Genomic DNA, 56,176 nt, shown 5'->3' on the forward strand with positions numbered 1-56,176 from the left:
CCCCGGATCTCATCGCTCTGGAAGAAGCTCTTACCGAGAAAACGCGGGTGGTGCTGATCAACTCGCCGCACAACCCCACGGGCGTGATTTACAGCCGCAAGGATCTCATTGCGCTGGCCAATCTGCTGGAGAACAAAAGTCAGGAATACGGGCGGCCCATCTGGCTCGTGGCCGACGAACCCTACCGCTTTCTGGCCTATGACGGGGCCGAAGTGCCCTCAGTGCTGCCGCTCTACCCCTATGCCGCAGTCATCAGCTCCTTTTCCAAAAACATGTCCCTGCCCGGCGAGCGCGTGGGCTATGTGGCCCTCTCCCCCCGTTTGCAGGAAAAAGCCGAGCTCATGGCCGGTCTGACCCTCGCCAACCGCATCCTGGGCTTTGTGAACCCGCCGGTGGTGGGCCAGCATCTCATGGCCGCGGCCCTGGGCAGTCAGGTGGATTTGTCGATTTACGCGGCCCGGCGCGCTGCCATGGGCGAGGTGCTCAAAAACGCGGGCTATGAATTTCAGATGCCTGCCGGAGCGTTTTATTTCTTCCCCAAAGCCCCGGGCGGCGACGACGTGGCTTTTGTCAACGCGCTTCTGGAAGAGCGCGTGCTGGCCGTGCCCGGCTCGGGCTTTGGCTGCCCGGGCTACTTCCGGCTGGCCTTCTGTGTGGAGGAACGGGTAATACGCAACGCGGCCGACGGTTTTGCCAGGGCCCGTGCGGCCTGCAACTAGAGCATTTTCTCTTTGAAAACGCTCTGCTGACGCGAAAGCGGCAGCCGCCGCAACGCGGCGTACATTCAGGCGAAAACCGCGTTTTTCGCCTGAATGCCACCTTTGACTTTCATAAAAAGTCAAAGGTAATCTGCTCTAGGGTCAGCCCTCATTAGAGCATTTTGCTTTTGAAATTATTCAATTTCAAAAGCAAAATGCTCTAGAAGCCGCACTTGTCTTTGATGGCCGCGATCTTTTCTTCCAGCCCGGCCATTTCCTCCAGCAACTCCTCGCCGCGGCGCTTGCATTCCTCAAAACGCTTGAGCAGTTCGCCGGAACGGCTGTGATCCGCATAGACGGCCGGGTCTGCCAACTGGCCTTCCACGTCCGACTGTTCTTGCAGCACGCGGGCCAGTTCTTCCTCCAGGGCCGCGGACCTGCTTTGCAGGGGCTTGAGCTCCTTGTGCAAGGCATTGCGTTTTTCCGCCTGCTGACGCTTGAGGCGCTTCTGATCCTCGCGGGAAAGCGGCCGGACCACGGGCGCGGTCGTTTTGGCGGCGCCCGCGCCCCCAGGCTTGCCTTTGTGCGCCTGCGGCGCGGCGGCCATGCCGGGGCGCGCGCCGTCCGCGACCGGCTGCGCCCGGCGCGCCGCATCATAGGCCTTGAAATCCGCATAGGCGGTCAGCCCGGCGCTGTTCAGCTCCCAGGCTTCCGCTCCCACCTGCGAGAGCAGCCAGCGGTCATGCGCCACCATCAGGAGCGTGCCGGTAAATTTTTGCAGAGCCGCCACCAGGGCCTCGCGACTTTCCAAATCCAGATGGTTGGTGGGCTCGTCCAAAAGCAGAAAATTGCAGCGCTTCAAAAACAGGCTGGCCAGCACCAGGCGGCTTTTTTCGCCGCCGGACAGGGCGCTGACCTGGCGGTCGAAATACTCCTGACCCAGCAGAAAGAGCCCGAGCACGCTCATCAGCTCCTCTTCCGTGGTGCGCGGATCGGAAAGGCGGCGGATCTCGCCCAGCACCGTGGTATCCGGGCGCAGGGTTTCCATCTGGTGCTGGGTGTAATAGCCCAGGCGCATCTGGGAAGCCGCGACCAGATTGCCGCCGCAGCGTTCCAGCTGCCCGGCCAGCAGCTTGAGCAGGGTGGACTTGCCGCAGCCGTTATGGCCCACCAGGGCCACGCGCTGGCCGCGATACAGCGTGAAGGTCAGGGGCGGCCACATGGTTTTGCCGTCCGGGAAATGAAAGGCAAGATCAGCCACGGCCAGCACGATTTTTTCCGAGTGCGGGGCCTCGGGCCAGGAAAAACTGAGTTCCTTGCGTTTGGGCTCGGGCCGGTAGTCCTCCAGTTCCTTTTCCAGCTTTTTGGCCATCTTCTGCCGCGATCCGGCCTGCCGGGCCTTGGTGGCCTTGGCCCGGAAGCGCTCCACAAAGGCCATTTTGCGGTTCAGCTCGTCCTGCAGGGCGCGGGCCTCGCGCTCGCGCTGGGCATTGTATTCCTCCTGCAAGGTCAGAAACTGCGTGTAGGTCGCCTTGCGGAACACAGGCCGGGACAGGCCCAGATACAGCACATGGCTGCCCACAGTATCCATGAACAGGCGGTCATGGGCCACAAAAACCAGCGCGCCCTTGAAATCCAGCAAAAAAGTCTCAAGCCATTCCACGGCTTCCATGTCCAGATGGTTGGTAGGCTCATCCAGCAAGAGCACATCGGCCCCGGCCGTGAGCACGCGCGCCAGTTTGGCCCGCTCCCGCCAGCCGCCCGAGAGGCTGCGCAGGGGGCGCGCCCACTTGTCCTCGGCAAAGCCCAGGCCCGTCAGCACGGCCTTGGCCCGGTGCTCGGGATTGTAGCCGTACATGGCCTCCAGTTCGGCCTGACGGTGCATGAGCTGGGTCAGCAGGGCTTCGTCCCTGCGGGCCGCGGCTTGTTCCCACTCGGCCCAGAAGTCATTCCAGTCATGCACCACGTCCAGCACATAGTGCAGCAGCGGCGTGTCCAGAGCTTCTTCGGAAAGTTCCTGCTCCACATAGCCCAGGCGGCAGCCTTTGGGCAGGATCACGCGGCCGCCGTCAGGGGCCTCCACCCCGGCCAGCAGGCGCAGCAGAGTGGATTTGCCCGTGCCGTTGGGCCCGCAGACGCACAAGCGCACGCCGGAATCCACCTCCAGCGAAAAATTGCTGAAAATGTCGCGCCCGCCAAAGGATTTGGACAATCCCTGAATGGTAATCTTCACAGCCAGCCCTCGCGGCGATAGCCCTGCACGGCCTCGGCCATGCCCTGTTCCAGACTCACGGCAGGCGCGTAGCCCAGTTCCCGCCGGATGCGGGAAGCGTCGCACAGCCAGCCCGGCTGGCGGGCCTCACGGTATTTGTCCAGGTTCCAGGCCGGGGCGCGAGCCGGCGCTTTCCCCCTGAAGCGGGACAGAAAAGCATGGCGGGCAAGCCCCAGGGCCGTGGAGGCGGCCGCGGTCACGGCCATGATCGGCAGGGGCATGCGGATCACGCGCACTCCCCGGCCCTTTCCGGGAGCCGCGCCGCGCCCCAGGGCCGCGCCCATGGCCCGGCAAAATTGTTCCATGCTGTACTCGGCCCCGTCGTTCACATAGTAGACGCCGCGCGCCGCATCAGCACAGCAGCGCAGCACGGCCTGGGCCATGTCCCGCGCATGCACCACGGAAACGGGAAAGTCGCGAAACGCGCCCGGGCTCACTGCCCAGCCCTTTTGCACGCCCTTGAAAACCGGCAGCAGCCCCTTGTCGCCGGAGCCATAGATGATCGGCGGCCGCACGATCACGAGCCGCTCTCCCAAAGCGCGGGCCAGAATCTGCTCGCTCAAGAGCTTGGACCAGCCGTAGGCTGAAACCGGCGCGGGCGGCATGGCCTCCGTGACGCCCGGCGACATGGCCGAGGGCCCGGCGGCAGCCAGGCTGGAGACCAGCACAAAGCGGCCGGGACTGGCCTGGCCCCTGGCCTTCAGGCTGCTCAGAGCCCCGGCCAGGGTGAACGCGGCCAGAGCGTTGGCCCGCAGAAAATCCTGCCAGGAGAGGCCGAAGAGCAAGGCGGCCATGTGGATGACCAGATCCTGCCCGGCCAGAGCCTGCTCAAGCCCCTGGCCGTTGCCCAGATCCCCACGGACAGTTTGCACGCCCGCGGGCAGATGCGCCGCGCGCGAGGAGGCCCGCGTCAGGCAGGTCACCTGCGCGCCCGCATCCACAAGACGCGGCAGCAGGTGGCGGCCCACAAAACCCGTGCCGCCGGTGACCAGCGCTTTTTTGCCGTCAAGCCGCGGCAGCCGCGACAAAAGGGCCGGGCCAACGTCGCTCATGCGCTGATCTCCCTGCGATAGATGCGGTAGCGTTTGGTGATCCGGCCGGAAAAATCCTCGATCAGATCATTGACCGCCACATTGTCCTCCAGCACCCAGGAACCTTCCACCCACTGAAAATCAGGATTTCTGCGCGCCTTTTCAAGCATGAAGTCCAAAAGCAGCAGGGGCAGACCCATGAGCCGGAATTCCTCCTTGATCCCGAAGAGGATGATACGGTAGCCGCCGCGTATCTCGGCGCGCGCCTGCCACCAGTGCCAGAGCGCGGTCAGGCCAAGTTTGCCGTTGAGGCGCTTGAGCAGCGGGTTCATGTCAGGCAGGGCGACCATCCCGGCAGCCGGTTGGCCGTTGTGAAAAAAGAGCACGAAAAATTCCGGGTCCAGCACGCCCTTGAGCTCTTTGACATGGTGCTCTGCCTCGGCTTCGGAAAGCGGCGAGAAGCCCCAGTTTTTGGCCCAGGATGAGCGGTAGATGCCGAGCATGATTCGGATATCCTGTGCCAGAGTTGCCTTGCTGGAAGTCCGGCAGGTAAAGCGGCCCTGCTCTTTCAGCCGGGCCACTTCGGCACTGAGCCAGTCCGGCAGGCAGAAACGCTCGCGCTCAATGAGGTAGGCAAAAAGGTCCTGCTCCTTGCGCAGATGCCAGCCTTCCAGCAGTTCCGCGTAATACGGCGGATTCCAGGGCATCATGATCACAGGCGGCAGCTCGAAACCGTGCACCAGCAGGCCGCAAATGTAATTGGCCGAGGGATTCAGCGGCCCGCGCATGAAGGTCATGCCCTCCTGCGCCAGCGTGCGGCGCGCCGCGTCGAGCAGGGCATGGGCCGCTTCCCGGTCGTTCTGGCATTCAAAAAAGCCGAATGCCCCGCAGGATTCGCCGGCATAGGCGTTGTATTTCTCGTCCACAATGGCCGCAATGCGGCCCACGGGCCTGCCGTCGCGCAGCGCCAGAAAAAGCTCGCGCCGGGCCGTGTCCCAGAAAGGGTGCGCGCCCGGCGTGAGCAATTCGCGCTCCTGGCTCTTGATGGGCGGCACCCAGAGGGGCTCGCCCGCGTGGATCAGCCAGGGCAGATCCACAAAACTGCTCAGCTCCTGCTCGGAGCGCGCCGGAATAATCGTAACGGGCATGTTCTGAAAATGTATTTGTTGGTTGCAGAGCAAGGAAGGCAAACCGAAAACGCGGGCGGCGCATGGGCTTTTGCCCCGCCGCGTCGCCGCGCAAGAACGTCACACCGCCAGAGTCCCGCGCAGATCCTCAAGACGTTGGATGCCGAGCCGCTCGCAGGCTGCGGGCAGTTCGGCCGCCAGGGCAAAGGCGCAATCCGGCCGCATGAAATTGCCTGTGCCCACCTGCACGGCGTGCGCGCCTGCCAGAATAAACTCCAGCGCGTCTTCCGCGCTGACGATGCCGCCCACGCCCACGACCGGAATCTTGACGGCCCGCGCCACCTGCCAGACGCAGCGCAGGGCCACGGGCTTGATGGCCGGACCGGAAAGCCCCCCCAGCACATTGGCCAGGGCCGGACGACGGTTTTTCAAGTCCACGGCCAGGCCCAAAAGCGTATTGATGCACGAAATGCTGTCCGCGCCCGCATCCTCGACGCTGCGCGCCATGAGCGCGATGTCCGTGACGTTGGGGGAAAGCTTGACCATCACATGACTGCGCGGCGCGGCCTTGCGCACCGCCGCGGTCACGGCCGCGGCCAGCCTGGGATCCTGGCCGAAAAGCACCCCGCCCTGCTTCACATTGGGGCAGGAAACATTGATCTCCAGAGCGGCCACGCCTTCCTCGGCTTCAAGCCGGGCGGCCAGTTCCCCGAATTCCTCCGGGGACGCGGCATAGAGATTGGCGATGATCGGCACATCCCGCCAGGGTAGATTGGGCAGCTTTTCCCGGCAGAAGGCCTCTACCCCGTCATTCTGCAAACCCACGGCATTGAGCATGCCCGCCGTGGTTTCCGCAATGCGCGGGCAGGGGTTGCCCTCGCGCGGCTTGAGCGAGAGGCCTTTGACCACAATGCCGCCCAGGCTCGCCAAATCCCCGTAGGACGCGAATTCCAGGCCGTAGCCGAAGGTGCCCGAGGCTGTGAGCACCGGATTTTTTAATCTGAGATCGCGGGATTGCCCTTTGAGGGTGACGGAAAGATCCATGCTGTCCTGACCATCCGGCTGGTGTAAAAAGATGAATTCTGTTCCCTGGCGGAAAAGAAGCCCCTGCGGGACAGGGCCGGCGCCCGGAGCCCTGGACTGCAAAGGCTTGCGGGCCGTCCGGGCGGCACAAGACGCTTTTTACAATTCAATATGTTCGGCCCAGAACACAGGGCCCTGATTGCAGGTCTGGACCAGCCCCCCGCGCCTGGAGGGCACGGGCCAGGCCTGCGTTGTTCTGACCACGCAGCCCAGGCAGGCTCCCACGCCGCAGGCCATGCGGTTTTCAAGCGAAAGTTGGGTGCGCACGTTCAGTTCCCTGGCGAATTTGTGCACGGTGCGCAGAAAGGGCAGGGGCCCGCAGGCCAGCACCAGACCTTTCTGCTCCGCATATTCGCGCATCCGCTCCTGCAACGAAAAAATGAAGTTGTCCAGATCGCCGGGCGTATGTTCCCTCAGGCTGTCCAGGGGCACATGCTCGTTGATGCTGTCCACCGGGTAACAACTGATGGGCTCGCGGTGGCCGAAAAGCATGGTCACATTCCAGGGCTTGGGATGCTCGTTGACGTAGCCCACAAAAGGCACGATGCCCATTCCCCCTGCCAGCAGCAGGGTGGGCGTGTCCGGCTCCACGGCAAAACCGTTGCCCAGAGGACCCCAGGCCTGTACCGTGTCGCCTGCCTTGAGCCCGGCCATGCGCCGGGTGCCCTTGCCCTGGACCTGAAAAAAGCAGATCAGATGCCGGGCGGTCATGTGACAGATGCCCAGAGGCCGGGCCCAGGGAATTTCCAGGCCGAAGGACGTGGGGCGGAGCATGACAAACTGGCCCGGACGCCAGCTCTCCCATTGGGGATGGGTCAGGCGCAGGGCAAAGAAACGGCTTTCCTGGCCGGTCTGGCCGAAAGGCACCAGATCCAGCACTGTGAGCCGACAGGAACGTGGCTGAGACATATCCGTAGTATAGAGAGAGTTGCCTGGCCGGTCAACCGGGGAAAGGCCGACGCATCTCATTAGAGTATTTTTAGAGCATTTTCTCTTTGAAAATGCTCTGCTGACGCGAAAGCGGCAGCCGCCGCAACGCGGCGTACATTCAGGCGAAAACCGCGTTTTTCGCCTGAATGCCACCTTTGACTTTCATAAAAAGTCAAAGGTAATCTGCTCTAAAGAGAAAATGCTCTAGGGCGCGAAAATTCCGGCGCGCCGGACGACAGTATCCCGGGCCGCACGCATACACGCTTGCGGCCCGGGATACATAAGACGACTGCGGCTGATGTGCTCAGCCCGCAGCGCAACGGCCGTTCAACGGCCGTGGGGCGTTACTGCCACATTTTTTTGAGTTGGGCGTCAGTGACGCCAAGACGGTGCATGCACATCACAAAATAGGAGTCCCAGAGCGGGTTGGTGGAAGTATAGATGCCGGGGCCGTTCATGGCCGTGGCTTCTTCCTGGCATTGCACTTTGGCGCGCTGGGCCTCCTGCTCCTCGAAGGTCAGGGGTTCATGATGGCGGTATTGCGACGCGCACGCGGCAAGGGCTGAGACGCACAGCGCGGCGGCCAGGAATAATCCTGTGAATCGTTTCATTGTTTGCTCCGAATAAAGTTGAAAAGCCGCACGGGCAGAATACCGGTGCGGCTTTCAGGGTTAAAGGATACGGTTTGGCCCGGTTTGCCGCATGGGTTTTGCGTTCAATTCCCCTGCGGCGCTGATCTGTTACCGGGCTGCGGCCGGTTCAGATTCCCGTTGGGGGCTGAAGCGGCCGGAAGGGCAGTGCATCATAAGCCTGCCCTAATATGCATGATCGTCCTCAAGTTCCCGGGCCGTCACCGGCTGAGAGAATATCCGGTAGGTCCAGAACTGGTAGATCAGAACAAGAGGCACCATGACCACTGCCACGCCGAGCATGATCTTGAGAGTCAGCGGGCTGGAAGAGCCGTTGAAGGCCGTCACCGTGGCCGCCGGGTCCAGGGAGGAGATGATCATGCCCGGGTACATGCCCATGACGCCGAAGTACGTCACGCCGATGATGAACAGGGCGCTACAGCCCCAGGCCAGCCAGAGCCTGCCTGCCCGCAGCATGGCGCGCGCGCCCAGCAGGCCCGCCAGGGCCAGCAGCGGCAGCGCGAAGAGCGCCGGCATGGCCAGGTAATTGGCATACAGTTTGGTGTAAAAGGCGGTCATGATCAAAAAGACCACCAGCAGCGCCAGCATGAGCGGCCAGAGCATGGTGGCCGCGGCCAGAGCTCTGGTCTGCAGTTGGCCTCTGCTCTTGATGGCGAGCCAGATGGCCCCGTGCAGGGTGAACATGCAGAGAAAGAACACGCCGCCCGCCAGACCGTAAGGATTGAGCAGCTTGAGCAGATTGCCGTGATAGACGCCCTGCGCGTCCACCGGGATGCCCATGAACAGGTTGGCGAAAGCCACCCCCAGCAGCAGGCAGGGCAGCAGGTTGGCCAGAAAATGCACGCCGTCCCAGAAGGAGCGCCAGGAGGCATGTTCCACCTTGCCGCGGAACTCAAAGGACACGGCGCGGAAAATCAGGGCGAAGAGCAGGATCAGCAGGGGCGCGTAAAGCGCGCTGAACATGAGCGCGTAGGCCGTGGGAAAGGCCGCGAAGGTCACGCCGCCGGCCGCGATCAGCCAGACCTCGTTGCCGTCCCAGAAGGGACCGGCGGCATTGTACATGATCCGGCGGTCGGTCTCGGTTTTGCCGAGGAAGGGCAGCAGCGCGCCCATGCCCAGGTCAAAACCGTCCAGGACGAAATATGCGGCCCAGAGCAGGGCCCAGAGCACAAACCAGGTGGTTTCCAACATGACTATGCCTCCCGGGCGTCGGGGCCCTTGAGCGCGTATTTGCGCAGCAGATAGATATCGAGGATGCCCAGCGCCGAATAAACCAGGATGAAGGCGCCCAGCGAGATGGCCACATTGGAGGCCGGCACCGGGGACACGGCGTCGGTGGTGCGCATGAGCCCGTAGACGATCCAGGGCTGGCGGCCTATTTCGGCCACGGCCCAGCCCAGCATCAGGCCGATGTAGGGCAGGGGTATATTCCAGACCAGGGCTTTCAGGAGCCCCCGGCAGGGCATCTGGCGTTTGCGCTGCAGGGTGGCCGCCAGAGAAAGCAGAAGGAAGAGCATGCCCAGGGCCACCATCAGCCGGAAGGACCAGAACACGGGCGTGACCGGGGGCCGGTCTTCCTTGGGGAAGCTCTTGAGGCCTTTGACCTCGGCGTCGGTGCGATTGTAGGCGATCCAGCTCAAAAGCCCCGGAATGCCCAAGGCCTGGATGCTGTTGCGCTCGTTGTCCGGATCAGGCCAGACCATCAGATAGAAAGGCGCGTTCGTGCCGCTTTCCCAGTGGGATTCCATGGCCGCCAGCTTGGCGGGCTGATGCTCGGCCACGGCTTTGCCCTGCTCGTCGCCGCTGAGCACCAGAACAAGCGTCAGAATCAGGGTCCAGGGCGCAATCATTTTGAAGGAACGGCGGAAAAAATCCGTGTGGGCCTGGTTCCTGTTGCGCAGAAGATGCCAGGCCGAAACCCCGAGCACGAAAAAGCCGCCCAGGGCCCAGGCCGCCAGCACGGTGTGCGCGAACATGCCCCAGGCGTAGCCGTTGAAAACCACCTCCCAGAAATTGGCAAGCTCGGCCCGGCCCGCGGCCTCGTTGATCACATAGCCCACCGGGCGCTGCATGAAGCCGTTGGCCAGGATGATCCACAAGGCGGAAATGTTGCCCGCAAGGGCCACCAGCCAGATACAGAGCAGATGGGTTTTTTTGCCGACCTTGTCCCAGCCGAAATGCCAGATGGCCAGAAAGGTGGATTCCAGAAAAAAAGCCACCGTGGCTTCAATGGCCAGAAGCGAGCCGAAAATATCGCCTACATACTCGGAATAGCGGGACCAGTTGGTGCCGAACTGAAATTCCAGCGTAATGCCGGTCACCACGCCCAAGGTAAAGTTGATGAGGAAAAGTTTGCCCCAGAATTTGGCATGGCGTTTCCATATTTCATCGCCGGTGCGCACGTAGCGGGTTTCCATCCAGGCGATAATTACGGAAAGGCCGAGGGTCAGGGGCACGAAAATAAAATGAAAAAACACGGCCACAGCGAATTGCAGCCGTGAAAGCATCACAACGTCCATTAGGGCCTCCTTACGACTTCGTCTATGGCAGATAGCCTGAAGTTCGTCAAAAAGCAAGCAATAGTTGATATCGAAGGATTCATTTTTCGAGTGAAATTTCTTTCTCAATCATGTAAAAGTAAAATGAACTTTGTAAGACAGTCATCTCAAAGGTGAATCCCTCCTGAGATCGGCTGATCCTTGACGCCGCGCAATACGGCCTTAATGTAACGGGTAATGTTGTAATCCAGGAGGTTCGCTATGGCCGAAGCCGGCAAAAAGACCCGTCAATTTCGCGCTGAAGTACGCAAGGTTCTGCACATCCTGACCAATTCCCTGTACACCAATCGCGAAATCTTTCTGCGCGAGCTCATTTCCAATGCCTCGGACGCGTTGGACAAGCTGCGCTTTCGCATCAGCCGCGGCGAAAAGCCGCGCGATACGGAGCTGCCGCTGGAAATCCGGATCAGCATCGACAAGGATGCCAAAACCCTGACCATCGCCGACACCGGCACAGGCATGACGGCCGAGGAACTGGCCGAAAACCTGGGCACTATCGCCAAGTCCGGTTCCGAGGAATTTCTGGCGGATCTGGCGGCCGAGGCCGAGACGCGCAAGTCCAAAGGCAACGGCACAAGCGGCGGCGAGGCCGAGACGCCGGATGCGGCCAACATCATCGGCCGTTTCGGCGTGGGCTTTTATTCGGTCTTTATGGTGGCCGACAAGGTGGAAGTGACTTCCCGCCCGGCCTTCGGCAAGGACGCCGCGGCCCATGTCTGGACCAGCGACGGCCTGGGCTCCTACAGCATTGCGCCTTCCGACGCAGCCGAGCCCGCACGCGGCACAACGGTCAAAGCGCATCTCAAGGACGACGCCGTGGAATTTCTGGAAAAATTCCGGGTGGAGTCGGCCATCCGCAAACATTCGGCCTTTGTGCCCTTTCCCGTTTTCGTGGACGGGGAGCGGGTCAACACCCAGCCCGCGCTCTGGCGCGAGCCCAAATCCGCAGTCAGCAAGGAGCAATATGACAATTTTTACAAATCCCTGACCTATGACGCCAAGGCCCCCCTGGATGTCCTGCATATCTCGGTGGATGTGCCGGTGCAGTTCAATGCCCTGCTGTTCATCCCGGACAGCGCGCAGGATTTCTTCGGCGCGGATCGCGATTTCTGGGGTCTGGATCTCTATGCCCGGCGGGTGCTCATCCAGAACCGCAACAAAGAGCTGATCCCCGAATACCTGGCCTTTCTCAAGGGCGTGGTGGACACCGAGGATCTGCCCCTCAATATTTCGCGCGAGACGCTCCAGGAAAACGTGCTGCTGCGCAAGATCCATCAGGTCATTGTCAAACAGACCCTGAGCCATCTGGAAAAAACGGCCAGGGACGATGCGGAGCGCTACAATCGTTTCTGGCGGCTGCACGGCAAAGTCTTCAAGCTCGGCTACCACGATTACCCCAATCGCGAGCGGATCAGCGCGCTGCTGCGTTTCAACTCCTCAAGCCTGCCGGAGGCCGAACTGCTGACCAGTCTGGACGAGTATATGTCCCGCGCGCCCCGGAGCCAGAAAACCTTCTGGTATGTGGCCGCGCCCAATCGCGAGGCCGCCAGGCTCAACCCCCACATGGAGCTTTTCCGCAAGAAGGGCATTGAAGTGCTCTATCTTTTCGAGCCGGTGGACGAATTTGTCATGGAAGGCATCGGCAAGTATAAGGAATGGGATTTCAAATCCGTGGAAAGCGCGGCCGATGACGCCCTGAGCGCCTTTGAGGACAAGGAGGGCGAGAGCAGGGAAGCCGCGGCGCCGCTTACCGAAGAGGACAATGCCACCTTTGACGATTTGCTCAGGCGCATGAAAGAGATCCTGGGCGACAGGGTCACTGATGTGCGCGTCTCGCACCGTCTGGCAGACAGCCCGGTCGTGCTGGTTTCCCCTGACGGCGGCCTTTCCTCGTCCATGGAAAAGCTGCTCAAAGTCATGCAGAAGGACGACTCCCTGCCGGTGAAGGTTCTGGAGGTCAACCGCGATCACCCGCTGCTGCGCAGCATGTTGCGGATCTACAAGGCCGATGCGCAGGACAGGACGCTGGCTGAAATGACCCAGGGCCTTTTTGACGCCGCCCTGCTGCTGGATGGCTACCTTAAGGACCCGCAGGCCCTGGCCGCGCGCGCCAACAAGCTGCTGGAAGAAGCCGCGGCCTGGTATACGGAGGTCAGGAAGATATAAAAACCGTGTGAAAAAGTCTTTGCGGGAATCTGCCGCGCAGGGCGTTCGCCAACCGCAGGGGGCATGTTCCAGCGGTTCGCGAACGCCCTTGCGCTTTTTCAAGGGCAGGCTGCCTGAGGTCAGCGCCGCGTCAGTGTCCGGCGTTCTCGTGCGTCCATCCCTGCGGTCGGAAGCGGAAGGAAAGGGGGCGGTACACGGAAATCAGGCACATGGAAAGAATGATTGCCAGTTGCAGCGCGCCTTCCCTCATGCTTTCGGGCAGGATGCAGGCCCGCACGAAACGCAGCGGCCCGTCCAGGTCCCGGGATGCCAGCAGCCCGATCCAGGCGTCGCCCCACGGTCCCCAGAACACGGTGCCCCAGAAGCCCGCGCAGAGGCTGATCATCCATTTGTAGCCGATCCAGGCGAATTTGAAAAAGCCGATGGACGTGCAGGTGGAATAGAACAGGCCGGTGAGCAGGCAGCCTGCCAGCCCGGGCATCACCACCCAGGTATCCACAAAGTGCAGGCATTGGCCCACCAGCGCGGCAAAAGCCGGATCTGCGGACGAAAGTTTCAGAAAACTGAGCGCCTGCATGGAAAGGGCGCCGCCTGCCCAGGCTGTGGCGGCCAGCAGGTGCAGGGCCTTCATGCCTTTGATGATCACATTGTCGTGCGCGCTGAGCCCTTTGCCCTTTGCGCCGTATTTTTTCACCATCTCGTTCAGCATACGCGCCTCTTGCAAACAAACGTCCGCGCGACGTGGCCTGTCCGAATCCGCTCTCAGCCGTGCCGGAACCTGCGCCCGGCTTCACGGCCGCGCCTGCCGCCCCCCTGCCTTTGCGATCCTGCGACCGTGTCCGGGAAGCAGCGATCGTGCCGCCTGCCCGCTACAGTCCGTCCGGCCCGATGAAGATCAAAGGAAGAAGCGGCCTTGTCCCACATGACGCACAAGGCGCAGCACGTCCTCGCCCAGAAACAGCCAGACCGCAGCCACGATGGCGGCCAGAAAGCAATACTCGCCCAGGCTGCCCGTTGAACAGAGCTTCAGTGAAAAGCGTCCTTTGCGGGAAAAGGGCTGCAAGGGCACGCCCTGGGGCGTAAGCATATCCAGGATCACATGCGAGATGCCCCCGAAGCCCACGCCCAGAAGCGCGGCGCGCTCCGCGGGCGGCAGGGGCAAAACCATCCCGGCCAGAAGCAGGGCCAGCCACCAGCCGAACCAGTGCGTCGCGCCCCGGTGGATGCGGTTGAAGACCCGCTGTCGCGCGCGTTTTGAGCCAGCCAGACCGGCCAGGCGCTGATCCAGCACATCAGGCAGCACAGCGCCCACGCAGGCGGCAACAATGCCCGCCGGCGGCAATTGCAGGGCCAGAGCCGCGGCCACGGCCGCGCTTTGATGCGTAAGCCACTTCATAAATCTGCCGGTCGATGCCTGTGCGATATGGACCCTGCTGCTCAGGCCGGAGCGTTCCTTTTCCTGTAACGCTCCGGGCCTGCCGACTGCATTGCGGGGCTGCGACGAGGACAATACAACACAGAAAACTTCACTTTCTGTGTAGCGTTTAAAAGCACTCTGCCCGAAAGTTGCGCAGTACTAGCCGCAGCGTGAAAAGCCGCAGGCCTGGCAGATCAGGCAGCCTTCCTGAAAAAGCAGGGGCTCGTTGCATTCCGGGCAGCGCTGCACCTCCAGATCATTCACGTCGCCCAAACGCTCATCCTTGAGGTAACGTTTTTCCAGCACCCAGGCAATGGCGTCCGGGATGGAAAGCAGCAGGCCCTTCCCCCGGAAGACAGGATGCTCGCCGCCGATCCCCTTGATCTGAGCCACCACGTCGCGCACATGCACGCCCGAGCGCAGGGCCAGGGAGACCAGGCGGCCGATGGCCTCGGCCTTGGCCGTGATCGAGCGGCCGGATTTGCCGATGGTGGCAAAGACCTCAAAGGGCTCGCCGTCCACCTCGTTGACCGTGAGGTACATGGCTCCCAGGCCGGTCTGCACTTTCTGGGTAAAGCCCTGCACAATGTCCGGCCGCTTGCGCACGGAGGAGGCAGGCCTAGCAGCCTCGGGCGCGACGTCGCCGTCCATTTTTTTCTGGCCCTCGCCCGTGGCCAGCACCTGGATGCTCTTGCAGCCGTCGCGGTAGACCGTGACGCCCTTGCAGCCTTCCTTGTAGGCCAGCCAGTAGATGTCGTAGATGTCCTGCTCCGTGGCGCTGTTGGGCAGATTCACGGTCTTGGACACCGCATTGTCCGTATGGCGCTGAAAGGCGGCCTGCATGCGCAGATGCCAGACCGGCTCAATGTCCATGGCGGTCACAAAGACCTTGCGCAGCCTGGCGGGGAGATATTCCATGCTCTTGATGGACCCCCTGGCCACCACGCTGTCCATGAGCTCGTGGCTGAACAGTCCGGCTTCGGTAAGCGCGGCCTCAAAATAGGGGTTCACCTCCACCAGACGCTCGCCATCCAGAATATTGCGGGTGAAACAGAGCGCGAAAAGCGGCTCCACGCCGGACGAGCAGCCAGCAATGATCGACAGCGTGCCCGTGGGCGCAATGGTGGTCACCGTGGCGTTGCGGTAGGGCCCCATCTTTTTTTGCGCGTAGACGGAGGCGGCATAGGCCGGAAAGGGGCCCCGCTCTTTGGCCAGCTCGGCCGAAGCCTTGTGGCCCTCCTCCTGCACAAAGCCCATGAGCCGCTCGGCCAGCGCAATGCCCTGCTCCGAATCATAGGCCACGCCCAGCTCAAAGAGCAGATCCGCAAAGCCCATGACGCCCAGGCCGATCTTGCGGTTCTTGCGCACGGTCTCGCTGATGCGCTCCAGGGGGAAGCGCGAGGCGTCGATCACATTGTCCAGAAAGCGCACGGCAAGATGCGTCACCCGCCTGAGCTCATCCCAGTCAATGCCTTTCTGTGCCGGGTCCACGTCGTCGTTGTGCCCCGGCAGATAAAAGCAGGACAGATTGATAGAGCCCAGATTGCAGGCCTCAAAAGGCAGCAGCGGCTGCTCGCCGCACGGGTTGGTGGATTCAATCTCGCCCTGATCCGGGGTGGGATTGTCGCGATTGATCCTGTCCAGAAAAACAATGCCGGGATCGCCCGACTGCCAGGCTTTTTTGACCAGCATGTCGAAAACGTCGCGCGCGCGCAGGCGCTCCAGAGGCTCGCCGCTGCCCGGCATGCGCAGATCGTACTGCTCGTCGTTTTCCACGGCCTGCATGAATGTTTCGGTCAGGCCCACGGAAAGATTGAAGTTATTGAATTCGCCCTCTTTTTCCTTGGCGCGGATAAACTCAAGGATGTCAGGATGATCCACGCGCAAAATGCCCATATTGGCGCCGCGCCGGGTGCCGCCCTGCTTGATCTGTTCGGTGGCGGTGTTGAAAATGCGCAAAAAGGACACCGGCCCGGAAGCCACGCCGCCGGTGGAACCCACTCTGCTCTCCCTCGGCCTCAGCCGCGAGAAGGAAAAGCCGGTGCCGCCGCCGGACTTGTGAATCATGGCCGCGTACTTCACGGCGTCGAAAATTTCCTCAATGGAGTCGCCCACAGGCAGCACAAAGCAGGCCGAGAGCTGGCCCAGATCCGTGCCCGCATTCATCAGGGTGGGCGAATTGGGCAAAAACTTCCAGTTGGTCATCAGATCGTAAAAATCGCGGGCCAATTCCGCGGGCTCACGGGATGACTTGTCGTATTTGGCCTCTTCCCCGGCAATGGCCGAGGCCACGCGCCAGAAAAGATCGCGCGGGCTTTCCTCTATTTTGCCGTCCGGACTTTTGCGCAGATAGCGTTTTTGCAGCACCACTTCGGTGTTGGGCTTGAGTTGCGGCTGCGGCAGATTTTTGGGCATTGCGATCATCGAAACGTAAACCTTGGGCTTGAAGTTATGTAACAATCCTTCCCCGGACATGGCGCTGCGCGCTCCCGGGTTTAGAGCGTTTTGCTAATGAAATTAGCTAAACGCTCTGGCAGGGCGAAGCCATGCCCGCCGCGTAGGCGCAGGCGAAATTTACTTTCGCCGTTAAGCGCCGGAGCGAGCGTTTCAAAAGCACTATGCTCTAGGGGCAAGACCATGCCCGCTGCCGTCGGACGCGCAAAGAGCGGATCGCCGCCGGCAAAAGTGCGGCAAGGGACATCCCTTGCCGACGCTCTGCCGTTCCCGGGAACGGCATGCGGCTTTATATCCCGAGCGAGGCCGAAAAAAAAGCCCCGCAAGCCCGCATTCTTCGGATAAGGAAGCGGAATCACGGAGAAAAATCCCGTAAAAAATTCGCAAAAATCTGCCGGCTTGCGCGCGGCGCGAATGTTTCATCCGCACCGCGCCCGCCGCAGCCGCGGATATTTTCGCCCTGACCTGCCCCTGGAGCAGGCGCGGCTCAATCCCGCCCGGGCGGCGGCCGCCGGATCACCCGAGCGCGGCTTTTGGCGTCCCGGGGCGCGTTTGACTCCAGCCTGATGGGGAGCAGATCCCCGGAGGCCAGCGTTGCCGCATCCTCCAGCAAAAGCAGGCCCGCTGCCGCGCAGGCATAGCGGGCCTGCCCCGCGAGCCCGGGCACCGCGAAAGGCGCGGAGAGCACGCGGGCCGGTTGCGCGCCCCGTCCTGAGACGCGGAGGGCGGCAGGCAATGCCTGCGCGGACGCTTCAGAGGCAGGCTCCGCGCCCACATCGGGAGCCAGCAGCAAGGGCGCCAGGGAGAGGCCGCTTTTGGCCAGGCCCGCCTGCGCGGACAATCGGCGCAGCCAGTCCGGCGCGCCCATGCCGTCAAATGTAAAGTGGCACCAGGTTCGACCGCCGCTGCCCGCCAGCAGAGGACAGGCGGCCTGGTGCGGGCAGGGAGCAAGGGCTTTCAGACCGCGCTCCAGAGCCAGGGCGCGCAGGCGCATTATTGTCGTGCCGCCCAGGCGCGTGCCCGGTTCCACAAAGAGCAGAGCCGGGGGGGCGGGCAAATCGCCGTTGCCGCGGAGCAACAAAGGGGCCCAGGCGTCCAGCAATCGCTCCAGAGGTTCATCCCGCGGGCTGCCCGGAGATTCCTCTCCCTCCTCCGATCCGCCAAAACGGCGGCCGCTCGGCAGCTCGTTGAGCACATTGGCGGCGCTGATCAGCCAGGGGCGGATGACTGCTCCCGCCTCCCCTTGCAGCCGTGGGCCGCGTTGCGCATCCCGGCCCGCGCCGCGCCCGCCGGAAAGCAGGGGCGCGGCGTGGCGCGCCAGGCTTCCCAGGGGCCCCCGCGCGGTATGCACGGGCCAGGTCTTTTGGCCGAGAATCCGGCCCCAGGCCGTAAACAGCGCCCTGCCCAGCTCCAGGGGCTGAGCCGCGCTGTCCAGGGCCAGCACCCGCACCGGCGCTTCGCGCCACTGGGGCCGGGCCAGCCAGAGCGCCAGGGGCAGGCTCAGCGGGCCCGAGCCCGCATCCAGCAAAAGGGCCTGGCCCCCGGCAAACGCAGGGGCCTGCGGAGCCGGCAGGGGCAGCCCGCGCAGCAGGCGCGTCAGGCGCAGCAGATTCCAGGGCAGAAAATAGTACAGATAGGCGCTGACAAAGGCCGGGGAACTCCAGTAGGGGCGGCGCAGCGCCCCCCGCTCACATGTCAGCAGGCGCGAGAGGGTCGCCACGTCTTCGGGCAGGGAGCGACGATGCGCGGCGCTCAGGGGACGAACCCTGGCCAGTGCTTCAGGCAAGCGCTCAAGGGCCTCGCGCGCGGCAGCGGACAGGGGAGGAAAAAGCGGGAGAACCTGCGCCCAGGCTCCCGGCGCGAGCGCGGGCCGGGCCTGCCCGGAAGGAGCAACCAGGGTCGGCGTCGCGGCGGGCGCTCCGGCTGCCTGCGTTGGCCCGGGGTGCGGCCGGAGCCGGGGAGAGCGCGCATCCCCGGCCCCGAGACGAGGCGTGGAAGCGGAACCGGGCTTGCGCGCTTTGCGCTGCCCGCCAGCGGGGCCTGATTTTTTTGAGGCTCGCGAGCGTTTGCAGGGGGACGAGGCACGGCGTGTCATTCAGGCTCCAAAGCGCATCCCGCGCAGGTACTCTTGTTGAAAATCCGGATCATCCACCAGCGCAAGCAGGCGGGCGCGGGCGCAAAGCTCGGCCAGAGCGTCGCCTCGCCCCGGCTGAAGGGCCAACAAGGCCGCGCCGTCCAGCGCGGCATTGCCCACAGCCCGGATGCGCGGGCCGAGACCGGCAGGCACAAAGCCCAGGGTTTCCAGATGCTGTGGCCGGACATGCTCGCCCAGGGCGCCGGCCAGGCAGAGCGCGGCAAGTTCCGCAGGCCGCACCTTGCCCGCGGCCAGCAATTTCTCCAGCGCCAGGGCAAAGGCCGCCTTGACCTTGAGCAGCACTTCCACATCCCCGGCGGCCAGCCAGAGCCCGCAGGGCAGGTGCAGCCGCGTCCCGGCAGGCCCGCGCGCAAAACCCTCAGCCAGCCTGCGGGCCAGGGGCATGCGCGGGGGAGGCGAGGACGAAGCCGGGAAGCGGCCGCTGCTGTCCAGCAGGCCCAGTTGCAGCAGCACGGCGAGCAGGGAAAGATAGCCTGTGGCGCTGATCCCGCGCACGCCGGGCGCGGCGGCTTCGCCGCTCTGCCGTCTGACGCCCGCTGTGGCGGCCCGGCAGGCAGGACAGGCGCAGGCCGTGCCCGGCTCATGCGCCGGGCCGGGCAGATGCGCCGCAAGACCGAGAGGCGTCAGGCTGAATTCCGTGATCACCTCCGGCCCCGCCAGTTGTCCGCATTCCGGCCCGATGCCCTCCAGGGCGGGCCCCAGGGGCACGCTGGCCAGCACAAGCTCGTCCTTTTCAGTGACCAGGGCCAGCTCGCCGTTGGTGCCCAGATCCGCCAGCACAAAAGGCCGCGGCGTTTCACAGGCCAGCAGGGCCGCAAGGCCCGCGCTCACGTCGCCCCCCACAAACGGGCCGGGCAGCGGCGGAATATAGAGAGGCGGCAATCCGGGCAGATGCACAGTCTCGTGGCCGCTGTGGCTGATGCGGTAGGGCGCGGCGCACAGACCCGCCACATCGCGATCCAGAAAAATGTCGGTCATGGCCGTATTGGCTGCCAGACAAATCCGGGAAACCCTGCCGCCGTCCGCGCCCAGCGCGGTCAGAATCCGGCCCAGCCTTTCGCGCGCCAGCCCGGCCAGCAGCTTGCGGCCTTGCGGCTCGCGGGCCACAGCCAGCCGCGACATGATATCCGCCCCTGCCCCGGCCTGGGGATTCAAAAACTGCCCCTGCGCCGCGTCCTTTCCGAACAGGTCGCCGCGCGGCGCATCCAGCGCCGGAGCGCGCCAGTAGACGGATGTTGTCCCCAGATCCACGGCCAGAACAAGCTCGCGCTCCGCCGCCTGCGGCCCGGGCGCGCCGGGCAAGGCCGCGATCCCGGCATCTTCCGCCAAATCTTCCGCGGGCAATTCCAGCGTAAGCATGCCGCCCGCGACCGCGTCAGGGACTTGACGCCGGCAGGCCAGCCGCCAGCCCAAAGCCAATGCATCGGCGGAAAAGACAGCCTCTTCTGCGGGCAGGGGCGCGGGCGCATCCCGCACAAAGCGCACGCGGCACCTGCCGCAACGGCCAAGCCCCGCGCAGAGGGGCAGAGCCTGCACCTGGCCGGAAAGCCAGATGGCGCGGGCCAGCGTTTCGCCTGAAGAGGCATGGAGTTCGACGGCGCGCGGCAGCGGCGAGCCGGGGACGGCGCGCTCGCGGGCGGCCGGGATCAGGCGCAATTTCATGGTCCCAACCTGCCCCAAAGGCGCGCCCATTGCAAGGCCGGGCTGTGTTACATTTGCCGGCGCTGTGCCCGCGGTCGCACTGTGGCGATTTTGCCCATGCCCTTGTCAACCTGGCCTTTTTTTTGCAATGTGACGGCAGGAGCACCGCGCCCTTGCGCTGCTCCGCACAGGAATCGCAGCAGAACCTCTGAGGCTCATTATGAATAAAGTGCTGGCGCAAGATGAAGTGGACGCCCTGTTGCGCGGGCTTTCCGGCGGCGAGATCGAAAGCGAAGTGGAAGTGCCGGAGGATGAATCCGGCATCGTGGCCTTTGACCTCGCCAATCAGGACCGGATCATCCGGGGCCGCATGCCGGTGCTGGAAATTGTCAACGACCGTTTCGCCCGGCTCTGCACCAATGCCCTGTCCAATGCGGTGCGCAAGCGCGTGGAGCTGAACCCCATTTCCATTGACATGACCAAGTTCGGCGAGTTCATGCGCTCCCTGCCCGTGCCCACCTCCATCAATATCTTCAAGATGGATCCCTTGCGCGGCAATGCGATCATGGTAGTGGATTCGCGCCTGGTCTTTGCCCTGGTGGAAAACGTCTTCGGCGGCGCGGGCTCCCAGCCCAAGATCGAGGGCCGCGAGTTTACCCGCATTGAGCAAGCCGTGGTGGACAAGATCGTCAAGATTGCCCTGGACAATATGGAGGAATCCTGGCGCCCGGTGCATGACGTGAAGCTGGAGCTGGTGCGCAGTGAAATCAACCCTCAGTTCGCGGCCATTGTGCCGCCCAGCGACGTGGTGGTGGTGATCACCTTTGAAGTGGAGCTGGACACGGCTTTGGGCTCCATGATCGTCTGCCTGCCCTATGCCACCATCGAGCCCATCCGCTCCAAACTGCACGCCAGCTTTCAGACCGAGCGTCTGGAGGTGGACCATGCCTGGGTGGCGCGCCTCAAGGAACGGCTCCTGGAAACGCCGGTGGAACTCAAGGTGCATTTCGGCAGTACCACAATCACGGGCAACCAGTTGCTGCGCATGCAGGTGGGCGACGTGCTGGTGCTGGATACCGACGTGGAGGATCTACTTTCCTGCACCGTGGCCGGGGTCAGCAAGTACCAGGGCATCGCGGGCACGGTCAAGGCCATGAAGGCCTTTCAGATCATCAAGGAAAACGAACCGCAGTACACATAGCGCATAGTGCCTTTGAACACGCGCGCAGCCCGAAAATGTTTTTCTCCCAGTTTACACCGCGTTACGGCAGGATGGCGGCCGGATGCCGTCTTCCTGGTGTCGTCGCAGCAGCCTCACGGAGTCTCATAATGTCTTCAGCCCCTACCGAAGAAAGCGCCTTGCGCGGCCAGGAATACAACACGCTGCTCTGTGAGCGCTTCGATCCCGCGCAGACTCTCGTAGGTTTTTATATCGGCAATACCCAGGTCAGCCAGGACGAGTGGATGAACCCCCTGGCGCTGGAATTGCGCCGCAGAGGCTATGCCGTTGTCGGCCTGCTGGCCCGCGAAGCCGTGGGCGCGGCCCGGCTGGATGGGACCGAGCTGACGCTGGAACTTGCGCGCGGCAGCGTTGCTGCGCTGTCGCGCGTGCAGCTCTTCATCGTTTCGGACATGGAAGGGGTGGCAACAGACTTTCCCCCCCGGTCACGGGTGCTGGCCTGCGCGCACGGCTGCTCCTGGTCCTGCAGCACCAATTTTGTGGACGCTGTGTACCATCAGGCATATTTTGACGGCTATCTGACATCCTGTTCTTTGACTCAATCCACCCGCGAGCAGGTGCAAGCTCTTTGGACCGGCATTGTGCCTCCGTCAGGCTGCAAACGCCCCTCCCCGCATTTTTATATCCTGGCCAGCGGCTATCCGCGTTCTGCTGTGCTCTACCACAAACTGGCCGAGCTGGAAGGCAGGGTGGAACGCGATGCCATTCTTTATGCCCCCATTTTAGCAGACTATCGTCCGAGCGCGGGCGGCTGCCGCCTGGAACGCTATGGGAAACGCATTGTGCGCTGCCTTCTGGATTCTTTTCCTCATTTGCAATTGATTTTCCGCCCCTATCGTACTGATCTGGAGCATCCCCAGGTGCAAGCCCTGCTGGCGGCTTTTGCGCATGAGCCCCGCTTCGAGCTCGACACCGATCCGCAGCGCGCGCCCGCATTCAGCCGCGCCGCCGTGCTGGTCACGGATTTCTCGCACATTGCCAACAGCTTTGCTTTTACCACCCTGCGCCCCGCAGTGAGTTTCCAGCCCTGGGAATACGTCCGTAGCCGCAGGACGCTCGACACGCTTCCTACCGGCTTTTGCGCGCGGACGTATCAAGCCCTGATCCGGGCTGTGCGCATGGGTCTGGAGTCGCCCGGCCCCTGCCGCGAGCATATCCGGCGACAACGGGAACGGGGTATGCTGCCCGTGGAAAGCGGTCTGCAAGACCTGGCGGAGCAATTGGATGATTTTCTGCGTGACCGGCCGCGGCCGGAATGGATCAGCATTGAACGCAACAACCCGTCTTTGACGCTCGGCGAGGCCGGGATTGTGAGAACCATACTCAGCTTGCCGCACTGCTGGGAGAAAATAGCCTCTGCCGCGCTCCATTTTTTTCCGGAAAGCCTTTTCCTGACCGCCTTCAGCCTGCACATGGGCTTACGTCTCATGCCGGATCAGGCTGTGCCCGCGCGCTTGCTGGCAAGTGCGCGGAGGGGGCTGCAAGAGCCGCCGATTGGCGACGATCCCTTGCTTTTTCGGGATGTGTCGCCGGAAATTCCCCGCAAGCTCTACGGTCTGGCCCAGCTCAAAGCATTTCGCGAAAACGATCTGGAGCTTGCCGGCATGGCGGAAAATCTGAAAACTTTACTTTGAAAGGCAGGGGGCCTCCCCCGCAGGCGAAAAATGCCCTATTGGCCGCGAATCCAGTAGGTCTCAAAACCGTCTTCCAGCCAGCCGTCCGCGATCTGCGCAAATCCGGCCTGTCGGAAGATCTGGCGGTATTCCGCGCGGGTGCGCCGCCAGCCCCAGAACTGCTGACGGCGGATGCCCAGATAGTGCAGAATGCCCCGGATAACGATTTTGATCGCATTGACGAAGCTGCCGATAAAGGAATCCTCCTCCAGAAGTGAAGCGGAAAGGCAGATCAGTTCGCCGCCGGGCGCGAGCTGAGCGCGCAGCTCGCCGAGAATGTGCTCCAGCTCCCGGGTGGGGATGCCGTAATCCACTGTGGAGAGATAAATCAAATCATACTGCACGTCGGAGGGCAGGCAGGCAGGCGGCAGGCCGATATAAATGCGCTCGCTCGGGATATGCTGCCTGAGCCACTTCATGCCCACAGTGCTGGGCTCGTTGACGTGCAATTCCAGTTCCGGCATTTCCTCCAGGAGCGTCTTTTCCATGTAGCCCACGCCGCTGCCGATGGAGAGCACGCGCACAGGCCCCTCGCGGCCCGCCGGTTCCTGCGCAAGCCTGGCCCGCAACTGCCCGGCCAGCCAGAGGACATCCTTGCGCTTGTTGGCGCGCCAGACCGCGGGCAGATCGTCCCAATTCTTGTAACGCCGGAAAAGCTCCTCGTAAAAGGTAGCGTAGAATTTGGGCTCCGCCAAATGAAAGAAAGAAATATGCGAGAAGGCAGTAAACGGTATTCCCTGCCAGCTTTCCTGATAAAAACGCCGCACTGTGGAGCCTCCCGAGATGGCGACAGGCAATGCCCGCCAGGGCATCGTGCCCGGGCTGATTACCGGATCGTATTGAGTATAGCCCAAGCCCGGCCAGGGCGCAACGGGCGCTTTGCCTGCCGCGTCTTTTCAGGAGAAAAAGAAGGGCCAGATCCTGCCCCGGCCCTGCTGCGCGGCAAAAACTCCCCGATCGCGATGCGGTCGGGGAGTTTTTTATGGCATCTCCGCGCTCAGCGCGGATAATACATGCCAAACCAGCGCGCCAGCGCCGAAGAAGCATCTTTGCGATCAACCAGGTATTCTGCCTGCGGCGTCAGCAGGCGGATGGTTTTCTGCGCCAGCAGGGAGCAGGCCGCGTTCTTGACCCGCAGGTCATTGCCCATAAAGGTTGCGGGCACCGGCAGGCCCGACAGGTTCAGCAGGGTCACCGGAAGATCAATCTGGGCGCAATAATTGACCATTTCCTGCCCGTTGGCGGCCAGACCGGCGAGCCCGCGCCGGGAGATCCAGAGCAGGGGAATGCGATCCGGCGTGAAGCGGGAGCGGCGGGTATAATTTTCGCCGTGCGTGGCGCTGTGATCCGCTGTGATCAGGATCAGCGTGTCGTCAAGATAGGGCTGCACGGCTTGCAGGAAAGCTCCCAGCTTGCGATCCAGGGCGCAGAGCGACAGCAAAAACGGGCTGGCCGCGATCCGCCGGTCGCGCAGGCAGGCGTCGCCCTCAGGCGGCCTGGCGCCATAGGGCGGATGCGTGTCTATGGTGTAAAGAAAAAGAAAATTTTTGCTTTCCGGGCGCGCGTGCCGCAAGAGGCTCTCCGCCTCGGCAAACAACACTGCCGAATCCATGCCCCAGCCACTGCTTTTTTTTTGGTATTTCTTTTCAAAATCCGCGGCGAACATACCATGCGCCGCCCCGTAATTGCGCTGTACCGTTCTCTTCCAGCCGGCGTCCCTGGCTGACAAGGTTATGAACTGCCCGTTCATGGCCCCGAGAAAGTGCCCGGCATAGCCGTATTGCTGCAACTCCGTGAAGAGGTTGGGGACTATATTGTCGCCGACCATGTCGGCGAACACGTCAAGGCGCGAAGACAGCAAAGCGTGCAGACCAAATGTGGTGGGCTGCGCCGAGGTAAAAAAATTACGGAATGAGACGAACCCTGAAGCGATGGCATCAAGATTGCGGGTGGCCTCCACGGGAATGGCAGGATTATATTTGTGCAGATAGGCCAGATCCAGGCTTTCCACCGCCACAAGGACAATGTTTCGATAGGGCCCGCCGGGCTGCGGCAGTTGGCGCAGCATTCCCAGAGACGCAAGCTTGCGTGTATCCTCGTCGGACAATGCAGCCGTGGGAGGGGTGACGATTCTTGCGGGAACAGCCTCTTTCCTGTCCGTAAAAATATCATGTATATTCGTATAAATCGGCTTTGAGATGGCAGCTTGCCTGTTGAGGGACATGGCGGCGTCGCCAGAGGCATGCAGAAAAGCTGTTATCAGTGAAAGAAGGCACAGCGCCCCAAGCAAAAAGCCATATTTTTTCCCATAGTTTCTGTTTTTGTCAAATGAGGCATAAAAAAGATAAAAAAATACTGCCATTGCAAGCAGCATTGCGAGCAAATAAAGCATGTTTGGCACGGTAATCACCGTATAAATGCTCTTCAACTCAGGAACAGTGGTAAAAATTTGAGTTAAGATATCATAACTTACAATATCTTTTGTGTTGTAAGCAAATATGCAATTTACCAGATCATAGAATATAATTATAATTGCGTAGCATAGTAAAATGATGAGAAAAATTTTCTTTTTAAAGAAGAAAAGCAATCCTGCAAGAGCAAACAGCGGCAAAGAATCTATGAGAAATCCCACACAGGCTCTTGCAAGGCCTTCATAGACGGAAATATCCGCAGCATATTGCAAAGATAAAAATACGCGCAAAGCGAATAGGGCAAAAATGCAGAAGAAAAAACACCATATAAATATGTCATGGTTCTTTCTGAGAGACATTGCCGACTACTCTTTCTTTTGCAGGCCCTTCCGGCACGGGTAAGGGCAGAAAGGCCGCTGTTGCCACGCTTTCCAAAAGCCGCCCGCTGCCGGGGCGGCTTTTGGAAGATATGGCTCAGCGCGCTTCCAACGCCGCCACCGAAGGCAATACCTTGCCTTCCAGCAATTCCAGGGAAGCGCCGCCGCCTGTGGAGATATACCCCATCCTGTCGGCCAGGCCGTAGGCTTCAACGGCGGCCACCGTATCCCCTCCGCCCACCACCACAAAGGCTTTGGACGCGGCCAGGGCTTCGCCCAGGGCCTTGGTGCCCGCGCCGAAGGGCTCGGTTTCAAACGCGCCCACCGGCCCGTTCCAGATCACCGTGGCGGCCTCGGCCAGCACCCCGGCATAGAGGGCCACTGTCCTGGGACCAATATCCAGAATCATTTCATCGGCCGGCACGTCGTCCACGGCATGCACCGCAGCTTTTTGCCCCGGGGCCAGTTCTTTGGCCGTGATCACATCCACGGGCAGGGGCAGTTGCTTGTGTGCGGCCCTGGCTGCATCCATGATTTTCCGGGCTTGCGGGATCAGTTCCGTCTCGCAAAGGGATGTCCCCACTCCGTAACCGGCGGCGGCCAGAAAGGTGTTGGCAATGCCGCCGCCCACGATCAGGCTGTCCACCTTTGCGAGCAGGTTTTCCAGCAGGCCCAGCTTGGTGGAGACCTTGGAACCGCCGATCACCGCGGCCAAAGGCCGGGCCGGATTGTCCAGCACCCTGGCGAAGGCCGTGAGCTCCGCCTGCATCAAGGGCCCGGCGCACGCTGTTTTGGCCGCGCGCACCGCGCCCTCGGTGGAGGCATGGGCCCGGTGCGCAGCGCCGAAGGCGTCCATCACATACACGTCGCCCAACGCGGCCAGGCGGCCGGAAAGGGTGGGATCATTCTTTTTCTCGCCTTTGAGAAAGCGCACGTTTTCCAGCAGCACGCACTGGCCGGGCCCGGGTTTGGCGTCTTCCGGCTCCCGGACCAGAGGCACAGGGCTGCCGAGCAGCTCGCCCAGGCGCGCGGCCACGGGCTTGAGCGAAAACTGTTCTTCATACTGCCCTTCCGTGGGGCGGCCCAGATGCGAAAGCAGAATCACGCCCGCGCCTTTGTCCAGAGCCATCCTGATGGTGGGCAGGGCCGCGCGGATGCGTTTGTCGTTGGTGATGTGTCCGTCCTTCACAGGCACGTTCAAATCTTCTCGGATGACCACAGTCCTGCCCGCGAAATCCATTTCCTGCATTTGTTTAATCGGCATGTTCGCCTCCTTTTGCGTGGCATGTACCGCGCTGGTTTCCGGCTTCTCCCGTCGCCAGGGCATTGCATGGCCTGGCGCAGTTCCTAGAGCAGATTACCTTTGACTTTTTATGAAAGTCAAAGGTGGCATTCAGGCGAAAAACGCGTTTTTCGCCTGAATGTACGCCGCGTTGCGGCGGCTGCCGCTTTCGCGTCAGCAGAGCATTTTCAAAGAGAAAATGCTCCAGGTGAAACTGCCCGGCTGCCGCGAAAGGGCAGGGGCTGCGGAGAGAAGCGCGCCTGAGCACGCGCGTCTTCCCTGCTGGAAGCGCCACGTCCTCCGTACTACGGCATCAGTGTAGTACGGAGGACGTGGCGGCGTCAAAAACGAAGTTCGGCGCAAAAAGCGTTATTTGAGCAGAGCGCGCGCCTTTTCCAGCACATGTTCCGGCGTGAAGCCGTACTGCCTGAACATATCCTTGCCCGGCGCGGATGCGCCGAAGCGATCCAGGCCCAGCACGTCGCCGTCCAGGCCCACATATTTGCGCCAATAATCCGCGGCTGCGGCTTCCAGGGCCAGACGCGGGCGTACCGCGGCAGGCAGCACGCTTTCCTTCCAGGCCGGGTCCTGGGCGTCAAAAACTTCAGCGCAGGGCATGGAAACCACGCGCGCGCGCCTGCCTTCCGCCATAAGCCGCTCGGCTGCGGCCACGGCCAGAGCCACTTCCGAGCCTGTAGCCAGCAGGATGATTTCCGGCGTGCCCTGGCAGTCGCGCAGCACATAGCCGCCCCTGGCAATGGCCGCGATCTGCTCTGCGTCGCGCTCAAAGAAAGGCAGCTTCTGGCGGGAGAGCGAAAGGCAGGTGGGCGTATCGCGGCTTTCCAGAGCGCACTGCCAGGCAACGGCCGTTTCCACGCTGTCGCAGGGCCGCCAGAGATTCAGGTTGGGGGTCAGCCGCAGGGTGGGCGCCTGCTCCACCGGCTGATGGGTCGGGCCGTCCTCCCCGACGCCGATGGAATCATGCGTAAAGGCCCAGACGACCCGCAGGCCCATGATCGCGGCCAGCCGCACCGCGTTTTTGGCCTGATCCGAAAAAGCCATGAACGTGCCCGCGTAGGGAATGAAGCCCCCGTGCAGGGCCAGGCCGTTCATGATTGTGCTCATGCCGAATTCGCGCACCCCGTAGGAAATGTAATTGCCCGTGTATGCGCCGGGCCTGAGGTGCTCGGACTTGCTCGTGAGCGTGCCCACGGACCCGGAAAGATCCGCTGCGCCGCCGATCATTTCAGGCAGGCGGCTCACAAGATGCTCAAGCGCCTTTTGCGAGGCTACGCGGGTGGCCAGATCCTCGCCCTTGTCCGCGGCGTCCCGTATCATCCCGCGCGCAATCTGCGCCCAATCCGCGGGCAGACTGCCGGCCATGCGCCGCAAAAACTCCGCGGCCAGCTCGGGCCGGGCCTGCCGGTAGGCGGCGAACATGGCATCCCAGGCGGCCTCGGCGGCCTGCCCGGCAGCGCGCGCGTCCCAGGCGGCGTAAATATCCTGAGGAATGCTGAAAGGCGGCTCATGCCAGTCCAGAGCCCGGCGCGTGGCGTCCGAGGCGCTCTCGCCCAGCGGCGCGCCGTGGCTTGACGCCGAATCCTCCTTGGGCGATCCGAAGCCGATATGCGTGCGGCAGATGATCAGGCTCGGACGGCTTGCATCCGCGCGGGCCTCGGCCAGAGCCTTGTCCAGAGCCTCGCTGTCGTGCCCGTCAATGGGCCCGATGACCTGCCAGCGGTAGGCAGTGAAGCGCGCGCCCACGTCTTCGCTGAACCAGGGGTCGATCTTGCCATCAATGGAAATGCCGTTGGAATCATACAGCACAATCAGCTTGCCCAGGCCCCAGGTGCCGGCCAGCGAGCAGGCCTCGTGCGAAACGCCTTCCATCAGGCAGCCGTCGCCGCAAAAGGCGTAGGTATGATGATCGACAATCCTGTATTCGGGGGTATTGAACTGCGCCGCCAGCATGCGCTCGGCCAGCGCCATGCCCACGGCCGAGGAAATGCCCTGGCCCAGAGGGCCCGTGGTCATTTCCACGCCGGGCGGCAGGCCGCGCTCGGGGTGCCCCGGCGTTTTGGAGCCCCACTGGCGGAAACGCCTGATTTCCTCCAGAGGCAGATCGTAGCCCGTCAGATGCAATACCGCGTAGTGCAACATGGAGGCATGCCCGTTGGAAAGCACAAAGCGGTCGCGGTCAAGCCAGAACGGATTGGCGGGATTGTGCTTGAAGCCGTGACGCCAGAGGGCTTCAGCCATGTCGGCCATGCCCAGCGGCGCGCCCGGATGACCGGAGCCGGATTTTTCAATGGCGTCGATGGTCAGGGCGCGGATGGCATTGGCACATTGTCTGCGGGTAGGCATGGCTCTTTTTCCTTCGCTTGTGATTATGGTGAGAGAGGGGGATGCGTCGCAGGCTTTGGCGGCTCCGGAAGGTCAGGTTGTGACAGCCCTGGCGCTGGAAAACGAGCTGCGGTTCACAACAATCTGCCCTGGGACACGGCGGGCCGCCATTGCCGGGCGGCGCGCAGACCGGGGCGCAAGCCGCGCCCCTCCACAGTCTGCGCGAACGCCGCAAGCCGGGCGCTGTAAGGTTTATGACCGAAAAAGGCCGAGCCGGAAACCAGCACGTCGGCTCCGGCCTCCACCAGCCCGGCGGCATTTTCCGGGCAGACGCCGCCATCCACCTGGATCAGGGTCGCGGCTGCGCCCGCCTCGGCCAGCAGGGCGCGGGCCGCGCGGATTTTTTCATAGGTCTGGGGCAGAAAGGCCTGCCCGGAAAAACCGGGATTGACGCTCATCAGGAGCAAGAGATCAAGAGAAGACGCAAGCCAGCGCGCCGCCGAAAGATCCGTGCCCGGATTCAGGGCCAGCCCGGCCTTCAGCCCCAGACTGCGGATTTCAGCCAGGGTACGCTGGGCGTGCTGATCGGCCTCGGCATGGATCACCAGCAGATCGGCTCCGGCCTCCTTGAAATCCCGCAGATAGCGGGAGGGCTCCTGGACCATCAGATGCACGTCAAAAAAAAGCCCGCTGTGCGGCCGCAGGGCTTTGATCAGCGGGGGGCCGAAAGTGATGTTGGGCACAAAGGCCCCATCCATGACATCCAGATGCAGCCAGGTCACGCCCGCCGCTTCCAGGGCGGCCAGTTCTTCGGCCAGCCGCGCAAAATTGGCGGAAAGCAAGGAAGGGGAAAGAATCATCAACAACCCTTTGCCGTTTGGGTGCAGTTAGAGCGTTTTAAAAGCAATATGCTCTATTGCCCGCTCAAAAGCCGCCGGATGTCGCTGAGTTCCCGCTTGAGCATCTGCATGAAGGCCGGGTCCGGCACCGGAGCCAGCCGCTCGGGCAGATTTTCGTCCAGCACCGCGCTGCCTTCCAGCACGCGGCGCGCGCCCTCAATGGTCATGCCCTGCTCATGCAGCAGTTGCCGGATGCGCCGCAACAGATCCAGATGCGCTTCTGTGTACAGGCGCTGCCCCTTGTCCGTGCGCAAGGGAGCCAGTTGGGGAAACTCCGTCTCCCAGAAGCGCAGCACATGCGTCTTCAGATTGAGCAGCTCCGCCGCTTCGCCGATGCGGTAATTTTTTTCCGACATAAAGCCACTCCCGGTGCCGCGCCGGACCAGAACCCGGTGCAGCATCACCCTTCTGCGAAAACGCTAGAGCATTTTCTCTTTGAAAATGCTCTGCTGACGCGAAAGCGGCAGCCGCCGCAACGCGGCGTACATTCAGGCGAAAACCGCGGTTTTTCGCCTGAATGCCACCTTTGACTTTCATAAAAAGTCAAAGGTAATCTGCTCTAAGGATGAGCCTGTGAAAGAACCTGGCCTTTCGACATTGCTCTGTCCCAGGGAGCACAACATACGGCGCGCCGCAGCAACGCTGAGCACGCTTTCCGGCACAGCGATCGCAGGGCATGGAGCTAGATGCGGACGCCCAAAGCCTGCCTCAGGGATTCTGCCACTTTTTCCCGCTCCTTGTCCACTTCCGCATCCTTGAGGGTCCGGCTCGCGTGGCGGAAGGTCAGGCGGAAGGTCAGGTTGCGGATCAAGGCGTCCTCCGGGCCGCGCTCGGGTTCAAAGCAGTCCGCCAGGACCACATCTTCGAGCAGGGGCAACTTGAGTCCGGCCAGGTGGTCGAGCACCTGGCTGACCTTGAGGTCAGCTCCGGCCATGATCGTAATGTCGCGCCGCACAGGCGGATATACCGGCAAAGGTCTGAAGCGGGGTACGGCCTTGTCGTGCATTTCGCGCAGCACATCCAGATTGAGCTCGGCCAGCCAGATGTCTTTGCGGGCATGGAAGTCTTCGGCCAGCATCGGTTTGACCCGGCCCATGAGCCCCACGCGCCTCCCTTCTGCCAGAACCTCCACGCAGGGCAGCAGAAAAGGGTGATCCTCCATTTGCTCGCAGATCGGGGCGGGCAGATGCAGAACATGCAGCAAATGCTCCACGATGCCCTTGAGGTCCATGTAATCCATGTCCGCCGCGGAATGCGGCCAGGCGGCGTCATGCCGCGCGCCGTACAGCAGGATGCCCAGGGCCCCGGTTTCGCGCGCCGTGGTCTCCGAGGCGGGATCGGCTTCAAAAATGTGCGCCAGCTCAAAAAGCCGCAGGCCCTGCGCGCCCTGGGCCAGGTTATTGCGCAGATCCTGCAGCAGGCCCGGCGCCAGGGCCGTGCGCAGCACATCCTGCTCGGCTGAAAGGGGATTCAGGATCGAGATGCGGCCTTTTTGCGGCAAGCCCAGATGATCCAAATCCTTATGACCCACAAAACTGTAATTGACCGCCTCGTTCAATCCCAGGCCCGCGCCCCAGCGCTTGATGCGCGACCAGAAGGCAAAGCGCGACTCCGGCTCGCCCGCGCGCGCCAGATCCGGTTGCACCGGCGGCAGCAGCGGCGGGATGGTGTCCAGGCCGTGCATCCGCCCCACTTCCTCAATCAAATCCGCCTCGCGGGTCAGGTCCGACCGCCAGGAAGGCTGGCTCACTTTCCAAACCGGCGCATTATCGCCTCTGTCCACCTGGCAGCCCATGCCCGCAAGCGTCTTTTCGTCAAATTCCGGGCTCAGATGCACGCCCAGCAGGGCGTCGGCCCTGGCAGGACGAAAGTCAATCCCGACCGGCGCAAACGGCCGGGGCTCCGCTTTGGAGAGCCCGCGCCGCACCACGCCGCCGCCGAAGGCCGCCATCATGGCGCAGGCCCGGTCAAGAGCCCAGACGGTGCGCAACTGATCGATGCCGCGCTCAAAACGGTACGATGCCTCTGAAGAGAGGCCCAGCCGCCGCGAGGTCTTGCGGATGGTTCCGGGCCGGAAGACCGCGCTTTCCAGAAAGACGTTGCGGCTTGTCTGCGTGATTTCCGTATTCAGGCCGCCCATGACCCCGGCCAGGCCAACGGGCTGCGCGGCATCGCAGATGCAGAGATCCTGATCCGTCAGCGCGCGCTCCTGCCCGTCCAGGGTGATGCATTTTTCGCCCTGGCGGGCCCGCCTGACCACAATGCGCCCGCCTTCCAGCCTGTCCAGATCAAAGGAGTGCAGCGGCTGGCCGCATTCAAACAAAATATAGTTGGTGACGTCCACAATGTTGGAAATGGGCCGCACCCCCACGGCATGCAGGCGGTGGCGCACGCGCATGGGTGAGGGAGCCACCGTGATGTCTGCAATGACCCGGCCCGCATACAGCCAGCAGAGATCCGGCTCGGCAATCTCAATGGGGACCACGGCTTGTGGGCCGTCGTCCGTCTGCAAAGGCAATTCCGGCACGTTCAGGGGCAGATGAAAGGCCTGCGCGGTCTCCCGCGCGAGCCCCAGCACTGAAAGGCAGTCCGCGCGGTTGGGCGTGACGGAAATATCCAGCACTTCCCTGTCCAGATCCAGCACGTCAATGAGCCGCGCGCCCACGGGCAGATTTTCGGGCAGAACCATGATCCCGCTGTGCTCCTCGCTCAGCCCCAGCTCGCGCTCGGAACAGATCATGCCCAAAGAAGGCGCGCCGCGCAGCTTTGCCTTTTTGATCAGCGTGCCGTCAGGCAGGCGCGCGCCCACCAGGGCCACAGGCACTTTCTGGCCCGCAGCCACATTGGGCGCGCCGCAGACAATGTCCAGCAGCTCGCCTTGCCCGGCATCCACCTTGCACAGATGCAAGTGATCGGACTCCGGGTGCCTGGTGCATTGGAGCACATGCCCCACCACAATGGACGCAATGGCTTCATAAGGATGCAGAATGTCTTCCAGCTCCAGACCGAGCATGGTCAGGCGGCCGCCCAGGGCCTCAGCCGTGCCCTCGTAGGGCGTAAACTCACGCAGCCATGAGAGAGAAAGCAGCATAGCGTATTCCTGTCTGACAAACTGTTGTGCAAGCCGAACATTCCGGACTTCACGAGCGCCGCAGCTCATGCGGCTCGGCCCGGGCGCGGACGCTGCCGGGCCGGGGATTCACCTGAAGGACCAGGCCGGGGTCTCGCTCTTGCGCGGCTCCGGCAGGGGCCGGGAATCCTGTTGCGCGGCAGGGCCGCCGTATGCGCCGGGGCGCGGGCGCTGCCGGGGCGCTTTTTCCTCGCGCGGCAGATCGTCAATGGTATTGCCGTAGGCGTCAGTATAGCCCATGCCGCCTTCGGCGGTGCGTCCAGCCGACTTGGAGGGCAAACCTTCCAGAGGCCGGGGGCCGCCGGGCGGTTCAAGACCCGAATGGCGCGGGCTGAGCGCCGAAGCGGCCAGAGCCTGGCCGTCGAACCCGACCGGGGCCGGCCCCAGGGGAACGAGCAGCGCCGCCAGGCTCGCGCTCGCGGCCAAAAGATACAAAAAGCGTCTTGTCATGCCGCGCCTCAGGCAAACTGCCCCAGGAAGCGCACATCGTTTTCAAAAAACATCCGCAAGTCCCCGATGCCGTACTTGAGCATGGCCACGCGCTCCACGCCCAGGCCAAAGGCAAAGCCGCTCACATCCGAGGAGTAGCCCACGGCGGCATAAACCGCCGGGTCCACCATGCCGCAGCCCAGGATCTCCACCCAGCCGGTGGTTTTGCAGACGCGGCAGGGCTCGCCGTCCACCTGCCCTTTGCCCCCGCACATGCAGCAGGAAATGTCCACCTCGGCCGAGGGCTCGGTGAAAGGGAAGAAGCTCGGGCGAAAGCGCGTTTGCGTGTCGCCGCCGAAAACGGCCCGCACAAAGGCCGTCAACGTGCCGCGCAGATGCGCCATGCTGATGCCCTCGCCCACCATCAGCCCCTCAATCTGATGAAACATGGGGGTGTGGGTCAGATCCGAGTCGCGCCGGTAGACTTTGCCGGGGGCCACCACGGCCAGGGGCGGCTTGCGCGAAAGCATGGTGCGCGCCTGCACCGGCGAGGTGTGGGTGCGCAAAACCACCTTGTCGGTGATGTACAGCGTGTCCTGCATATCGCGGGCCGGGTGCTCCGGCGGCATGTTCAGGGCCTCGAAATTATAGTAGTCGCTCTCGACTTCCGGCCCTGAAACCACTTCAAAACCCAGCCCCGTGAAAATATGGCAGATTTCTTCAGTAACCAGGGTGGTGGGATGCAGCGAGCCCCGCCAGGGCGCGCGGCCGGGCAGGGAAGGATCGAAACGCGCCAGAGCCTGCGCGTCGCGCCCGGCTTCGAGAGCGCTTTTGCGCGCCTCGAACAGCGCATTGCAGCGCTCCTTGACCCTGTTGGCGGCCTGGCCCACGGCCGGGCGCCGGTCAGGGGCAAGCTGCGGCAAACGGCCCATGATCTGCGCAAGGCGGCCCTTGCGGCCCAAAAAATCCACCCGCAAACCTTCCAGCTCTTCCAATGAAGAAGCCTGGTCCAGCCCTCGTTCGAGTTCCGGCGCCAGGCCTTCTAATGCTGTAATCAGGTCCATGCTGATTCCCGATGCCGCCTGCGCGGCGCTGAAGCTTGTTTTAGAGCATTTTCTCTTTGAAAATGCTCTGCTGACGCGAAAGCGGCAGCCGCCGCAACGCGGCGTACATTCAGGCGAAAACCGCGTTTTTCGCCTGAATGCCACCTTTGACTTTCATAAAAAGTCAAAGGTAATCTGCTCTAGAGCGTTTTGCCAATGAAATTAGCTAAACGCCATGGCATGGCGAAGCCATGCCCGCCCGCGAGCGTCAGCCGTTAGCGGCTGTGCCGCCTTACGGATGACGACAGCAGAGATAGGCGCAGGCGAAATTTACTTTCGCCGTCAAGCGCCGGAGCGAGCGTTTCAAAAGCAATATGCTCCAGGAGCAGTCGCCATTGAAAATGTTCTCAGGCCGCCGCACAGCAAGGCACACCGCCGGTGGCAGACAGACAGGGTCAGCCCTTGTTGCCGCCCTGCTCTCAAGGCCGCCTGCCCTGATCCGACGGCTTACACTCTTGTGAAACAAAAGCCGCAAGCCCGTCTGCGGCATGGCCCGCCCTGGCCGCGCTGCGGCCAGGGCGCAAAAAAAACTCTGCCGCCTACTTCAGCGCGGCTTTGGCCAGCTCCACCACCCTGGCGAAATCGTCTTTCTGAGAGACGGCCAGATCAGCCAGCACCTTGCGGTTCAGTTCAATACCGGCCAGCTTCAGACCGTGCATGAAGCGGCTGTAGGAAAGCCCGCTCAGGCGCGCGCCCGCGTTGATGCGCAAAATCCAGAGCGCGCGAAAATCGCGTTTGCGCAGCTTGCGGCCCACAAAGGCGTACTGCAAGGAACGCTCAACCGCCTCGCGGGCAGTGCGGTACAGACGGCTGCGGCCGCCCCGGAAGCCCTTGGCCGCGCTCAGATATTTCTTGTGCCGACGATGAGTGGCGACGCCTCTCTTCACACGCATACGCGTATCCTCCTTCAACCCAACAAGGCGGAGGAAAGCCCGTTGGGGAGCGTAAAAAATGCTGCGGCCCTCACAGGGAGGGGCACGGATTGAACATCAGTCACGGCTCCGCGCGCGCCGCCGATCCCGGAAGGATCGAAAAAAACCGCGCTCAACGCTGGTCGGGCGTGGATTTTTGCTTGCCGGCCAAAATCCGGGCTTGTTATGCGGGGAGCGGACTCTTCCGGGCCGCGACCGGATAACAAGCGCAGGCTGACGCAGTCAGCGGGCAAAAGGCCGCGATGATCAGCCGTTGGGCAGCATGCGGCGCACGGCCTTCACATTGGTCTGATCCACCAGGGTGGACTGCCCCAGGCGCATTTTGCGGCCCGCAGCCTTCTTGGTCAGGATGTGACGCAAGTTCTGGCGACGGCGCTTGAACTTGCCGCTGCCGGTCTGCGAAAAACGCTTGGCCGCTGCGCGCCGGGTTTTAATCTTGGGCATGGCGTACTCCTTCAAAAACGGATAAAAGCCCCTTGCGCGTCCAGGCGGGCCCGCGAAGAGGAAAGGCATGATGCCTCAAAGCGCCGCTTGGCGCAAGGCCTATTTCCAGAGCATTCAGAGCTGCCGCATAAGCTGCGTCAGCCCTGGCGGTGATGCGACAGCAGCGCTGTCAACAGCAACGACGCGCCGCACCGTGCGCGGCGTCAGAGCATTTCAAAGTTGCAATGCTCCACACAAGCCCCAGCCGGCGGGGCCCGGCGCAACTTGCGACGCAAACAGCGCGGGGCTCACTTTTTGGGCACCAGCAGCATTTGCAGGGTGCGGCCTTCGGCGCGCGGCTCCTGATCCACTTTGGCGATATCCGCCAGATCCTGCACCACGCGCTCCAGAATGCTCAGGCCGCGATCCTTATGCACAATCTCGCGGCCGCGGAAAAATACCGTGATCTTGCAGCGGTCGCCGTCTTCCAGAAAACGGCGGATGTGGCGCAGCTTGGTCTCATAATCATGGTCATCGGTCTTGGGCCGGACCTTGATTTCCTTGATCTGCACCACGGTCTGGCGTTTCTTGGCTTCCGCCTTCTTTTTCTGCTGCTCGTACTTGAATTTGCCGTAATCCATGATCCGGCAGACAGGCGGCTCGGAAGTGGAGGCCACTTCCACCAGATCCATGCCGCCTTCCCTGGCCAGGGCAATGGCGTCATTACGCTGCAAAATGCCGAGCTGCTCTCCGTCGGCGCCGATTACGCGCACTTCGCGCGCGCGGATCAGTTCGTTGCGGCGCACGTTGTCCTGCGGCATTTCGCGCCGCGGTCTCATATTAGGCGAAGCTATAGCGCATCCCTCCTTGTTTGAAAGGCTCTTCCGCATCCGCCCGAATCAGGGCGGCAATTTCCCCGCCGGATTTGAGCCCCAGATTATCGCCGTTGCGCAGGCGCACGTTTGCGCCCCCGGCCTGCACTTCCTTTTCTCCGACCACCAGAATATAGGGTACTTTGGCCAGCTGGGCCTCGCGCACCTTGAAGCCGAGCTTCTCGTTGCGCGTGTCGAGCGCGACTCGAATGCCCCGGGCCTTGAGTTCGTCGCGCAATTTCAGGACCGCTTCATCTCCGGCCTCGGTCACGGTCAGCAGCCGGGCCTGCTCCGGCGCAAGCCAGACGGGCAGCGCCCCGGCATACTGCTCAATAAGCACGCCGATGAAGCGCTCCAGCGAGCCCATGATCGCCCGGTGGACCATCACCGGGCGGTGACGCTCGCCGTCCTGCCCCACATAGTTGAGATCAAATCGCTCGGGCAGGGTGAAATCCACCTGAATGGTGGAGCATTGCCATTCCCGGCCGATGCAGTCAAGCAGGCGCACGTCGATTTTCGGCCCGTAGAACGCGCCGTCGCCCTCATTGATCTCGTAGGGCAGCCCGGCCTTTTCCACGGCCTGAATCAGCGCGCCGGTGGCCAGCTCCCAGGCTTCGTCCGTGCCGATGCTGCTCTCCGGCCGGGTGGAAATGGCCACCTTGTACTGAAAGCCGAAGAGATGCATGAGATCCCGGATCAGATGAATGACATCCAGAATCTCCCCTTCCAGTTGCTCGGGCGCGCAGAGAATATGCGCGTCGTCCTGGGTGAACTGGCGCACGCGCAAAAGGCCGTGCAGCACGCCACTCTTTTCATGGCGATGCACCACGCCCAGTTCAAAATAGCGCTGCGGCAGATCGCGGTAACTGCGCAGCTCGTTCTTGTAGATCAGCATATGCGCGATGCAGTTCATGGGCTTGATGCCGTAGGCGTCATCCTCGATCTGCGTGAAATACATATTCTCGCGATAGTGATCATAATGGCCGGAGCGCTGCCAGGTCTCCACGCGCAGCAACTGCGGGCCCTGGACCATGTCATAGCCGCGTTTGAGATGCTCCTTGCGCCAGAAATCCTCCAGGATGGCGCGCACCAGCATCCCCTTGGGCAGCCAGAAGACCATGCCCGGGGCCACGTCTTCCTGAAAGGTGAACAAATGCAGCTCGCGCCCCAGCTTGCGGTGATCGCGGCGTTTGGCCTCTTCCATCTGTTTGAGATAGGCGGCCAGGGCTTTGTCGTCGGCAAAAGCCGTGCCATAGATGCGCGAAAGCATGGAATTTTTCTCATCCCCGCGCCAGTACGCGCCGGCCACGGACAGCAACCTGGCCGAGGCGGCAAAACCGGTGTGCGGCACATGCGGGCCGCGGCAGAGATCCGTGAAGTCCCCGCAGGTATAGAGCGAGACCGTGTCCGCGTCGATACCCTCAATAATCTCGGCCTTGTATGTCTCGCCCATGCCCCTGAAGCGGGCCTCGGCCTCGGCCCTGGGCAGCACTTCGCGCATGAAGGGCTCGCGCGCTGCGGCGATCTTCTGCATCTCGGCCTCAATGGCCGGAAAATCCTCACTGGAAAAAGGCCGCTCCACGTCGAAGTCGTAATAAAAGCCGTTGTCGATGGCCGGGCCGATGGTCACCCTGGCTGCGGGAAAGAGACGCTTGACTGCCGCGGCCAGCACATGCGCCGTGGAATGGCGGATCAACTGCAAGCCTTCCGGCGAGTCGGCATAGACCGGAATAAGCTCATGACAGTCGTCAGGCAGGGATGCGGAAAGATCCAGCAGCAGGCTTTCGCCGCCCGTCACGGCCCTGGCCGCCACCACGGCTTTGAACTTTTTGCCGCTCAGGGCTTTCCGGAGCACAGCGGCCAGATCGGCCTCGGCCGGGGCGTCCACCATCTGTCCTTCCACACGGACATCCATGAAAAACTCCTTCTGCAAACGGCCCTCACGCGGCCATGCGCAAAAACAAATGGGGAGGCAGACCTCCCCAATGCGCCGGAATGCTCAAGCGCGGTTCGCCTTTTGCGCGGCGCGCTTTCTATGCTGAGGGGAAAATCCCCGGAAGTACAATTGGTAGGAACGAGCAGACTTGAACTGCTGACCCCTTCCGTGTCAAGGAAGTGCTCTAGCCACCTGAGCTACGCTCCTACAGAGCAGAGGCAAGGGGCTATATAGCCGCTGAAGCCGTTGCCGTCAACCTTTTTTTGCGGGATTGGCGCACGTTCTGCCGCCGCGCCTTGGAGCCTTTTGCTAATGGACTCAGCTGAACGCTCTCATAGAGCATTTTCACTTTGAAAATGCTCTGCTGACGCGAAAGCGGCGCAGCCCTGATCCTCTTGGGCGGCGCACTACAGCGCCCCCCTGCTCCCGACCTCGGCCAGCCAGGCCGCGAAAGCCGCCTGGGCGCGGGCCGCGTACAGGGCCTTGCGTTCCTTTTTGCGGGCTTTTTCGTCCAGTTCCGGCATGAGCCCGAAATGCGCGTTGGAAGGCTGAAAATGCCTGGCCGGGGTTTGCAGATGCCGCAGCAGCGCGCCCAGGGCGCTCTCCGGCGGGGGCGGCGGCAAGGCCACGCCGCGCGCGCGGGCCGTCAGCAGCATGCCCAGCCAAAGGCCGCAGGCCGCTGACTCCACATAGCCCTCCACGCCGGTGATCTGCCCGGCCAGAAAAACATGCGGCAGGGCCTTGAGGGAAAGATCCGCGTTGAGCACGTCCGGCGCGTTGACGTAGGTATTGCGGTGCATGCTGCCGTAACGGGCAAATTCCACGCGAGCCAGGCCCGGAACCAGGCGAAAAACCCTGGCCTGTTCGGCCTGCTTCAATTTTGTCTGACAACCCACCAGATTGCAGGTCTCGCTGTTGGTTTTTTCGGCGCGCAGTTGCAGCACGGCCCAGGGGCGGCGGCCGGTGCGCGGATCCACAAAACCCACGGGCTTGAGCGGGCCGAACGTCAGGGTGCGCGGGCCGCGCTCGGCCAGAGCTTCCACGGGCATGCAGCCTTCAAAGTGCTTTTGGCGCTCAAAATCCCGGGCTTCTGTTTTTTGCGCGGTCAGCAGGGCCTGATAAAAAACTTCATACTCCTCGCGGCTCATGGGGCAATTGAGGTAGTCGCCCTCCCCTGCGGGCTCGCCGTTTTCCTGCCCGTAGCGCGACCCGCGGAAAACCACGCTCCTGTCCAGGGTATGCGTCCAGACAATGGGCGCAATGGCGTCGTAAAAATAGCAGTGTTTTGTGCCGAGCGCCGCGGCCAGCGAGGCCGAAAGCCCCTCCGAAGCCAAAGGCCCGGCCGCGATCACCAGCGTCCCGAATCCGGCCAGCGCCGGGTCGTCCAAGGCTTCGACGCGTTGCTCCACCCGCCGGATATGGGGCTCGGCAGCCACGCGGGCGGTCATGGCTCGGGCGAAAGCCTCGCGATCCACGGCCAGGGCCTTGCCCGCAGGCACGCGGCAACTGTCGGCCGCGGCCATGAACGCGCTGTCCAGGGCGCGCATTTCCGCCTTGAGCAGACCCACGCCCGAGGTGCTTTCGTCCGAGCGCAGGGAATTGGAGCAGACCAGCTCGGCCAGATCGTCGCTGACGTGCGCGGGCGAACGCCAAGCCGGCTTCTGCTCGAAAAGCGTCACGTCAAGGCCCGCGCGGGCCAGACGCAGGGCGCATTCGCAACCGGCCAGGCCGCCGCCCACCACGGCTATGGATGTTGGTTGCATACAGACTCCTTGTGTCTTGGCGGCGCGGAACGCGTTGGAGCATTTGCCCTTACGAATGCTCCGGAAGGGCAAGACGCCGACGCAAGGGCATGCCGCCCCTTTGCGCAGGGCGGGCAACTGCCGCCCAAAGCCCTTCCCGCGTCCGGCGCCTGCCTGTCTGCCCGGCAGCTTGAAGAAAAACAAGGGCAAAGGCAAGCCCGTGCGCAGACTGGCATCTGAACGCCGTTTGCGCCAGGTTCCTGCTCCCGTATCTCAGTCCGCCATGTAACGCGCAAACGCGGGCTTGCTCCCGGCAGCAACCTGCGCTAAATCTCAGGGCGTGAACACGACAGCCCCCCCCACACCTGACGGCATGCCCTCCTTGCGTGACGCCGCTCCCGGCAGCGCGGCAGTGCATATGGCCTTTGTCCGGCCCGGCGCGCGCGAGCTCTACGTCCACGGGCAGAAAGATTTTCCGGCCCCGGCCACGGCTCTTTCCGCCGGATTTGACCTGCGGGCCTGCCTGGACGGTCCCGAAGCGCGTATCGCGCCGGGCGCGCGGCTGGCAGTGCCCACGGGCCTCAGCGTGCAACCCCGGCTGCCGGGCATCGCGGGCTTTGTCTATTCCCGCAGCGGCCTGGGCGCGCGAGACGGGCTCACCGTGGCGCAAGGCGTGGGCGTCATTGACCCGGACTATACCGGCGAAATTCTGGTGGTTCTGTTGAACACCTCCGGGGAAGAACGGCGGCTTGCCCGCGGCGAGCGCATGGCTCAACTGATTTTTCAGCCCTTTGTCCGCCCCGCGTGGCAGGAAGTGCCGCAACTGGCGGCAACCGGGCGGGGCGCGGGCGGATTCGGCCACACCGGCCGCTGATGCCCTTTTTGCATGAGGCGCGTTTCAAGCCTCGCGCTTGCGCGCACGCGCCCCTTGGGAGTGGAAGCGCTGCAATGCGCCCACAGCTCTGCAACGATGCGCAGGCGCATCATTGCCGCGAAATGTGCGCGGGCGGCCTTTAGAGCATTTTGCTTTTGAAATTATTCAATTTCAAAAGCGGCGCTGCCATCATTTCGCGTCCAGAACGCGGTCTGGACGCTCATTCGGCGCGGGCGTCCGCTCCCGCGGCCGCCAGAGCAATTTCAAAGTGAAATTGCTCTAACCCCGTAAGCGGGCATTTCAGGCATTACCTGTCGTAAACGGATGAAGAAAGGAGTCCGCGCATGTCACAAGCTTTCAATGCCGTCAAAACCGGAGAAGAAGATCTTCTCTGCCGCTCGTACAGCCGCTATCCGCTGGCCATTGCGCGAGGCAAGGGCGCGCGCCTCTGGGATGTGGACGGCAAGGAATATGTGGATCTGCTGGCGGGCATTGCCGTGGTGGGCCTCGGGCATTGCAACGACGAAGTCTGCGAGGCGCTGGAGCGTCAGTCCCGCAAGCTCTGGCACGTGAGCAACCTCTTTTACCAGCAGGAACAGCTTGATCTTGCCAGGCTGCTGCTGGCAACCAGCCATCACGGCAAGGCTTTTTTCTGCAATTCCGGGGCCGAGGCCAACGAGGCCTGCATCAAGCTGGCCCGCCGTTATATGCGCACCATCAAGCAGCGCGACGCCTATGAGATCATCACCCTGGAAGGCTGCTTCCACGGTCGCACGCTGGGAGCCCTGGCCGCCACCGGCCGCGAATCGCTGAGCAAGGGCTTCACGCCCCTGCCCGAAGGTTTCAGGCAGGTTCCGGCCGGCGATCTCGCCGCGCTGCGCGCGGCCGTCACTCCGGCAACGGCCGCCGTGCTCGTTGAGGTGGTCCAGGGCGAAGGCGGCGTTGTGCCCTTGCCTGCCGATTATCTGCACGGCGTGGAAGCCCTCTGCCGCGAGAAAGACATCATTTTTCTTTGCGACGAAGTGCAGGCCGGGCTCTGCCGCACCGGCAAGTTCTGGGCCTTCCAAAACTATGATCTCAAGCCCGACGCCATCAGCGTGGCCAAATCCCTGGCCAACGGCCTGCCCATGGGGGCCATGCTGGCCACCGACGAGCTGGCCCGCGGCTTTGAAGCGGGCAGCCATGCCACCACGTTCGGCGGCGGCGCCCTGCTCTCGGCGGCAGCCGCCAAAACAGTGGAGATCATGCAGCGCGATCATCTGGCCGAGCGCGCCGCGGCTTTGGGCGCGCGCCTCAAGGAGCAATTGGCTGCCCTGCAGCAACGCCTGCCCGGCAAAATCCGGGAAGTGCGCGGTCTGGGCCTGATGGTGGGCATTGAGCTGACGGAGCAGGGCCCCAAGGTCTGGGAAGATCTGCTCCACCAGGGTTTCATCTGCAACCTGAGCCACGGCACGACGTTGCGCTTGTTGCCGCCCCTGACCATTGAGCAGGCGGATCTGGACGATTTCGTGCGTCTCCTGGAGCAGATTCTGCAGAAGGCCTGAGCCGGGCCCGCGCAGATCGCTGTAGTGCCGTCAGCCCTGGCCGTCTGTCATGACCGGTTTACAGAAGCGCGTGCCTGTGTTATAGTAATAAAATCTGGTTGACAAAAAGTCGAACTTGTTACGGCAACCCCGCTTCGGCGGGGTTGCCGCTTGCTTTCGCTAAGGAGAAACTAATGGACGTGTTTGATCAGGCCACGGAGCTGGAACGCATGGACAGGGAATCCGCCTTGGTGCGCGCGCGTTCCTTGATGGATCACGGCGGCCCTGAGTGGATCAACGGTGTGGCCTGCTGCCGCGAATGCGGCGATCCCATTCCCCAGAAACGTCTGGATGCTCTGCCCGGCGTGGGTTTGTGCCGCGCCTGCCAGGAAGAACGCGAAAACAACCGCTGAATCCCCGCACATCTGCGCCCCCGGGGCGCTGCAGCCCGTATCAGGCCGGAACGCGGCGGATGCCGGAGTCTTGTTCCGCGGCCCAAAACAGCTTCGGGATTTCCCCGCAAGCCGTTCCGCAAGCCGTTGCGGCGACACAGACATGCCGGGGCAGTGTACGGCCGGTGCGCTCTGCGCGCAGGGGCCACCCTCGCCGAAGGGGGGCGCGGATGGGGAAAGCCATGCTTCTCCAGAGCAGATTACCTTTGACTTTTTATGAAAGTCAAAGGTGGCATTCAGGCGAAAAACGCGGTTTTCGCCTGAATATACGCCGCGTTGCGGCGGCTGCCGCTTTCGCGTCAGCAGAGCATTTTCAAAGTGAAAATGCTCCAGGCACCGGAACAATTTCAAAGCCAACGTGCTTTACGGCATCACACCAGAGCGTTTAGCTCATTTCATGAGCAAAACGCTCTAAACGCGCTAATTCCAGATAAAGTGCAGAAGCCAGTAGGAAACAAAGCCCACGCTCCCGGCGGCAGGCAGGGTCAGCACCCAGGCCGTGAGCAGGTTGCCTGCCACGTTCCAGCGCACTGCGGAAAGGCGTTTGGTGGAACCTACGCCGAAAATGCAGGCCGAGATAGTATGCGTGGTGCTCACGGGCGCGCCCACCAGGGAAGCGCCGGAGATCACCAGAGCCGCCGAAGTCTCGGCAGCAAATCCATGCACCGGTTCCAGCTTGAAGATGCGATGCCCCATGGTTTTGACGATTTTCCAGCCGCCCACGGCCGTGCCCAGAGCCATGGCGCTGGCGCAGGCCAGTTTGACCCAGAGCGGCACCTCCACCTTGTCGATTTCTCCAAAGATCACCAGGGCCAGAGTGATGATGCCCATGGTCTTTTGCGCATCGTTCAGGCCGTGGCTGGTGGCCATAAAACCGGCGGAAACAAGCTGCAAGCGCCTGAAGGCGCCATTGACCCTGCTGCGCGCGATGCGCGAGCAGACCCAATAGATGATCCACATGATCACAAAGCCCGCGGCATATCCGGCCAGAGGCGCGACGATCAGCGGGATCAGCACCTTATCCACAATGCCCTGGCCGTTGAGCGCGCCGAAACCGACATCCGCCACGGCCGCGCCGATCAGACCGCCGATCAGCGCGTGAGAGGAGGAGGAAGGAATGCCGTAATACCAGGTAATGCCGTTCCAGGCGATGGCGCCCACCAGAGCGGCCAGCACCAGCACATGGCTGCCTTCCACCACCTGCGGGAGCACAATGCCGCTGCCCAGGGTCCTGGCCACCTCAGTGCCCAGCAGCGCGCCGCCCAGGTTGAGCAGGGCTGCCGCGCCCACGGCAAAGCGCGGCGTGACCACCTTGGTGGAGACCACCGTGGCAATGGCGTTGGCGCAGTCATGCGCGCCGTTGGTAAAGTCGAAGGCCAGCGCCACCACAACGATGAGGACCAGGAGCAGGGGGACCTCAAACATTTTTCAGCACCGCTTCCTCAATGGTTTCAGCCAGGGCGTTGACCTGCTCCAGGAGTATGCTCAGGCGCTCGTACGCCTGACTCCATTTCAGGATCTGCATGATCCGCTGGGGCGTGATCTCCTGCTGTTCATCCATGAGTTCGGCCAGGCCCACGGCAAGCAGCATGTCGCATTCGCCGCGCAGGGTGCGAAAAGCCCGCGTCTTGTGGCAATCGCGCCGATGCGCGAGCCCCTCCAGCATCAGCCGGGTGAGATCGAGCATGGCGCTGATGGTCCGGACCATCTGCAGGGCCGGAAAACGAATGCGCGAAAATTCAAAAATGTGCAGGCGGGTGCTCAGGCTGTGCACGCAGTCCATGGACTCTTCCTGCTCCTGGTTGATCCGCAGGATGTCTTCGCGATCAATGGGCGTGATGAACGTCTGGGAAAGGGCGCGGATAATCCGGCTGTGCAACTGATCGGCTTCTTCCTCCAGAAAGGCGATTTCCTTATGCGCATTGTCCATGTTGGCGATATCTTCCAGCATTTCCACCAACAGACCGGCCATGCGGCGCAACAGACCGTTCTGCTCCTGCAGCATGGCGAAAAAAGGCGCGGACTTGGGTAGCAAGGCGGCAAACATGCGCTCTCCTGGTAGACGTGAGTTCCGTAACACCTGTTCTGTGCCCGACGCCCGGCGAAACGGCACATTAGAGCGTTTTGCTAATAAAATTAGCTAAACGCTCTGGCGGCCGCGGGAGCGGACGCCCGCGCCGAATGAGCGTCCAGACCGCGTTCTGGACGCGAAATGATGGCAGCGCCGCTTTTGAAATTGAATAATTTCAAAAGCAAAATGCTCTAAGGACGGGTGGCGCGCAAGCCCGACCTGGGAGACGTTCCTCGCGGGCTCTGCCGCGGCAGGCCGTTCTCAGGGCAGCGCCGCCCCGGGCCCGCGCTTCAGTATACCGCAAAACGTCGAGCTTTCAAGCCATTTTCTGGCTATCTCGGCAACCGGCGCGGGCAAGGCCCAGGCAGGCATGAGCAGGCACGCCGCGGCGGGCAGCCGCAATGCGCCGTGGTGCAGAAAAAAAACCGCGCCGGCATGCGCGGCGCTCTTCGGCCCGGGATCGCCCCCCTGCCCCGCGCCATACAAGGCGTCTCCCCACAACGGATAGCCCAGGGCCGCCGCATGCGCGCGGATCTGGTGGCGCGCGCCGCGCCGGATGCGGCAGGCGGCCAGGGTCAGGCCCCGCACTGTGTCCGCAGCAGGCTCTGGACCGGCAGCGCCGCTTCTCAGGCCCGCGAGCAAACGTGCCGCTTCCACGCCCTGCCAGCAGTGCAGGGGCCAAAATTCAGTCCAGCGCAGCGTGTCGCCCGCATCCGCGCGCACGCGGGTCTTGCGGCGGCCGTCCGTGCCCAGGGCCTGCCGCGCCGTGAGCGGGCCGGGCACAATTCCATCCAGCAGGGCCAGATACCGCTTTTCGCAGTGGCCCGCCGCCTCTGCCCGCCGGAAGGCTTTGGCCGCATCCTCGCTCAGGGCCGCGCAGACGATGCCCGAAGTGCCGTAATCCAGACGTTGCAAAAGGCGGGCGGCCGCGGCCTGCCCGGGCAGAAGCCGCGGCAGATGCGCCTCCAGGCTCGGCTGGCGGCTCCCGGCCAGGGCCACGCTGTGCAGCAGGGCGGGTTTGTACAAAAAGCAATACTCGCCCTGCCGGGCCAGGAGCCGGGGCAGATCCGCGGGAAAAGCCCCGGCCCAGGCACGGCGATCTTCCGCAGCATTCTGCGAGCGCCCCGCTGGCTCCGCGCCGCTGTCCCCGGCTGTTTTCGCCGCCTCGTCGAGGAAAAGAATTTCATCATCGGCATGCAGGCGGCAGGCCGCCGGGCGCCTTCGCCCGTTGAGCAGAACCCGCCCTTGCGCAATGCAGCGCCTGCGGCCGCGCAGCCCCATATCCGGCAAGAGAACGGCCAGAGCATGATCCAGGCGCTGCCCGGCCAGCGCCCCGGAAACCCGGCAACGCCGCTCCATTTATGCCGCGGGCGCGCCCGGCGCGCTCCCCTCCCGCGCGAGGCGCAGCAGGGCTCTGGCTGTAGGTTCCGGATCGTGGCGTTGGGGGTCGTCGCCGCGCACCATTTCCCGATCCACAAGGCGCAGGCCGCGCCGCTCCAGGCCGCGCACGACTTCCGCTGAAAGGCCGCCTTCATACCTGCCGTGGCGACTGTCCACCAGCACATACTGCAGGAGTTCCTCGGTGCGGGCCTGGGGCGCGTCTTCCCGCAGATGGCGCAAAAGCATATCCACCTGCCCTGTCAGGGAAAGGCCGCGCAATTCCTCGTCGCGCCCGGAATTGGGGATAAAAATCTTGGGGCAGGCAGCGGCAGCCACGGTGCGCCCCACGCCCTGCGGCAGCAGGTTGGCCAGCACGCTTGTATAAAAGCTGCCCATGGGGTAGCAGATGGCCCCGGCAGAGCTCAGGTACGCGGCCGCAGCCCCGGCCAGGGGCGGGCGGCAGGGCGTCTGCGGGCAGATCGCCGGGCCCGCGCAGGCCGGGCGTCCGGGTCGTTCCGGCTCATGCACCGTGAGAAAAAGACGACGCACCGGCTGGCTCAGATTTTTGAAGCGATGCTGGCCCACAAGGCGCGAGCCATCGGCCAGCTCGGCGGCCAGATGCAGGCTTTCGTCCACAATGGGCAAGACCACGCCGCGCGTCTGCAAAAGGCGGCTGAAAAAGGCCAGCACCGGGCCGAAATCGCGCTTGTGGCGCAAATAGCCTCCGGCCAGAACCAGATTGCCCAGGCTGGCCTGGCAGGGATCGAAATCTTCGGGCATACGCTCCAGAAAAAAAATCAGGTGCAGGCGCAACGCGTCCGCAAAGACGCCGGGCATGGAAGCCCAGAGAGCATGGCCTTCGCCGCCGAGTTCCCGCAACTCCTGGCGCAGAGCCCGGCGGTCTCCTGTGCATGGCAATCGACGGGCGCAGAATGCAAGCACGCTTTGCGGCACCAGCGCACTGTCGGCCAGGGCCAGCAGGCGGTTGCGAATGTCCCCCACCGCGGGCATGGCAAATGCCCGGCGCAGGGCAGCCGAGCTGCCGCCGGAATCAAAGGGCGTGACCAAATGCACGGAATTGTGGGTATGACGCGTCAACTCGCGGCTCAGATCGCGCAGAGCCGTGCCGCCGGTAAAAAAAACCAGCCGGGGCCCCAGGGCCGGAACATGCTCCCCGCTCACCTGCCGCTCTCCGTCGGCGGGGCGGCCCGGCCCGTGAGGCCCAGCTCGCGCATGCGCAAAAATATCTGCCGCCCGATCCAGGCGTCGGTGGCCGCATAGGCGATCTGGCGCTGACTGAGTTCCATAAGGCTCCAGTTGGAACACTGCGAGCCTTTGGAAATCCGCCTGCCGAACAAATTGGCCGCCAGTGTGCGCAACCCCTGGCTGGGCAGCTTGTGCGCCCGGGCCACGCCGCCCAGATCCACCAGGCCGGCCGGTTCAAAATCATGCAGTCTGGCCAGCTCGCGCATGTCGTCATAAATCCCCACGCCCGCTTTAATCTGATCAGGATTGGCAAGAATCTCGACAAGATACGGCCCAAAGGGAAGCCAGGTGAGTTGGATCAGATAGACGGCCTGTTCCGTGGCCAGTTGGATCAGCGCGGGCGCATTGACCTTGCCCTTGCGGAACGTGGGTCGCGTTTCCGTGTCAAAACCCAGCGCGCGCTCGGCGCGCAGGTCTGGCAAGGCCCGCTTCCAGTCGTCCAGCACGCGGATCAGATGCACAGGGCCGTGGTAATGGCACAAGGGCATGGCGTTGATTTCTTCGCTGCTCAGGCGGCGGCGCAACTGATCCAGATCCATGAAAAGCTCTGTGATGCCGGATGTAATGATGCTTTACAGCGCCCTTTCCTCAGGGAAGGGCAAAACCTATTTGCCGATGCAGAATTGGGCGAAGACTCCGTCCAGGACTTCCGCCGGGCTGGAAAGCCCGGTAACCTGGCCCAGCAGCGCAGCCGCGGCTTCGAGGCGCACGGCGCAGCAGTCGTAGGGCCGCTTGTCCCGCAGGTCGGCGGCCAGGGCCTCAAGCTCGACCAGAGCCCGCTCCAGGGCCAGGGCCTGCCGCGCGTTGGGGGCAAGGCCGTCGGATGCCGGTTGCTCCAGACTGCCAGCCAAAAGCAAACGGCGCAGGGCTGTGGCCAAAGCCTCCACGTTTTCGCCGGATTTGGCGCTTACGGCGCAGCAGGGCATCGCCCCGGCCCAGCGCGGCGGAAAAACCGCCGGAAGACAGAGGTCGCACTTGTTCCAGGCCAGCAGCACAGGCGCTTCCCCGGCCAGTTCCAACGCTTCCCGCGCAGCAGGGTCAGGGCAAACGCGAGCCTTTGCTCCTTCAGGGCCCAGGCGCGCGCCGTCCAGCACCAGAACAACCGCGTCGGCCTGGCGCAGTTTTTCCCGGCTCAAGGCCACGCCCAGCTCTTCCACGCTCTCCACGGCATTGCCCGCATCGTCCGTGGCGCGCAATCCGGCTGTGTCGGTCAGGCGCAGCGGCAGGCCGTCCAGAGTACAGGCCTCCTCCAGAAAATCCCGGGTGGTGCCGGGAATCTCCGTGACCAGGGCCCGGTTGCGGCCCAGCAGGGCATTCAGCAGGCTTGACTTGCCCGCATTCACCGCCCCGGCCAATACCACCAGGGCCCCCTGTTGCATGATCCGGGCTCTCTTCTGCCCCGCCAGCAACTGCCGGACAGCCAGCGCCACGCGGTTGACGGCCCGCGCAAAGGCTTCAGGCGCAAGACATTCCACTTCTTCCTCAGGAAAGTCCACTGCCAGACAGACTTGCCCGCGAAGGGCTTCCAACTCTTCGCGCAAGGCCAGCACCCTGCGGCCGAGCAGCCCGTCCAAACGGTTCAGACCGTACCGCAGGGCCTCGCGCGAAGGCGCGGCGATCAATTCGGCCACGGCTTCGGCCTGACTTAAATCCAGGCGACCGTTGCAAAAAGCCCGCCGGGAGAACTCGCCGCGCTGCGCCTGCCGCGCCCCCAGACGCAACGCGTTTTCGAGCACGGCCTGCACTATAAACGGGCCGCCGTGGCAATGGATTTCAGCCATATCCTCGCCGGTGAAGGTGCGCGGGCCGGGCATGAACACGGCCAGCACATCATCCAGGGCCTCGCCCTTGCAGTCAATCACCCGGCCCCGGTGCAACAGCCAGGGCCGGAAATTCTCAAAACGCGGCGACAGGGGCAGGAACATGCGCGCCAGAAGATTCTTGGCCTGTGGGCCGGAAAGGCGCACAATGCCGATGCCCCCGGCTCCCGGCGGCGTGGCTATGGCGGCGATGGTGGGCATGACTGCATTTGCTCCAGACTGTCTGCGCTCCGCGCTTTGAAAGCCTCCGGGCCGCGTTGTTTCAGGTTCAGAGGCCAGACGCCGCCCGCGCCCGAAGCGGCTTCCTCCGCCTGGCCCGCGTCTTTTCCGGCCGCGTCCCGGCAAAATCGTCTCCCGTTGCTCACGCCTTGCGGCGCATGATCACCACCCGCTTCATGGCTCCGTCGCCGGTGCTGCGCGTCTGCACGTCCTCGGCATCCTGCAGGCAAACATGCACAATGCGCCGATGGTAGGAGCTCAAAGGCCGGGTGGAATAGGAGCGCCCGGATTGGCGCACCTTTTCGGCCAATGCCAGAGCCATCTCGCGCAGCTTTTCATCCTGGCGCTGCCGGTACTCGCCCGCATCCAACTGCACGCGCACCGCGGCGTTCATGCCGCGCGAAACCACGCGCGAGACCAAATACTGCAAGGCCGCCAGGGTCTGGCCCTCGCGCCCGATCAGCAGGCCGGAATCTTCACCGCACTCCACACAGACCTGTACTCTGCCGCCGCCCACGCTGATCGCAAGCTGCACTTCCGCCCCCACAATGGGCCGCACCAGTTCCCGCACGGCCTCGTTGACCAGGGCTTCCAGGCGGGCGGCATCCAATTGCTCAACCGGCGTGAACGGCAGCCCTTCGCCGGCTTCCTCCAGGTCTTCATCCAGGCCGTCAACAGCGGCTTCGCTCTTTTTGCGGCTTTCCTCCCGGCGGGCACGCGCCTGCCCTTCGCCGCTGGCGCGGCCGCGGCCCCCACCGGCCCCGCGCCTCTGCTCGGGCCGGGCTTCGCTCCGGACTTCCTGCCGGGAGACGGCGGCCTGGGGCTCGCAGTTCTCGCTCGTGCCCTGGGATGCCTCTTGTTCGGGAGAAACGTCGGCAGGAATCCGTTCTTTTTCCGCTCCCACGGCCTCTCGGCATTCAGGGGGAGTCACGTCCTTGCGGGGCGCGGCCGGGCCGGAACGTCTGCCCGCGCCCGACGCGCCGGGCCCGCGGGAATTATCGCCGGCAGATTGCCGCCCTCCCGGCGAAGTCGGGGCATTTTTACGCCCCTGGCCCCTGCCGCCGCTTTTTTCACGGTCGCCTTCTTCCGTCCGGGCAGCGGGCTCCTCGCTCTTTTTCCCCAGAATGTTTTCCACGGTTTCGCGCAAGTGGGCGCGCCGGGCGCGGACCTTGGCCTTGCGCGCGCCCACTATGCCGAAAATGCCGGACTTGGCGTCCTGCAGGATTTCAATTTCAAGCTTTTCCCGCGCGGCATTGAAATAACCGCAGGCTTCCTCAATAGCGCTATCCAGGTTTTTGCCCTGGAATTCCTTGAACCCTTCCATACACAACCTCACTCACTGTAACGGCATGCCGGGAAGCGGCGGGCATGGCTTCGCCCTGCCAGAGCGTTTAGCTGATTTCATGAGCGAAACGCTCTGGCCCGGCGAACAGTACGGAGAAAGACAGCAGTGGGCTTGCACCGATACTTGTTCAAAAAAGCTGTCGATTCCCGTACTGCTCCGCTGTCGCCTGCGGGAACAGCCCTCCGGGCTGCCTGCGGTCGCTTCGGCAGAATCTGCGCCGCATCGTGTGCGGCGGTAAAGCATTTTACCGTTAAAATGCGCTAGCCTGCGGCCTGCGCGCCATGCCTGTTTTTCCGCATCATCAGCCATTGCTGGGCGATGGACAGGATGTTGTTGACCAGCCAGTAAAGCACCAGACCGGCCGGGAAGCCTAGAAAGAGCACCGTGAAAATCAGGGGCAGAAACATCATGATTTTCTGCTGGGTGGGATCTGTGGCGGGCGGGCTCATTCTCTGCTGCAAAAACATGGTCAGGCCCATGATGATCGGCGTGATATAATACGGGTCCTTGGCCGAAAGGTCAGCCAGCCAGAGCTTGTCGGTAAAGGGCAGATACATGATGAACGGCGCGTGCCTGAGCTCGATGGAGGTCAGCAGGGCCTGGTACAGGCCGAAAAAGACCGGCAGCTGGATCAGAATCGGCACGCAGCCGCTGGCCGGGTTCACGCCATAGGTCTTGTAGAGCGCCATGACCTCCTTGTTCATGAGCTCCTTGTTGTCCTTGTGTTTCTCCCGGATGGCGGTCATCAGGGGCTGGAGCTTCTTCATCTTTTCCATGGAAGCATAGCTCTTGGCCGTCAGCGGCCAGAAGACCGCCTTGATCAGAATGGTCAACAGGATAATCGCCACGCCCCAGTTGTGCACGTACTTGTGGAAAAATTCCAGAAGCCAGAGCAGGCCCTTGGCAATAATGCTGAACATGCCCAAATCAATGCTTTTGGCCAACTGATCGGAAACAGCAAGAAGTTGGGTGCGCTCCTTGGGGCCCAGCCAGTAGGAGACCGTCAGCTCTTTTTCCTGGCCCGGCGCAAGCATGCTCTCGGGCTCTTCCACAGCCGCGCGGTAGACGCTGTTCTGCAACCGGCCCTTGACCGTGACATTATTGATTTCACCCGGCAGCACGGCCGAGAGAAAATAGGTGCTCATGGCGCCGGCCCAGTAGATCCTGCCGGTGGCCTGCACGCCCGTGGTCTCCAGCGTCTTGGCCGAGGATTCTTCGGAAAGGCTGCCGTCATTATCCCAGGCCACGCGCATGGCGTCGTACTGGCCCCCGGCGGCGTTGCTGGCATCCGCGGCCACGGTATAGCTCACGCGCACGCTGCGGGGCTGGTCGCTCAGATTGGTGAGCCGGATCTTTTCCCGGATCAGGTAGGAGTCCGCGCTGAAGATCAGCTCACGCACCACGCGCAAATTGTCCACCTGGCCTGTCAGACGCAACGCGCCCTGCTGCCCTGCGGTCAGGTTCAGAGCCTGCTCTTGCGTTTCCAGGGCCCATTGCCCCGTACTCCAGGAAGGCTGGCTGTTGATCACCAGCCCCAGGGGGGCCACGCCCGCTGACTGGGGGTCCACCAGGTTCACCAGCGTCGAATCCGGCGCAAGTCCGGTCTGGTACTTTTTGAGCCTGAAAGAACGCAACGTGCCCCCGCCCGTATAAACCACCGCCTCATAAAGAGGCGACTGCACCGTCAGGTCACGGCCGGGCGAAGGCGTAAACGCGGGCAGGGGAGCGTTTTTTGCGGCCGCAGGCGGCTGAGCCGCTTCCCGCGCTCTGGCCGCCTCCTGAAGCGCGGCTTGCTGTTGGGCCAGCTCCTGCGGGTCAGGGGTATGCACCCATCCCATGTATTCGGCCAGGCGTCCCCAACCGAAAAGCACGATCAAACAAAGCGCAATGGCCAGAATCAGATTTTTACCGTCTTGCATAGGGGCGTTTACTCCTGAGACATGGGCGGGACGTTGCGGCGTCGCCGTGGGGGTGGAACAGGATCATAGCCCGACCCGCCCCACGGATGGCAGCGCGCCAGGCGCCTGAGCGCCAGCCAGCCGCCCCGCAGTACGCCGTGACGCAGGATGGCCTCCGCGGCGTAGGCGGAACAGGTGGGATAAAAGCGGCAGGCGGGAGGCAGCATGGGCGAGATGCAACGCTGATACACGCGTATGGGCAAAACGCAAAGAGAGCGCAGCAGCCTACGCATCATAAACCGCCTGAAAATGAACGCTTCGTTTGGGGGCGCGCCAACCGCCGCAGCAAGGGCAGAAGTTCGGCTGCCACGCGGGAGAGATCCAGCGCTGCCTTTCCGGCGTGTCGCTTGGCCACAGTCACAATATCGGTCTCCACGGGCAAAGCATCGACATGCAGGCGAAAAAATTCCCGCAACAGCCGTTTCACGCGATTGCGGACCACCGCATTGCCAACCTTGCGGGAAACGGCCATGCCCATGCGCGCACAGGCGCCGGGCTGCTCTCGCCAAAGCGCAAAAACGAGGAAATGCTCGGAATGATAACGCCGCCCGCGTTCATAGCAGGCTGTGAACTCCGCACGGCGGCGAACCCGGGCTTGCCGCCGCAGAGTCAGACGCGGGCGCATGGATGTTCCCGACATATAAGTGCAAAGGGGCACGACCCCGCCCGGCTCAGGCGCTCAGGCGTTTACGGCCCTTGGCGCGGCGGCGGCGCAGGATGGCCCGGCCGCCGGGGGTAGCCATGCGGGCGCGGAAACCGTGGGTGCGGGCTCTTCTGATCTTGCTGGGTTGATATGTTCTTTTCATGATTTTGCTCCTCTGAGAGTTAAAAACGCTCCGCACGGCGCGTCTGGCCTATCATGCAGGGCCTGGTTTTGCAGACAACGCCGCACGGCGCGACGCATGGCCGCTGTCGCATCTGCACGCCCTTGCGGGAGACATCCGCCGCGTCCATAAGCCCTTCGGGCAAAAGGGCACGGCCCTGACGGGCCGCCATTCGGTCGCGACGAGGCGCGGATGCAGCCGAACAACGCATCCAGCGGCTGAGCGAGCTTAAAAAAACATAGCCTTTCAAAGGCAATCCGCTCTGCAACAGCGCGCAGATGTTGCGGGCGACGGCGCAACGCCGTAAAAAAAGCGGACACATGGCGGCCTCACCGCCCGGCTATCACATCTGCGTCCCAAAACGCGCCGCATCCCGGAGCATCGACCGGTTGCCGGGGGCAAGCCTTATCCTCGCGCCACGCCGTATGGGATAATGGAAAAAGCTACATACACGCCCTGTGTTCCTCAGTCAAGCGGCAGAACAAGGCTCTTCGGGGCAGACGCATCTTCTGCGGCAGCCCTGTCAGCCTGCGTCGGTCCGAGTTTCTTCCTCTCTGCTTCAGCGGCCGAAGGCAAAGAACAGCAGTCAGCGCGACGCGCCAGGCGCGCGCGGAGGAACAGGAGCCACCGGCGTGATCGGCAACGGCACGGGTGGCGCCGTTGCAGGCGCCGCGCCTGTATACGGCGCGGCTGTCCCGACTGATGGCGAAGATGCCGCGGATGCGCTCCGGGGAGCAGCAGGCGCGCCGCGCGAGGCGGTCGCCTCCGTGGTTTTTTTTGCGGTTGCGGGAAGTTCTGCGCGTGGCGGCGTGAGCGACGTGCGCCCGGCATTGGCCGGAGCGGCAACCGTTTTGGCACTCCGGCTCGCCTTGGGCCGCGGCGCGGAGCGGCGGCGACGGACGGGCACGGGCTGCACGGCTTTGACCGAGCCGGGCGGCAGAAGTTGCGGCACCGAAGCCGGGTCCGCGAAGCTCGCGCCGCCCATCCGGAGCTGGCGGGGGATCACCAGTGTATTCCAATACAGTCGCGCGCCGCCGTCCTGAATCCAGGCCTGATCCAGATTGGCGCCGCCTGAGGGCAAAAACGCGGGCAGACGCGGCGGCAAGGGCACATACGTTGCCGGCGGTTGCGGAGCCACAGGACGGCTTGCCAGTGGCGCGGCGGGCAGGCCCGCACAGGGCCCGGGCGGCAGGGGACGGGAATCCGCGGCTTTGACCGGCGCGCTCTGGCAGAGACTCAGAAGAAACGCCACGAAAAAAAAGATGCGCATGGGAAACCACCTTTACAGTGTTTATCGGCAGCTGTCCGGAGAGCTTTAGAGCGTTTTGCTCATGAAAGTAGCAAAACGCTCTAAAAATGAATCCCTCGGAGGCCGGGCATTCTTGACAGCGCCGTCCGGCTTGGGCAGAGTCGCGATAATTGCCCCGCACGGCCAAGGAGAAAACATGCCTATGCCCGCACCTCTTGCCA

At 63.1% G+C, this 56,176-nt stretch carries 51 protein-coding genes and 1 tRNA gene (2 of these 52 cut by a window edge); 11 read left to right on the forward strand and 41 right to left on the reverse strand.

Going from position 1 to position 56,176, the window contains the following annotated elements:
- Positions 1-719, forward strand: partial view of a pyridoxal phosphate-dependent aminotransferase gene (locus G7Y52_RS01015; RefSeq protein ID WP_165064711.1) — the 3' portion only. Its footprint begins 472 nt before the window's first position; only the last 719 of its 1,191 coding nucleotides appear in the window; its start codon lies beyond the left edge, outside the window; it ends in the stop codon at positions 717-719.
- A 199-nt stretch (positions 720-918) separates the two neighbouring features.
- Here the strand turns inward: G7Y52_RS01015 and G7Y52_RS01020 are convergent, their stop codons facing one another.
- From G7Y52_RS01020 to G7Y52_RS01040, 5 genes are all read right to left on the reverse strand, one after another.
- The gene (locus G7Y52_RS01020) at positions 919-2,931 is read right to left on the reverse strand and encodes an ATP-binding cassette domain-containing protein (RefSeq protein WP_165064714.1); all 2,013 of its coding nucleotides are present in this window, start codon (positions 2,929-2,931) and stop codon (positions 919-921) included.
- Complete coding sequence (locus tag G7Y52_RS01025; protein WP_165064717.1) at positions 2,928-4,022, reverse strand: NAD(P)-dependent oxidoreductase; 1,095 nt, start codon at positions 4,020-4,022, stop codon at positions 2,928-2,930. Before G7Y52_RS01025 ends, G7Y52_RS01020 begins: the two co-directional genes overlap by 4 nt.
- Complete coding sequence (locus G7Y52_RS01030) at positions 4,019-5,149, reverse strand: hypothetical protein (protein ID WP_165064720.1); 1,131 nt, start codon at positions 5,147-5,149, stop codon at positions 4,019-4,021. Before G7Y52_RS01030 ends, G7Y52_RS01025 begins: the two co-directional genes overlap by 4 nt.
- 99 nt (positions 5,150-5,248) lie before the next feature.
- Entirely contained in the window at positions 5,249-6,172 is a 924-nt protein-coding gene (locus tag G7Y52_RS01035) for a dihydroorotate dehydrogenase (protein WP_165064723.1), read from the reverse strand.
- A 138-nt stretch (positions 6,173-6,310) separates the two neighbouring features.
- Entirely contained in the window at positions 6,311-7,120 is an 810-nt protein-coding gene (locus tag G7Y52_RS01040) for a dihydroorotate dehydrogenase electron transfer subunit (protein WP_165064725.1), read from the reverse strand.
- Between the two features lie 19 nt (positions 7,121-7,139).
- Here G7Y52_RS01040 and G7Y52_RS01045 point away from each other — a divergent pair, with 19 nt between their 5' ends.
- Complete coding sequence (locus tag G7Y52_RS01045) at positions 7,140-7,349, forward strand: hypothetical protein (RefSeq protein WP_165064728.1); 210 nt, start codon at positions 7,140-7,142, stop codon at positions 7,347-7,349.
- Positions 7,350-7,485: 136 nt separating this feature from the next.
- Here the strand turns inward: G7Y52_RS01045 and G7Y52_RS01050 are convergent, their stop codons facing one another.
- From G7Y52_RS01050 to G7Y52_RS01060, 3 genes are all read right to left on the reverse strand, one after another.
- The gene (locus G7Y52_RS01050; RefSeq protein ID WP_165064731.1) at positions 7,486-7,752 is read right to left on the reverse strand and encodes a hypothetical protein; all 267 of its coding nucleotides are present in this window, start codon (positions 7,750-7,752) and stop codon (positions 7,486-7,488) included.
- A gap of 204 nt (positions 7,753-7,956) precedes the next feature.
- Entirely contained in the window at positions 7,957-8,982 is a 1,026-nt protein-coding gene (gene cydB / locus G7Y52_RS01055) for a cytochrome d ubiquinol oxidase subunit II (protein WP_165064734.1), read from the reverse strand.
- Between the two features lie 2 nt (positions 8,983-8,984).
- Positions 8,985-10,310 carry a cytochrome ubiquinol oxidase subunit I gene (locus G7Y52_RS01060; RefSeq protein ID WP_165064737.1) on the reverse strand — a complete coding sequence of 442 codons (1,326 nt, stop codon included), beginning with the start codon at positions 10,308-10,310 and terminating at the stop codon, positions 8,985-8,987.
- Between the two features lie 240 nt (positions 10,311-10,550).
- On the opposite strand from G7Y52_RS01060, the gene htpG reads away from it, so the two are divergent.
- On the forward strand, positions 10,551-12,515 hold the full coding sequence (gene htpG / locus G7Y52_RS01065) for a molecular chaperone HtpG (RefSeq protein ID WP_165064739.1): 1,965 nt from the start codon (positions 10,551-10,553) through the stop codon (positions 12,513-12,515).
- Positions 12,516-12,645: 130 nt separating this feature from the next.
- On the opposite strand, the gene G7Y52_RS01070 is transcribed toward htpG, so the two are convergent.
- From G7Y52_RS01070 to G7Y52_RS01090, 5 genes are all read right to left on the reverse strand, one after another.
- A complete protein-coding gene (locus G7Y52_RS01070) occupies positions 12,646-13,224 on the reverse strand; it encodes a hypothetical protein (protein ID WP_165064742.1) in 579 nt (192 codons plus the stop codon).
- A gap of 186 nt (positions 13,225-13,410) precedes the next feature.
- Positions 13,411-13,911 (reverse strand): metal-dependent hydrolase, encoded by a 501-nt coding sequence (locus G7Y52_RS01075; protein WP_165064745.1) that lies wholly within the window; start codon positions 13,909-13,911, stop codon positions 13,411-13,413.
- A gap of 180 nt (positions 13,912-14,091) precedes the next feature.
- Entirely contained in the window at positions 14,092-16,356 is a 2,265-nt protein-coding gene (locus G7Y52_RS01080) for a vitamin B12-dependent ribonucleotide reductase (protein ID WP_165064748.1), read from the reverse strand.
- 517 nt (positions 16,357-16,873) lie between these two features.
- Positions 16,874-18,481, reverse strand: a complete 1,608-nt coding sequence (locus G7Y52_RS01085) for a small ribosomal subunit Rsm22 family protein (RefSeq protein ID WP_165064751.1) — start codon at positions 18,479-18,481, stop codon at positions 16,874-16,876.
- Entirely contained in the window at positions 18,482-20,203 is a 1,722-nt protein-coding gene (locus tag G7Y52_RS01090) for an ASKHA domain-containing protein (RefSeq protein ID WP_165064754.1), read from the reverse strand.
- Between the two features lie 199 nt (positions 20,204-20,402).
- Here G7Y52_RS01090 and fliM point away from each other — a divergent pair, with 199 nt between their 5' ends.
- On the forward strand, positions 20,403-21,383 hold the full coding sequence (gene fliM / locus G7Y52_RS01095; protein WP_165064757.1) for a flagellar motor switch protein FliM: 981 nt from the start codon (positions 20,403-20,405) through the stop codon (positions 21,381-21,383).
- A 128-nt stretch (positions 21,384-21,511) separates the two neighbouring features.
- Positions 21,512-23,056, forward strand: a complete 1,545-nt coding sequence (locus G7Y52_RS01100; protein WP_165064760.1) for a hypothetical protein — start codon at positions 21,512-21,514, stop codon at positions 23,054-23,056.
- A gap of 35 nt (positions 23,057-23,091) precedes the next feature.
- On the opposite strand, the gene G7Y52_RS01105 is transcribed toward G7Y52_RS01100, so the two are convergent.
- From G7Y52_RS01105 to G7Y52_RS01135, 7 genes are all read right to left on the reverse strand, one after another.
- On the reverse strand, positions 23,092-23,949 hold the full coding sequence (locus G7Y52_RS01105) for a methyltransferase domain-containing protein (RefSeq protein ID WP_241159549.1): 858 nt from the start codon (positions 23,947-23,949) through the stop codon (positions 23,092-23,094).
- Between the two features lie 143 nt (positions 23,950-24,092).
- Positions 24,093-25,163 carry a sulfatase-like hydrolase/transferase gene (locus G7Y52_RS01110; protein WP_206215158.1) on the reverse strand — a complete coding sequence of 357 codons (1,071 nt, stop codon included), beginning with the start codon at positions 25,161-25,163 and terminating at the stop codon, positions 24,093-24,095.
- Between the two features lie 817 nt (positions 25,164-25,980).
- Positions 25,981-27,147, reverse strand: coding sequence for a phosphoglycerate kinase (locus G7Y52_RS01115; protein ID WP_165064765.1), 1,167 nt, complete (start codon positions 27,145-27,147; stop codon positions 25,981-25,983).
- A complete protein-coding gene (locus tag G7Y52_RS01120; RefSeq protein ID WP_165064767.1) occupies positions 27,137-27,433 on the reverse strand; it encodes a hypothetical protein in 297 nt (98 codons plus the stop codon). Before G7Y52_RS01120 ends, G7Y52_RS01115 begins: the two co-directional genes overlap by 11 nt.
- A gap of 101 nt (positions 27,434-27,534) precedes the next feature.
- Complete coding sequence (gene tkt, locus G7Y52_RS01125) at positions 27,535-29,529, reverse strand: transketolase (protein ID WP_165064770.1); 1,995 nt, start codon at positions 29,527-29,529, stop codon at positions 27,535-27,537.
- A 113-nt stretch (positions 29,530-29,642) separates the two neighbouring features.
- A complete protein-coding gene (rpe, locus tag G7Y52_RS01130) occupies positions 29,643-30,368 on the reverse strand; it encodes a ribulose-phosphate 3-epimerase (protein ID WP_165064773.1) in 726 nt (241 codons plus the stop codon).
- A gap of 53 nt (positions 30,369-30,421) precedes the next feature.
- Complete coding sequence (locus G7Y52_RS01135; protein ID WP_165064776.1) at positions 30,422-30,763, reverse strand: MerR family transcriptional regulator; 342 nt, start codon at positions 30,761-30,763, stop codon at positions 30,422-30,424.
- A 36-nt stretch (positions 30,764-30,799) separates the two neighbouring features.
- Between G7Y52_RS01135 and G7Y52_RS01140 the strand changes: the two genes are divergently transcribed.
- Positions 30,800-30,937, forward strand: coding sequence for a hypothetical protein (locus G7Y52_RS01140; RefSeq protein ID WP_165064779.1), 138 nt, complete (start codon positions 30,800-30,802; stop codon positions 30,935-30,937).
- Positions 30,938-31,089: 152 nt separating this feature from the next.
- Here the strand turns inward: G7Y52_RS01140 and pheT are convergent, their stop codons facing one another.
- From pheT to pheS, 3 genes are all read right to left on the reverse strand, one after another.
- Positions 31,090-33,498, reverse strand: a complete 2,409-nt coding sequence (gene pheT, locus G7Y52_RS01145) for a phenylalanine--tRNA ligase subunit beta (RefSeq protein WP_165064782.1) — start codon at positions 33,496-33,498, stop codon at positions 31,090-31,092.
- A gap of 108 nt (positions 33,499-33,606) precedes the next feature.
- Positions 33,607-33,987, reverse strand: a complete 381-nt coding sequence (locus tag G7Y52_RS01150; RefSeq protein ID WP_165064785.1) for a translation initiation factor IF-2 — start codon at positions 33,985-33,987, stop codon at positions 33,607-33,609.
- Between the two features lie 8 nt (positions 33,988-33,995).
- Entirely contained in the window at positions 33,996-35,030 is a 1,035-nt protein-coding gene (gene pheS, locus G7Y52_RS01155) for a phenylalanine--tRNA ligase subunit alpha (RefSeq protein ID WP_165064788.1), read from the reverse strand.
- On the opposite strand from pheS, the gene G7Y52_RS01160 reads away from it, so the two are divergent.
- Entirely contained in the window at positions 35,029-35,229 is a 201-nt protein-coding gene (locus G7Y52_RS01160) for a hypothetical protein (RefSeq protein WP_165064791.1), read from the forward strand. The two genes, pheS and G7Y52_RS01160, sit on opposite strands and share 2 nt — an antisense overlap.
- Before the next feature lie 379 nt (positions 35,230-35,608).
- On the opposite strand, the gene rplT is transcribed toward G7Y52_RS01160, so the two are convergent.
- From rplT to trmFO, 6 genes are all read right to left on the reverse strand, one after another.
- Complete coding sequence (gene rplT, locus G7Y52_RS01165; protein ID WP_165064794.1) at positions 35,609-35,962, reverse strand: 50S ribosomal protein L20; 354 nt, start codon at positions 35,960-35,962, stop codon at positions 35,609-35,611.
- A gap of 285 nt (positions 35,963-36,247) precedes the next feature.
- Complete coding sequence (gene rpmI / locus G7Y52_RS01170; RefSeq protein WP_165064797.1) at positions 36,248-36,445, reverse strand: 50S ribosomal protein L35; 198 nt, start codon at positions 36,443-36,445, stop codon at positions 36,248-36,250.
- 287 nt (positions 36,446-36,732) lie between these two features.
- Entirely contained in the window at positions 36,733-37,263 is a 531-nt protein-coding gene (infC, locus tag G7Y52_RS01175) for a translation initiation factor IF-3 (protein WP_165064800.1), read from the reverse strand.
- 1 nt (position 37,264) lies between these two features.
- Positions 37,265-39,211 carry a threonine--tRNA ligase gene (gene thrS, locus G7Y52_RS01180; RefSeq protein WP_165064803.1) on the reverse strand — a complete coding sequence of 649 codons (1,947 nt, stop codon included), beginning with the start codon at positions 39,209-39,211 and terminating at the stop codon, positions 37,265-37,267.
- 151 nt (positions 39,212-39,362) lie between these two features.
- Positions 39,363-39,439: transfer RNA gene (locus G7Y52_RS01185), tRNA-Val, on the reverse strand.
- A gap of 200 nt (positions 39,440-39,639) precedes the next feature.
- Positions 39,640-40,995 (reverse strand): methylenetetrahydrofolate--tRNA-(uracil(54)-C(5))-methyltransferase (FADH(2)-oxidizing) TrmFO, encoded by a 1,356-nt coding sequence (gene trmFO, locus G7Y52_RS01190; RefSeq protein ID WP_165064806.1) that lies wholly within the window; start codon positions 40,993-40,995, stop codon positions 39,640-39,642.
- Between the two features lie 397 nt (positions 40,996-41,392).
- Between trmFO and dut the strand changes: the two genes are divergently transcribed.
- From dut to G7Y52_RS01205, 3 genes are all read left to right on the forward strand, one after another.
- The gene (dut, locus tag G7Y52_RS01195) at positions 41,393-41,848 is read left to right on the forward strand and encodes a dUTP diphosphatase (RefSeq protein ID WP_165064933.1); all 456 of its coding nucleotides are present in this window, start codon (positions 41,393-41,395) and stop codon (positions 41,846-41,848) included.
- A gap of 344 nt (positions 41,849-42,192) precedes the next feature.
- Positions 42,193-43,392, forward strand: a complete 1,200-nt coding sequence (locus G7Y52_RS01200; RefSeq protein WP_165064809.1) for an aspartate aminotransferase family protein — start codon at positions 42,193-42,195, stop codon at positions 43,390-43,392.
- Between the two features lie 173 nt (positions 43,393-43,565).
- The gene (locus G7Y52_RS01205; protein ID WP_165064812.1) at positions 43,566-43,784 is read left to right on the forward strand and encodes a TraR/DksA family transcriptional regulator; all 219 of its coding nucleotides are present in this window, start codon (positions 43,566-43,568) and stop codon (positions 43,782-43,784) included.
- Between the two features lie 459 nt (positions 43,785-44,243).
- Here the strand turns inward: G7Y52_RS01205 and G7Y52_RS01210 are convergent, their stop codons facing one another.
- From G7Y52_RS01210 to G7Y52_RS01265, 12 genes are all read right to left on the reverse strand, one after another.
- Entirely contained in the window at positions 44,244-45,248 is a 1,005-nt protein-coding gene (locus G7Y52_RS01210; RefSeq protein WP_165064815.1) for an inorganic phosphate transporter, read from the reverse strand.
- A complete protein-coding gene (locus G7Y52_RS01215) occupies positions 45,241-45,870 on the reverse strand; it encodes a DUF47 family protein (RefSeq protein WP_165064818.1) in 630 nt (209 codons plus the stop codon). The genes G7Y52_RS01210 and G7Y52_RS01215 overlap by 8 nt, the downstream gene beginning before the upstream one ends.
- Before the next feature lie 285 nt (positions 45,871-46,155).
- Entirely contained in the window at positions 46,156-47,253 is a 1,098-nt protein-coding gene (locus tag G7Y52_RS01220; protein ID WP_165064821.1) for an RNA pseudouridine synthase, read from the reverse strand.
- A complete protein-coding gene (locus tag G7Y52_RS01225) occupies positions 47,254-48,456 on the reverse strand; it encodes a GAK system CofD-like protein (RefSeq protein ID WP_165064823.1) in 1,203 nt (400 codons plus the stop codon).
- Positions 48,453-49,079, reverse strand: coding sequence for a 3'-5' exonuclease (locus G7Y52_RS01230; RefSeq protein ID WP_165064826.1), 627 nt, complete (start codon positions 49,077-49,079; stop codon positions 48,453-48,455). The genes G7Y52_RS01225 and G7Y52_RS01230 overlap by 4 nt, the downstream gene beginning before the upstream one ends.
- A 66-nt stretch (positions 49,080-49,145) precedes the next feature.
- Positions 49,146-50,561, reverse strand: coding sequence for a tRNA uridine-5-carboxymethylaminomethyl(34) synthesis GTPase MnmE (gene mnmE, locus G7Y52_RS01235; protein ID WP_165064829.1), 1,416 nt, complete (start codon positions 50,559-50,561; stop codon positions 49,146-49,148).
- A gap of 160 nt (positions 50,562-50,721) precedes the next feature.
- The gene (gene jag, locus G7Y52_RS01240; protein ID WP_165064832.1) at positions 50,722-51,903 is read right to left on the reverse strand and encodes an RNA-binding cell elongation regulator Jag/EloR; all 1,182 of its coding nucleotides are present in this window, start codon (positions 51,901-51,903) and stop codon (positions 50,722-50,724) included.
- A gap of 281 nt (positions 51,904-52,184) precedes the next feature.
- On the reverse strand, positions 52,185-53,843 hold the full coding sequence (yidC, locus tag G7Y52_RS01245) for a membrane protein insertase YidC (RefSeq protein ID WP_165064835.1): 1,659 nt from the start codon (positions 53,841-53,843) through the stop codon (positions 52,185-52,187).
- A gap of 8 nt (positions 53,844-53,851) precedes the next feature.
- The gene (yidD, locus tag G7Y52_RS01250) at positions 53,852-54,115 is read right to left on the reverse strand and encodes a membrane protein insertion efficiency factor YidD (protein ID WP_165064936.1); all 264 of its coding nucleotides are present in this window, start codon (positions 54,113-54,115) and stop codon (positions 53,852-53,854) included.
- A complete protein-coding gene (gene rnpA / locus G7Y52_RS01255) occupies positions 54,115-54,522 on the reverse strand; it encodes a ribonuclease P protein component (RefSeq protein ID WP_346773706.1) in 408 nt (135 codons plus the stop codon). Before rnpA ends, yidD begins: the two co-directional genes overlap by 1 nt.
- Before the next feature lie 31 nt (positions 54,523-54,553).
- A complete protein-coding gene (gene rpmH / locus G7Y52_RS01260; RefSeq protein ID WP_165064844.1) occupies positions 54,554-54,688 on the reverse strand; it encodes a 50S ribosomal protein L34 in 135 nt (44 codons plus the stop codon).
- 604 nt (positions 54,689-55,292) lie between these two features.
- Positions 55,293-55,976 carry a hypothetical protein gene (locus G7Y52_RS01265; RefSeq protein ID WP_165064847.1) on the reverse strand — a complete coding sequence of 228 codons (684 nt, stop codon included), beginning with the start codon at positions 55,974-55,976 and terminating at the stop codon, positions 55,293-55,295.
- A 175-nt stretch (positions 55,977-56,151) separates the two neighbouring features.
- On the opposite strand from G7Y52_RS01265, the gene thrB reads away from it, so the two are divergent.
- Positions 56,152-56,176, forward strand: the 5' portion of a protein-coding gene (gene thrB / locus G7Y52_RS01270; protein ID WP_165064850.1) for a homoserine kinase. The gene runs 533 nt beyond the window's last position; the window shows 25 of its 558 coding nt (coding positions 1-25); it begins with the start codon at positions 56,152-56,154; its stop codon lies beyond the right edge, outside the window.

It is taken from the genome of Desulfovibrio sp. ZJ200 (genome assembly GCF_011039095.1).
Classification (GTDB): Bacteria; Desulfobacterota; Desulfovibrionia; order Desulfovibrionales; family Desulfovibrionaceae; genus Desulfovibrio.

Excerpts from the sequence above, each read along its gene's own strand:
- G7Y52_RS01025 (WP_165064717.1), bottom strand. The coding sequence starts at position 4,022 with ATGAGCGACGTTGGCCCGGCCCTTTTGTCGCGGCTGCCGCGGCTTGAC.
- G7Y52_RS01030 (WP_165064720.1), bottom strand. The coding sequence starts at position 5,149 with ATGCCCGTTACGATTATTCCGGCGCGCTCCGAGCAGGAGCTGAGCAGT.
- G7Y52_RS01035 (WP_165064723.1), bottom strand. The coding sequence starts at position 6,172 with ATGGATCTTTCCGTCACCCTCAAAGGGCAATCCCGCGATCTCAGATTA.
- G7Y52_RS01040 (WP_165064725.1), bottom strand. The coding sequence starts at position 7,120 with ATGTCTCAGCCACGTTCCTGTCGGCTCACAGTGCTGGATCTGGTGCCT.
- G7Y52_RS01050 (WP_165064731.1), bottom strand. The coding sequence starts at position 7,752 with ATGAAACGATTCACAGGATTATTCCTGGCCGCCGCGCTGTGCGTCTCA.
- cydB (WP_165064734.1), bottom strand. The coding sequence starts at position 8,982 with ATGTTGGAAACCACCTGGTTTGTGCTCTGGGCCCTGCTCTGGGCCGCA.
- G7Y52_RS01060 (WP_165064737.1), bottom strand. The coding sequence starts at position 10,310 with ATGGACGTTGTGATGCTTTCACGGCTGCAATTCGCTGTGGCCGTGTTT.
- htpG (WP_165064739.1), top strand. The coding sequence starts at position 10,551 with ATGGCCGAAGCCGGCAAAAAGACCCGTCAATTTCGCGCTGAAGTACGC.
- G7Y52_RS01070 (WP_165064742.1), bottom strand. The coding sequence starts at position 13,224 with ATGCTGAACGAGATGGTGAAAAAATACGGCGCAAAGGGCAAAGGGCTC.
- G7Y52_RS01075 (WP_165064745.1), bottom strand. The coding sequence starts at position 13,911 with ATGAAGTGGCTTACGCATCAAAGCGCGGCCGTGGCCGCGGCTCTGGCC.
- G7Y52_RS01080 (WP_165064748.1), bottom strand. The coding sequence starts at position 16,356 with ATGATCGCAATGCCCAAAAATCTGCCGCAGCCGCAACTCAAGCCCAAC.
- G7Y52_RS01085 (WP_165064751.1), bottom strand. The coding sequence starts at position 18,481 with ATGACACGCCGTGCCTCGTCCCCCTGCAAACGCTCGCGAGCCTCAAAA.
- G7Y52_RS01090 (WP_165064754.1), bottom strand. The coding sequence starts at position 20,203 with ATGAAATTGCGCCTGATCCCGGCCGCCCGCGAGCGCGCCGTCCCCGGC.
- fliM (WP_165064757.1), top strand. The coding sequence starts at position 20,403 with ATGAATAAAGTGCTGGCGCAAGATGAAGTGGACGCCCTGTTGCGCGGG.
- G7Y52_RS01100 (WP_165064760.1), top strand. The coding sequence starts at position 21,512 with ATGTCTTCAGCCCCTACCGAAGAAAGCGCCTTGCGCGGCCAGGAATAC.
- G7Y52_RS01110 (WP_206215158.1), bottom strand. The coding sequence starts at position 25,163 with ATGCTGCGCCAACTGCCGCAGCCCGGCGGGCCCTATCGAAACATTGTC.
- G7Y52_RS01115 (WP_165064765.1), bottom strand. The coding sequence starts at position 27,147 with ATGCCGATTAAACAAATGCAGGAAATGGATTTCGCGGGCAGGACTGTG.
- tkt (WP_165064770.1), bottom strand. The coding sequence starts at position 29,529 with ATGCCTACCCGCAGACAATGTGCCAATGCCATCCGCGCCCTGACCATC.
- rpe (WP_165064773.1), bottom strand. The coding sequence starts at position 30,368 with ATGATTCTTTCCCCTTCCTTGCTTTCCGCCAATTTTGCGCGGCTGGCC.
- G7Y52_RS01135 (WP_165064776.1), bottom strand. The coding sequence starts at position 30,763 with ATGTCGGAAAAAAATTACCGCATCGGCGAAGCGGCGGAGCTGCTCAAT.
- pheT (WP_165064782.1), bottom strand. The coding sequence starts at position 33,498 with ATGCTGCTTTCTCTCTCATGGCTGCGTGAGTTTACGCCCTACGAGGGC.
- G7Y52_RS01150 (WP_165064785.1), bottom strand. The coding sequence starts at position 33,987 with ATGACAAGACGCTTTTTGTATCTTTTGGCCGCGAGCGCGAGCCTGGCG.
- G7Y52_RS01160 (WP_165064791.1), top strand. The coding sequence starts at position 35,029 with ATGCTGATTCCCGATGCCGCCTGCGCGGCGCTGAAGCTTGTTTTAGAG.
- pheS (WP_165064788.1), bottom strand. The coding sequence starts at position 35,030 with ATGGACCTGATTACAGCATTAGAAGGCCTGGCGCCGGAACTCGAACGA.
- rplT (WP_165064794.1), bottom strand. The coding sequence starts at position 35,962 with ATGCGTGTGAAGAGAGGCGTCGCCACTCATCGTCGGCACAAGAAATAT.
- rpmI (WP_165064797.1), bottom strand. The coding sequence starts at position 36,445 with ATGCCCAAGATTAAAACCCGGCGCGCAGCGGCCAAGCGTTTTTCGCAG.
- infC (WP_165064800.1), bottom strand. The coding sequence starts at position 37,263 with ATGAGACCGCGGCGCGAAATGCCGCAGGACAACGTGCGCCGCAACGAA.
- thrS (WP_165064803.1), bottom strand. The coding sequence starts at position 39,211 with ATGGATGTCCGTGTGGAAGGACAGATGGTGGACGCCCCGGCCGAGGCC.
- trmFO (WP_165064806.1), bottom strand. The coding sequence starts at position 40,995 with ATGCAACCAACATCCATAGCCGTGGTGGGCGGCGGCCTGGCCGGTTGC.
- dut (WP_165064933.1), top strand. The coding sequence starts at position 41,393 with ATGGCCTTTGTCCGGCCCGGCGCGCGCGAGCTCTACGTCCACGGGCAG.
- G7Y52_RS01200 (WP_165064809.1), top strand. The coding sequence starts at position 42,193 with ATGTCACAAGCTTTCAATGCCGTCAAAACCGGAGAAGAAGATCTTCTC.
- G7Y52_RS01205 (WP_165064812.1), top strand. The coding sequence starts at position 43,566 with ATGGACGTGTTTGATCAGGCCACGGAGCTGGAACGCATGGACAGGGAA.
- G7Y52_RS01210 (WP_165064815.1), bottom strand. The coding sequence starts at position 45,248 with ATGTTTGAGGTCCCCCTGCTCCTGGTCCTCATCGTTGTGGTGGCGCTG.
- G7Y52_RS01215 (WP_165064818.1), bottom strand. The coding sequence starts at position 45,870 with ATGTTTGCCGCCTTGCTACCCAAGTCCGCGCCTTTTTTCGCCATGCTG.
- G7Y52_RS01220 (WP_165064821.1), bottom strand. The coding sequence starts at position 47,253 with ATGGAGCGGCGTTGCCGGGTTTCCGGGGCGCTGGCCGGGCAGCGCCTG.
- G7Y52_RS01230 (WP_165064826.1), bottom strand. The coding sequence starts at position 49,079 with ATGGATCTGGATCAGTTGCGCCGCCGCCTGAGCAGCGAAGAAATCAAC.
- mnmE (WP_165064829.1), bottom strand. The coding sequence starts at position 50,561 with ATGCCCACCATCGCCGCCATAGCCACGCCGCCGGGAGCCGGGGGCATC.
- jag (WP_165064832.1), bottom strand. The coding sequence starts at position 51,903 with ATGGAAGGGTTCAAGGAATTCCAGGGCAAAAACCTGGATAGCGCTATT.
- yidC (WP_165064835.1), bottom strand. The coding sequence starts at position 53,843 with ATGCAAGACGGTAAAAATCTGATTCTGGCCATTGCGCTTTGTTTGATC.
- yidD (WP_165064936.1), bottom strand. The coding sequence starts at position 54,115 with ATGCGTAGGCTGCTGCGCTCTCTTTGCGTTTTGCCCATACGCGTGTAT.
- rnpA (WP_346773706.1), bottom strand. The coding sequence starts at position 54,522 with ATGTCGGGAACATCCATGCGCCCGCGTCTGACTCTGCGGCGGCAAGCC.
- rpmH (WP_165064844.1), bottom strand. The coding sequence starts at position 54,688 with ATGAAAAGAACATATCAACCCAGCAAGATCAGAAGAGCCCGCACCCAC.
- G7Y52_RS01265 (WP_165064847.1), bottom strand. The coding sequence starts at position 55,976 with ATGCGCATCTTTTTTTTCGTGGCGTTTCTTCTGAGTCTCTGCCAGAGC.